48 protein-coding genes and 1 tRNA gene (1 of these 49 cut by a window edge) are annotated in these 53,984 nt (G+C 68.7%); 24 read left to right on the forward strand and 25 right to left on the reverse strand.

Features of this window, described 5'->3' with window-relative positions; genetic code table 11:
• Both ABZ824_RS13225 and leuA read right to left on the reverse strand, forming a co-directional pair.
• Window positions 1-1,327, reverse strand: the 5' portion of a protein-coding gene (locus ABZ824_RS13225; protein WP_356963433.1) for an AAA family ATPase. Its footprint begins 305 nt before the window's first position; the window shows 1,327 of its 1,632 coding nt (coding positions 1-1,327); its start codon is at window positions 1,325-1,327; its stop codon lies off the left edge, out of view.
• 265 nt (window positions 1,328-1,592) lie between these two features.
• Window positions 1,593-3,386 carry a 2-isopropylmalate synthase gene (leuA, locus tag ABZ824_RS13230; RefSeq protein WP_356963434.1) on the reverse strand — a complete coding sequence of 598 codons (1,794 nt, stop codon included), beginning with the start codon at window positions 3,384-3,386 and terminating at the stop codon, window positions 1,593-1,595.
• Window positions 3,387-3,656: 270 nt separating this feature from the next.
• Here leuA and ABZ824_RS13235 point away from each other — a divergent pair, with 270 nt between their 5' ends.
• The 4 genes from ABZ824_RS13235 (at window position 3,657) to ABZ824_RS13250 (ending at window position 8,769) form a co-directional block, all read left to right on the forward strand.
• Window positions 3,657-4,424: a sulfite exporter TauE/SafE family protein gene (locus ABZ824_RS13235; protein ID WP_356963435.1), complete on the forward strand. Its 768-nt coding sequence runs from the start codon at window positions 3,657-3,659 to the stop codon at window positions 4,422-4,424.
• Window positions 4,425-4,476: 52 nt separating this feature from the next.
• Window positions 4,477-6,081, forward strand: coding sequence for an alpha/beta hydrolase (locus ABZ824_RS13240; protein WP_356963436.1), 1,605 nt, complete (start codon window positions 4,477-4,479; stop codon window positions 6,079-6,081).
• Between the two features lie 76 nt (window positions 6,082-6,157).
• Entirely contained in the window at window positions 6,158-7,777 is a 1,620-nt protein-coding gene (locus ABZ824_RS13245; RefSeq protein WP_356963437.1) for a GMC oxidoreductase, read from the forward strand.
• 122 nt (window positions 7,778-7,899) lie between these two features.
• On the forward strand, window positions 7,900-8,769 hold the full coding sequence (locus ABZ824_RS13250; RefSeq protein WP_355078707.1) for an ion transporter: 870 nt from the start codon (window positions 7,900-7,902) through the stop codon (window positions 8,767-8,769).
• Here ABZ824_RS13250 and ABZ824_RS13255 read toward each other — a convergent pair.
• Window positions 8,747-9,958: a low temperature requirement protein A gene (locus tag ABZ824_RS13255; RefSeq protein ID WP_356963438.1), complete on the reverse strand. Its 1,212-nt coding sequence runs from the start codon at window positions 9,956-9,958 to the stop codon at window positions 8,747-8,749. The two genes, ABZ824_RS13250 and ABZ824_RS13255, sit on opposite strands and share 23 nt — an antisense overlap.
• Window positions 9,959-10,044: 86 nt before the next feature.
• Window positions 10,045-10,503, reverse strand: coding sequence for an SRPBCC family protein (locus tag ABZ824_RS13260; RefSeq protein WP_355078705.1), 459 nt, complete (start codon window positions 10,501-10,503; stop codon window positions 10,045-10,047).
• A gap of 254 nt (window positions 10,504-10,757) precedes the next feature.
• On the opposite strand from ABZ824_RS13260, the gene ABZ824_RS13265 reads away from it, so the two are divergent.
• Window positions 10,758-11,102: a sporulation protein gene (locus ABZ824_RS13265; RefSeq protein ID WP_356963439.1), complete on the forward strand. Its 345-nt coding sequence runs from the start codon at window positions 10,758-10,760 to the stop codon at window positions 11,100-11,102.
• Between the two features lie 81 nt (window positions 11,103-11,183).
• Here ABZ824_RS13265 and ABZ824_RS13270 read toward each other — a convergent pair whose 3' ends face one another.
• Both ABZ824_RS13270 and ABZ824_RS13275 read right to left on the reverse strand, forming a co-directional pair.
• Window positions 11,184-11,375, reverse strand: a complete 192-nt coding sequence (locus tag ABZ824_RS13270; protein ID WP_039794508.1) for a DUF1918 domain-containing protein — start codon at window positions 11,373-11,375, stop codon at window positions 11,184-11,186.
• Between the two features lie 430 nt (window positions 11,376-11,805).
• Entirely contained in the window at window positions 11,806-12,219 is a 414-nt protein-coding gene (locus tag ABZ824_RS13275) for a secondary thiamine-phosphate synthase enzyme YjbQ (RefSeq protein ID WP_355078703.1), read from the reverse strand.
• A 163-nt stretch (window positions 12,220-12,382) separates the two neighbouring features.
• On the opposite strand from ABZ824_RS13275, the gene ABZ824_RS13280 reads away from it, so the two are divergent.
• Together ABZ824_RS13280 and ABZ824_RS13285 are read left to right on the forward strand one after the other, a co-directional pair.
• On the forward strand, window positions 12,383-13,648 hold the full coding sequence (locus ABZ824_RS13280; protein ID WP_356963440.1) for an aspartate kinase: 1,266 nt from the start codon (window positions 12,383-12,385) through the stop codon (window positions 13,646-13,648).
• Window positions 13,649-13,651: 3 nt separating this feature from the next.
• Window positions 13,652-14,686, forward strand: coding sequence for an aspartate-semialdehyde dehydrogenase (locus tag ABZ824_RS13285; protein ID WP_356963441.1), 1,035 nt, complete (start codon window positions 13,652-13,654; stop codon window positions 14,684-14,686).
• A 183-nt stretch (window positions 14,687-14,869) separates the two neighbouring features.
• On the opposite strand, the gene ABZ824_RS13290 is transcribed toward ABZ824_RS13285, so the two are convergent.
• Complete coding sequence (locus tag ABZ824_RS13290; protein WP_356963442.1) at window positions 14,870-15,433, reverse strand: helix-turn-helix domain-containing protein; 564 nt, start codon at window positions 15,431-15,433, stop codon at window positions 14,870-14,872.
• A gap of 84 nt (window positions 15,434-15,517) precedes the next feature.
• Here ABZ824_RS13290 and ABZ824_RS13295 point away from each other — a divergent pair, with 84 nt between their 5' ends.
• Both ABZ824_RS13295 and ABZ824_RS13300 read left to right on the forward strand, forming a co-directional pair.
• Window positions 15,518-15,940: a nuclear transport factor 2 family protein gene (locus ABZ824_RS13295; protein WP_356963443.1), complete on the forward strand. Its 423-nt coding sequence runs from the start codon at window positions 15,518-15,520 to the stop codon at window positions 15,938-15,940.
• Window positions 15,941-15,984: 44 nt separating this feature from the next.
• Window positions 15,985-16,908, forward strand: a complete 924-nt coding sequence (locus ABZ824_RS13300) for an aminotransferase class IV (RefSeq protein WP_356963444.1) — start codon at window positions 15,985-15,987, stop codon at window positions 16,906-16,908.
• Between the two features lie 8 nt (window positions 16,909-16,916).
• Here the strand turns inward: ABZ824_RS13300 and ABZ824_RS13305 are convergent, their stop codons facing one another.
• Complete coding sequence (locus tag ABZ824_RS13305; protein ID WP_356963445.1) at window positions 16,917-18,266, reverse strand: serine hydrolase; 1,350 nt, start codon at window positions 18,264-18,266, stop codon at window positions 16,917-16,919.
• A gap of 377 nt (window positions 18,267-18,643) precedes the next feature.
• Window positions 18,644-19,882, reverse strand: a complete 1,239-nt coding sequence (locus tag ABZ824_RS13310) for an APC family permease (RefSeq protein WP_356963446.1) — start codon at window positions 19,880-19,882, stop codon at window positions 18,644-18,646.
• A gap of 534 nt (window positions 19,883-20,416) precedes the next feature.
• Here ABZ824_RS13310 and ABZ824_RS13315 point away from each other — a divergent pair.
• The 5 genes from ABZ824_RS13315 (at window position 20,417) to ABZ824_RS13335 (ending at window position 25,967) form a co-directional block, all read left to right on the forward strand.
• The gene (locus ABZ824_RS13315; RefSeq protein WP_356963447.1) at window positions 20,417-20,842 is read left to right on the forward strand and encodes a Fur family transcriptional regulator; all 426 of its coding nucleotides are present in this window, start codon (window positions 20,417-20,419) and stop codon (window positions 20,840-20,842) included.
• 63 nt (window positions 20,843-20,905) lie between these two features.
• Window positions 20,906-22,375, forward strand: a complete 1,470-nt coding sequence (locus tag ABZ824_RS13320) for a catalase (protein ID WP_356963448.1) — start codon at window positions 20,906-20,908, stop codon at window positions 22,373-22,375.
• A gap of 102 nt (window positions 22,376-22,477) precedes the next feature.
• The gene (gene bla / locus ABZ824_RS13325; RefSeq protein WP_356963449.1) at window positions 22,478-23,386 is read left to right on the forward strand and encodes a class A beta-lactamase; all 909 of its coding nucleotides are present in this window, start codon (window positions 22,478-22,480) and stop codon (window positions 23,384-23,386) included.
• Between the two features lie 726 nt (window positions 23,387-24,112).
• Complete coding sequence (locus ABZ824_RS13330) at window positions 24,113-25,339, forward strand: cytochrome P450 (RefSeq protein ID WP_356963450.1); 1,227 nt, start codon at window positions 24,113-24,115, stop codon at window positions 25,337-25,339.
• A 37-nt stretch (window positions 25,340-25,376) separates the two neighbouring features.
• On the forward strand, window positions 25,377-25,967 hold the full coding sequence (locus ABZ824_RS13335) for a helix-turn-helix domain-containing protein (protein ID WP_356963451.1): 591 nt from the start codon (window positions 25,377-25,379) through the stop codon (window positions 25,965-25,967).
• 55 nt (window positions 25,968-26,022) lie between these two features.
• Here ABZ824_RS13335 and ABZ824_RS13340 read toward each other — a convergent pair whose 3' ends face one another.
• The 4 genes from ABZ824_RS13340 to ABZ824_RS13355 form a co-directional block, all read right to left on the reverse strand.
• Window positions 26,023-27,255 carry an FAD-dependent monooxygenase gene (locus ABZ824_RS13340; protein ID WP_356963452.1) on the reverse strand — a complete coding sequence of 411 codons (1,233 nt, stop codon included), beginning with the start codon at window positions 27,253-27,255 and terminating at the stop codon, window positions 26,023-26,025.
• Window positions 27,256-27,418: 163 nt separating this feature from the next.
• The gene (atzF, locus tag ABZ824_RS13345) at window positions 27,419-29,140 is read right to left on the reverse strand and encodes an allophanate hydrolase (protein ID WP_356963453.1); all 1,722 of its coding nucleotides are present in this window, start codon (window positions 29,138-29,140) and stop codon (window positions 27,419-27,421) included.
• Window positions 29,141-32,752 (reverse strand): urea carboxylase, encoded by a 3,612-nt coding sequence (uca, locus tag ABZ824_RS13350; RefSeq protein WP_356963454.1) that lies wholly within the window; start codon window positions 32,750-32,752, stop codon window positions 29,141-29,143. It abuts the gene before it with no gap.
• Between the two features lie 12 nt (window positions 32,753-32,764).
• The gene (locus tag ABZ824_RS13355; RefSeq protein WP_355078686.1) at window positions 32,765-33,472 is read right to left on the reverse strand and encodes a GntR family transcriptional regulator; all 708 of its coding nucleotides are present in this window, start codon (window positions 33,470-33,472) and stop codon (window positions 32,765-32,767) included.
• A 192-nt stretch (window positions 33,473-33,664) separates the two neighbouring features.
• Between ABZ824_RS13355 and ABZ824_RS13360 the strand changes: the two genes are divergently transcribed.
• Window positions 33,665-34,123, forward strand: coding sequence for a hypothetical protein (locus ABZ824_RS13360; protein ID WP_355078685.1), 459 nt, complete (start codon window positions 33,665-33,667; stop codon window positions 34,121-34,123).
• Window positions 34,124-34,177: 54 nt separating this feature from the next.
• Here ABZ824_RS13360 and ABZ824_RS13365 read toward each other — a convergent pair whose 3' ends face one another.
• From ABZ824_RS13365 to ABZ824_RS13380, 4 genes are all read right to left on the reverse strand, one after another.
• A complete protein-coding gene (locus tag ABZ824_RS13365; RefSeq protein ID WP_356963455.1) occupies window positions 34,178-34,900 on the reverse strand; it encodes an SDR family NAD(P)-dependent oxidoreductase in 723 nt (240 codons plus the stop codon).
• A gap of 145 nt (window positions 34,901-35,045) precedes the next feature.
• Window positions 35,046-35,119 (reverse strand) — tRNA-Pro (locus ABZ824_RS13370).
• Window positions 35,120-35,179: 60 nt separating this feature from the next.
• Window positions 35,180-35,851, reverse strand: coding sequence for a hypothetical protein (locus tag ABZ824_RS13375; protein ID WP_356963456.1), 672 nt, complete (start codon window positions 35,849-35,851; stop codon window positions 35,180-35,182).
• Between the two features lie 932 nt (window positions 35,852-36,783).
• On the reverse strand, window positions 36,784-37,746 hold the full coding sequence (locus ABZ824_RS13380; RefSeq protein WP_355078682.1) for a metallophosphoesterase: 963 nt from the start codon (window positions 37,744-37,746) through the stop codon (window positions 36,784-36,786).
• A gap of 133 nt (window positions 37,747-37,879) precedes the next feature.
• On the opposite strand from ABZ824_RS13380, the gene ABZ824_RS13385 reads away from it, so the two are divergent.
• Entirely contained in the window at window positions 37,880-38,344 is a 465-nt protein-coding gene (locus ABZ824_RS13385) for a GatB/YqeY domain-containing protein (RefSeq protein WP_355078681.1), read from the forward strand.
• A 55-nt stretch (window positions 38,345-38,399) separates the two neighbouring features.
• On the opposite strand, the gene ABZ824_RS13390 is transcribed toward ABZ824_RS13385, so the two are convergent.
• Window positions 38,400-40,766, reverse strand: coding sequence for a transglycosylase domain-containing protein (locus tag ABZ824_RS13390; protein ID WP_355078680.1), 2,367 nt, complete (start codon window positions 40,764-40,766; stop codon window positions 38,400-38,402).
• A 367-nt stretch (window positions 40,767-41,133) separates the two neighbouring features.
• Between ABZ824_RS13390 and ABZ824_RS13395 the strand changes: the two genes are divergently transcribed.
• Complete coding sequence (locus tag ABZ824_RS13395; protein WP_014981178.1) at window positions 41,134-41,457, forward strand: WhiB family transcriptional regulator; 324 nt, start codon at window positions 41,134-41,136, stop codon at window positions 41,455-41,457.
• A 95-nt stretch (window positions 41,458-41,552) separates the two neighbouring features.
• Here ABZ824_RS13395 and ABZ824_RS13400 read toward each other — a convergent pair whose 3' ends face one another.
• Both ABZ824_RS13400 and ABZ824_RS13405 read right to left on the reverse strand, forming a co-directional pair.
• On the reverse strand, window positions 41,553-42,692 hold the full coding sequence (locus ABZ824_RS13400; protein WP_355078679.1) for an ArsA family ATPase: 1,140 nt from the start codon (window positions 42,690-42,692) through the stop codon (window positions 41,553-41,555).
• The gene (locus ABZ824_RS13405) at window positions 42,689-43,708 is read right to left on the reverse strand and encodes an ArsA-related P-loop ATPase (protein WP_355078737.1); all 1,020 of its coding nucleotides are present in this window, start codon (window positions 43,706-43,708) and stop codon (window positions 42,689-42,691) included. Before ABZ824_RS13405 ends, ABZ824_RS13400 begins: the two co-directional genes overlap by 4 nt.
• An 828-nt stretch (window positions 43,709-44,536) precedes the next feature.
• Here ABZ824_RS13405 and ABZ824_RS13410 point away from each other — a divergent pair.
• From ABZ824_RS13410 to ABZ824_RS13420, 3 genes are read left to right on the forward strand one after another with little or no spacing between them, the layout of a single operon-like run.
• Complete coding sequence (locus ABZ824_RS13410; protein WP_085994820.1) at window positions 44,537-44,698, forward strand: DUF4177 domain-containing protein; 162 nt, start codon at window positions 44,537-44,539, stop codon at window positions 44,696-44,698.
• Window positions 44,699-44,715: 17 nt separating this feature from the next.
• A complete protein-coding gene (locus ABZ824_RS13415) occupies window positions 44,716-45,174 on the forward strand; it encodes a RidA family protein (protein WP_355078678.1) in 459 nt (152 codons plus the stop codon).
• A gap of 39 nt (window positions 45,175-45,213) precedes the next feature.
• On the forward strand, window positions 45,214-46,005 hold the full coding sequence (locus ABZ824_RS13420) for an MBL fold metallo-hydrolase (protein WP_356963457.1): 792 nt from the start codon (window positions 45,214-45,216) through the stop codon (window positions 46,003-46,005).
• A gap of 63 nt (window positions 46,006-46,068) precedes the next feature.
• Here ABZ824_RS13420 and ABZ824_RS13425 read toward each other — a convergent pair whose 3' ends face one another.
• Both ABZ824_RS13425 and ABZ824_RS13430 read right to left on the reverse strand, forming a co-directional pair.
• Window positions 46,069-46,743: a Crp/Fnr family transcriptional regulator gene (locus ABZ824_RS13425; RefSeq protein ID WP_039794544.1), complete on the reverse strand. Its 675-nt coding sequence runs from the start codon at window positions 46,741-46,743 to the stop codon at window positions 46,069-46,071.
• Window positions 46,744-46,875: 132 nt separating this feature from the next.
• Window positions 46,876-47,118 (reverse strand): hypothetical protein, encoded by a 243-nt coding sequence (locus ABZ824_RS13430; RefSeq protein ID WP_067799616.1) that lies wholly within the window; start codon window positions 47,116-47,118, stop codon window positions 46,876-46,878.
• A gap of 223 nt (window positions 47,119-47,341) precedes the next feature.
• On the opposite strand from ABZ824_RS13430, the gene nth reads away from it, so the two are divergent.
• The 4 genes from nth (at window position 47,342) to ABZ824_RS13450 (ending at window position 50,676) form a co-directional block, all read left to right on the forward strand.
• The gene (gene nth, locus ABZ824_RS13435) at window positions 47,342-48,043 is read left to right on the forward strand and encodes an endonuclease III (RefSeq protein ID WP_355078736.1); all 702 of its coding nucleotides are present in this window, start codon (window positions 47,342-47,344) and stop codon (window positions 48,041-48,043) included.
• The gene (locus tag ABZ824_RS13440; RefSeq protein ID WP_356963458.1) at window positions 48,040-48,684 is read left to right on the forward strand and encodes a TlpA disulfide reductase family protein; all 645 of its coding nucleotides are present in this window, start codon (window positions 48,040-48,042) and stop codon (window positions 48,682-48,684) included. The genes nth and ABZ824_RS13440 overlap by 4 nt, the downstream gene beginning before the upstream one ends.
• 85 nt (window positions 48,685-48,769) lie before the next feature.
• Window positions 48,770-49,486, forward strand: coding sequence for a CoA pyrophosphatase (locus ABZ824_RS13445; protein WP_355078675.1), 717 nt, complete (start codon window positions 48,770-48,772; stop codon window positions 49,484-49,486).
• Window positions 49,483-50,676, forward strand: coding sequence for a MarP family serine protease (locus tag ABZ824_RS13450; protein WP_355078674.1), 1,194 nt, complete (start codon window positions 49,483-49,485; stop codon window positions 50,674-50,676). The genes ABZ824_RS13445 and ABZ824_RS13450 overlap by 4 nt, the downstream gene beginning before the upstream one ends.
• Window positions 50,677-50,860: 184 nt before the next feature.
• On the opposite strand, the gene ABZ824_RS13455 is transcribed toward ABZ824_RS13450, so the two are convergent.
• From ABZ824_RS13455 to nhaA, 3 genes are read right to left on the reverse strand one after another with little or no spacing between them, the layout of a single operon-like run.
• Window positions 50,861-51,796, reverse strand: coding sequence for an alpha/beta hydrolase (locus ABZ824_RS13455; protein WP_355078673.1), 936 nt, complete (start codon window positions 51,794-51,796; stop codon window positions 50,861-50,863).
• 45 nt (window positions 51,797-51,841) lie between these two features.
• A complete protein-coding gene (locus ABZ824_RS13460; protein WP_356963459.1) occupies window positions 51,842-52,348 on the reverse strand; it encodes a phage holin family protein in 507 nt (168 codons plus the stop codon).
• Between the two features lie 33 nt (window positions 52,349-52,381).
• The gene (gene nhaA / locus ABZ824_RS13465) at window positions 52,382-53,686 is read right to left on the reverse strand and encodes a Na+/H+ antiporter NhaA (RefSeq protein WP_356963460.1); all 1,305 of its coding nucleotides are present in this window, start codon (window positions 53,684-53,686) and stop codon (window positions 52,382-52,384) included.
• Window positions 53,687-53,984: the final 298 nt, after the last annotated feature.

Consider the following 53,984-nt stretch of genomic DNA (forward strand, 5'->3'; position numbering starts at 1 on the left):
GCCAGTCCAGCGTGGCCGACGCGCTGCGCGCGCCGTCGATGGCGGGCGAGGTGACCAGCACCAGCGAGCTCGCCATGTCCAGCACGCCCGCCATCGCCGAGTGCATCAAGCCGGTGCCGCAGTCGGTCAGGATGATGTTGTAGAACGACTGCAGAATGCTGATCGCCTTGCGGTAGTCCGCTTCGCTGAACGCCTCGGAGACCGCCGGATCCTGTTCACTGGCGAGCACTTCCAAGCGGCTCGGCGCCTGCGAGGTGTGCGCCCGCACGTCGGAGTACCTGGTGATGTGCTGATCCTCGAGCAGGTTGCGCACGGTGGAGCGGGTCTGCCGTGGCACCCGGTGCGCGAGCGTGCCCAGGTCGGGGTTGGCGTCGATCGCGATGACCCGGTCGCCGCGCTGCGAAGCGAAGGTGGAGCCGAGACCCACCGTGGTGGTGGTCTTCCCGACACCGCCCTTGAGCGAAAGGATCGCGATCCGGTAGTCACCGCGCACCGGCTGGTTCACCCGGTCGGCGAGGTCCTGGTAGACGATGTCGGCCGCCGACTCGCCCGGATTGATCATGCCGCCGGACACCTTGTGCACCGCACGACGCCAGCCGCTGCGCGGCGCCCTGCGAGCGCGCCGGAGCAGATTCAGGTCGTTCACCGAATGTCCCGGCTGGCCGGGCTGCGGCACATGCTGCGGTTGGAACGGCGGTACCGACTGGTGCGGACCCGGCCCGCCTTGCCAGCCCGGCCCCTGCGGTTGCCCGAGCGGCGGCGGAGGCGGCGGTTGATAGGCGGGCGGCGGAGGCTGGTGCGTCACCGGCGGAGGCGGCGGCGCCCAGCTGTAGATCGGGCCGCTGGGCTGATCGAGTTGCGGCGCAGGAGATTCGGGCTGCGCGGAATCCATGGGCACATGCCGGGTCAGGCCGTCGCCGCCGATCTCCTGGCGGTACTCCCCGTAACCGGGATGAGGTCCGTCCGGAGGCGGGGCTATCGGGTGGCTACCGCTATGGCCCGACGGTGGCTGAAAGGCGCCGGTAGTGAACGGCTCTCCCGGAAAGGGTGACGGAGGGGGATACGCGCCCGCGTTCGGCGGGGCGTACGAGCCGTAGGGCTCGGCCGGTCCGGCCTGCGGGGGAGCCCATGCCTGCGCCACCGGGGCGGCTTGCGGGTAGGCCGTGGTCTGCTCCGTCGAGCCGTGCGGCTGGGGCTGTTCGGGTTGGGCGTCCGGCTGGGCCGACCCGGCCGACACGTCGGTTTCCTTCGCTTCCGTGCCGCCGGCCGGCTCGGCCGACGGGTCCTTGGCCGATGACTCCACGTCGCTGACTTCGGCCGTATCCACGGAATGACTCTGCAGCCAGGGTGGAGAGGTCGGATTGTGGTCGTTTGTTGTCACGGTTCCCCCATCTGCTCGGGAGTTCGAGCAGAGAGCTCGGCGCTTGGAGTGCGAATCCAACGCTAGCACGGGGTTCGCTACCCCGTGTCGCGGTAGGCATGCCGGGCTTGGGGAGCCGAATGCCCGCGACAAATGGTCTGTCCCAGCGAGATCGGGCGCCGCGCGGTGGAACCCGCGCGGCGCCCGTCCGCGTACTTGCCGAGATACGCTGTCAGTGCGCCCGGTTCACCGCCGACACCACCGCGCGCAGCGACGCGGTCGTGATCGAGGTGGCGATGCCGACGCCCCACACCACCTTGTCGCCGATCGCGCACTCCACGTAGGCGGCGGCCTGCGCGTCGTCACCCGCGGACATGGCGTGCTCGGAGTAGTCCAGCACCTCGACGTCGAAACCGACGGCGGCGATCGCGTCGACGAACGCCGCGAGCGGTCCGTTGCCCTTGCCGGTGATCTCCTGCTCGACGCCGTCGACCTTCACCACGGCCACGATCGAGTCGACCCCGCCGTCGGTCTCCGACGCGGTGACCTTCTGGCGCATCCGCTCCAGCGGCCGGATCGGGCTCAGGTACTCCTCGTGGAAGACGTCCCACATCTCCTTGGGCGTCACCTCGCCGCCCTCGCCGTCGGTGATCTTCTGGATCGCCTGGGAGAACTCGATCTGCAGCCGCCTCGGCAACGCCAGCCCGTGGTCGGTCTTCATGATGTAGGCGACGCCGCCCTTGCCGGACTGCGAGTTGACCCGGATGACCGCCTCGTAGGTGCGACCCACGTCCTTCGGGTCGATCGGCAGGTAGGGCACCTCCCAGACGATGTCGTCGACGTCCGCCTCGGCGGCGTCGGCCGCGGTCTTCATCGCGTCCAGACCCTTGTTGATGGCGTCCTGGTGGCTGCCGGAGAACGCGGTGTAGACCAGGTCGCCGCCGTACGGGTGCCGCTCGTGCACCGGCAACTGGTTGCAGTACTCGACGGTGCGGCGGACCTCATCGATGTCGGAGAAGTTGATCTGCGGATCGACGCCGCGGGAGAACATGTTCATCCCCAGCGTGACCAGGCACACGTTGCCGGTGCGCTCGCCGTTGCCGAACAGGCAGCCCTCGATCCGGTCGGCGCCGGCCTGGTAGCCCAGCTCGGCGGCGGCCACGGCGGTGCCGCGGTCGTTGTGCGGGTGCAGCGACAGCACGATCGCCTCGCGGCGGGCCAAGTTGCGGCTCATCCACTCGATCGAGTCGGCGTAGACGTTCGGAGTCGCCATCTCCACGGTGGCGGGCAGGTTGATGATCAGCGGCTTCTCCGGCGTCGGGGCGATGATCGCCGAGACCGCGTCGCAGACATCCTTGGCGTACTCCAGCTCCGTGCCGGTGTAGGACTCCGGGCTGTACTCGTAACGCCAATTGGTGTCCGGGTAGCGCTGCTCGATCTCCAGGCACAACGCGGCGGCGTCGGTGGCGATCTTCTTCACCGCGTCGCGGTCGGCGCGGAAGACCACCTTGCGCTGCAGGATCGAGGTGGAGTTGTAGAAGTGCACGATGACGTTCTGCGCGCCCGCGCAGGCTTCGAACGTGCGCTCGATCAGCTCCGGGCGGCACTGGGTGAGCACCTGAATGGTGACGTCGTCGGGGATCGCGCCGTCCTCGATGATCTCGCGGACGAAGTCGAAATCGGTCTGGCTGGCCGAGGGGAAGCCGACCTCGATCTCCTTGTAACCCATCCGCACCAGCAGGTCGAACATGCGGCGCTTGCGGGCCGGGCTCATCGGGTCGATCAACGCTTGGTTGCCGTCGCGCAGGTCGACCGCGCACCAGCCGGGCGCCCGGTCGATGACCTTGTCCGGCCAGGTGCGGTCGGGCAGCGTGATCGGCTCGACCTCCTCGGCGAAGGGCCGGTAACGGAACGTCGGCATCGAGGAGTTCTTCTGTTTGTTCCAGCCGGGCTGGTCGGCGGGGGCTGGTCTGCTCGGCGCGGTGATGGTGCGCGCGCCGGACACAAATGCGTCAGCAGGGGACATGGGCGGTTCTCCCGAGGATGTCGTTTTTCCCAATGGGGCTGGTCGACCGGCGCGGCAAAACCCCGCGACGGGAGCCGGTCCGATCAGACCCCGTCGCGGCGGTCGAGAAGAAGTGCCCGCTGCATGATGTCCGCGAGTTTACCGTGCGGAGATACTGCCGGGAAGGGTGGTCCCGTCGTCGGGTGATCCGACGACCCCGCTACCGTTCGGTCCGGCAGTGAACCACGCTTGTACGGGCCCAGGGTCCGACGGGACGTCGAAGGATTGGCAATGACCTGGCTGGAGCAACTGGCCGTCTTCGGTGCGGGCATCGCGGCGGGCGGCATCAACACGATCGTCGGCTCCGGCACGCTGATCACCTTTCCCATTCTGCTCGCGTTCGGCCTGCCGCCGGTGACCGCGAATGTGTCCAACACCATCGGTCTGGTCCCCGGCTCGATCAGTGGCGTGCACGGATACCGCCGCGAACTGACGGGGCAGCGCGATCGGCTGCTGCGGTTGGGCACCGCCTCGCTGCTCGGCGGCATCACCGGCGCGGTGCTGCTGTTGGTGCTGCCCGCCGAAGCGTTCAAGGCGATCGTGCCCATTCTGATCATGGTGGCATTGGTGCTGGTCGTCGTGCAGCCACGGCTGGCGAGCTGGGTCAAGCGCCGCCGGGAGAACGACGGCGCCCCGGTGCCGGAGCACGGGGGGCCCATCCTGCTCGCCGCGGTTTACGCCGCCGGTGTCTACGGCGGGTACTTCGGGGCCGCGCAAGGCGTGCTGCTGATCGGGTTGCTCGGCGTTTTCGTGCACGACGACATCCAGCGCCTCAACGGGGCGAAGAACGTGCTCGCCCTGATCGTGAACGCGGTCTCCGCGCTGATCTTCATCGTCGTTGCGGACGTGGACTGGCGCGCGGTGGTGCTGATCGCGCTCGGCTCGATCATCGGCGGGCAACTCGGCGCGCGGTTGGGCAGGCGGATGCCGCCGACCTTGCTGCGGGCGGTCATCGTCGTGGTCGGACTGATCGCGGTGATCCGTTTGGTGACGTCCTAGAGCCGGATGTCAATCCTCAGGGTGACGACGGCCACCGGGCACGGAGCCCAGGATGAATGCCGTGCCTAGCTGGAGAATCGTCATCGTCGCCGCGCTCGCCGCGCTGCTGCCCGTGGTGAGCGGCTGCGGCGGCCCGCCGAGCCGACACGAGTCGGCGGTCGCGGACCTGGTCGCCCAGGCCGACGCCGCGCCGACGCCCCGGCTGGAGTGGGCGGGGTGCGCGGAGCCGGAGCTGAGCCGATTCCAGTGCGCGACCGCGCAAGTTCCGGTGGACTACGCGCACCCCGACGGCCCGACCCTCGGGCTGGCGGTGGTGCGTCAGCAGGCCGCCGACCCGCAGCGGCGGATCGGCACGCTGTTCTCCGCCGTCGGCGGTCCCGGAGGCTCGGGGCTGCGCTGGGCGGCGAAGGGAGAACTGTTAGGCGGCGAACTCGCGCGCCGCTTCGACGTGGTCACCTTCGACCAGCGCGGCGTCGGCCGCAGCGGGCAGGTGCGGTGTTTCGCGGACGCCGAGCAGCAGCGGCGGTTCTGGTCCGGCGCCCCGCTGCCGCCCGTGCGTCCGGAGCAGGAGCGCGCGGCCGACGCGGCGAGCCGCGAACTGGCCGCCGGTTGCGCGGCGCACGGCGGCGCGTTGCTCGGGCACCTGACCACCGTCGACGCGGCGCGCGACCTGGACCTGCTGCGCCGGGCCGTCGGCGACCCCCAGCTGACCTATGAAGGCGGTTCCTACGCGAGCTACCTGGGCCAGGTGTACGGCGCGCTGTTCGGCGATCGGGTGCGCGCTCTGCACCTGGCGTCGATGATCGACCCGGACGCCTACACCAACGACACGCGCAGCGCCATCGAGACCACCGCGGCCGGGACCGAGGAAGTGCTCGATGAATTCCTGCGGTTGTGCGCGGACGCGGGCCGGGAGCGCTGTGCCTTCGCGGCGCCGGACGGCGGCGCGGGTGATACCGGCCGCTCCACTGACCTTCGCGCTCGCAATGACGCTGTGCTGCAACGTCTTCGCGACGCGCCGCTGGTGGTGGGGGCCGGGGAGCGAGCGCGCACGGTCACCTACGCCGAGGCGCTGTCGTCGCATGCGCTGTTGCTGTACGACCCGGACGAGGGTTGGCCCGCCCTGGCTCAACTGCTCGCCGAACTGGAGCGCGGCCCGTCGGGCGATCCCGACACGGTCGGCCGGATCCTCTCGGCCACAACGCAACCGTATGACTTCCTCGACTCGTTCACGGCGATCTCCTGTGCGGACAACAACTTTCCCCGTGACTCGGCCCAATGGCCTTCGCTTGCAATGGATCTGGCGCGTGTCAGCTCTACTTACGGCCCGCTCTGGCTGTGGCTGCACCAGGCCTGCGCCTCTTGGCCGTCGCCGCCCGAGGGGTATGCCCAGCGATACGCCGGGCCGTGGATCCTGCGATCGGACACCCCAGCCGTGCTGGTGAACAACCGATTCGACCCGGTCACCCCGCTCAGCGCCGCGCGGCGCGCGCAGCGGGAACTGGTGAACGCACGGTTGGTCGTCGTCGAAGGCGGCTACGGGCACGCTGTGCTCGGCGAATGCACACGCAAACTGCGCGAGCGCTATCTCGTCGACTTGCAACTGCCCGCCCCGGGAGCGACCTGTCGCGCGGACGAGCTGCCGTTCGAGCGATAGCGAAAACGGATATCTGTTCACAAATCGGGAATACCGGTAATCTGCGCACGCTAAGCCTGATGATGGAAGGTGACCGGTGCGTAGACGTGCCTTGTTCAAGGCGGCTGGCACGGCCGCCCTGCTCGGTGCTGTGGGATCGATGACGGGGACCGGTGCGGCGTCCGCGGATCCGATGTGGGAGGCCCTGTTCCACGCTTGGGTTCCGGAGATCTTCGCCCCGATTCCCGACCCGCCGGAGCACTCGCCCGCGATCGTCGTCGGCTCGGGCTTCGGCGCCGCGGTGTCCGCGTTGCGCCTGGCCGAGGCCGGGGTGGCCACCACCGTGCTGGAGCGCGGTTCGCGCTGGCCGAACGACCCGTGGCGGGAGATCTTCACCGGCGACGACCTCCCCGACGGTCGCGGCTTCTGGCACCGCACCAACTTCACCGGCGTCACCAAGGTGCCGATGCATTTCGCCAGTTTCGGCGGCGTGCTGGACTGCACCGAGTATCCGGGCATCGACGTCTGGCGCGCGGCTGCCGTCGGCGGCGGTTCGGTGATCTTCAGCGGCGCCATGATCGCCCCGGAGCGCCGCTTCTTCGACCACGTCTTCGGTGGCGGCGTCGACTACGGCGAGATGGAGCGCGTCTACTACCCGCGCGTGCGCCAGATGTTGCGGCTGAGCCCGATGCCCGCGGACATCTACAACTCCTCGCCGTTCGCGCACTCCCGCGCCTGGGACGACCAGGTGCGCAAGGCAGGCTATCAACCCCAGGCCAACGACTCGATTTTCAACTGGGACATCCTGCGCGCCGAATTGGCCGGAGCGTCAAGGGCTTCCGCGACGGCGGCCAGGAGCAATCTGGGCAACTCCAACGGCGCCAAGTTCGACCTGAATCAGAACTACCTGGCATACGCACAGGGCACCGGCCGGTGCGGAGTCTTCCCCGGCCACCGAGTCGACGCCATCGCGCAGGAATCCGGCGGCCGCTACGCGGTCACCGTGGCGAAGCTGTCGCCGACCGGTGACGTGTTGTCCACCCGCACCCTCACCTGTGATCGGCTCTTCCTCGGCGCCGGGTCGATCGGTACCTCCGAACTGCTGGTCCGTGCGCAGGCCACCGGCGCGCTACCGAACCTGAACGAACACGTCGGCGACGGGTGGGGCACCAACGGTGACGTGGTCCTGGCTCGCGGGGCCAGCGCGCTGGCCGGTCAGGGTCAAGGCGTGCCGAGCGCGAGCCGGATCTTCGACGAGTCCGCCGTGCCGCTGACCCTGGAGAGCTGGTACATCCCCGGCATCCCGTTCGAGACCGGCGCGCTCGCCTCGCTCGGCATGGTGCTCGACTCGACCCGCACCCGGTTGGGCTACGACCGGGCCACGAACCGAGTCGGGCTGAGCTGGTCGGTCAAGAACCGGGACGAGACGGTCGCGCTGGCCCGCGCGGTCGACCACCGGATCGCCGAACGCGCGGACGCCCTCGTCGAGTACAGCGCCCTCGGCTACGACGCGAACGCGCTGTTCACCGCGCATCCACTCGGTGGGGCGGTGCTCGGGCGCGCCACCGACGGCTACGGCCGGGTGCACGGTCACCCCGGCCTCTACGTGATGGACGGCGCCGCGATACCCGGCAGCACCGGAACGGTCAACCCGTCGCTGACCATCGCCGCGCTGGCCGAACGCAATATCGAGGCGATCGTTCGCACCGGTCGCTGAAATCCGCCTGCGCCGGGCGAAGCGTTCGCCCGGCGTCTTTCCCGGGGGTATCGCCAACCGTGCCGAGCGTGCTTTCCGCGTACTAATGTCGGCGGCACCGTTCGGCGTCGAAGGGAACCGCAGTGTCCGCTCCCAGCTCGGGTATCGAGAGCTCCTCCGTCGAGCGATACGGTCTGCGGGACGCGCCGGAGCCGCAGGACTATCCGCGCAAGCCGCCCATGCTCTGGACCGATTTCCTGATGCTGGCGCTGGCCATCGTGTCCGTGGCGCTGGTCGCCTGGATCACCTTCTTCCCGGTCTCCGGGCACACCTACCACGTGGTCGTGGTCGTCGACTGGACGTTGTGCGGGGTGTTCGCGATCGAGTTCCTGTGGCGCTGGCGCCGCGCGGGCTGGCCGTGGACCTTCCCGTTCATCTATTGGTACGAGGTCGTCGGCATGATCCCGGTGACCAGCCCGTTCTTCCGCGGCTTCCGATTGCTGCGGGTCGTGGTGATCGGCGTCCGGCTGGCCCGGGTGGCCGACCGGGTGTTCGGCGACCGGGTGACCGCCGCGGTGGTGAACCGGTTCGTGGCGACCATCGTCGACACCATCCGCCGTCCGATGACGATCGCGGTGATGGACGAGGTGGCCGAGGTGCTGCGCACCGGCCACTACACCCGCAACATCGCGGCCGCCCTGGAGGAGAACCGCGCCGAGCTGGACGAGATGATCGTGGAATTGATCAAGAAGGACCCGCAGGCGGGACGGGTGCGCTACATCCCGTTCCACGACGAGATCATCCGGCTGATCGCCGACACCACGTTCCGCATCGTGTTCCAGGTGCTGGAGGATCCGCGCACCGACGAACTCGTCGCGGACGTGCTGCGGGAGAACATCGATCAGATCCGCGACGCGGTTCGCGACGGTGTGCGGGTGCCGCCGTCCGCGTACGGGCCCACGCCCGACGAGGACTGCGTGCGGCATCGGCTCAATCAGGTACCGCGTGCCTGATCGCGTCCCGCGGCTGTGCCAAACGCACAGTCTCCCAAGCGATCAGCGCGACCATGACGCCGCACAGCAGGGCCAGCGAAGCCAGCGCGGGCAAGGCGCAGGCCAACGGGATGAGCGCCAGCAGCACCACGATGGCGACCACGCGCGGCGCCGTGACGGTGCGCGTGGCGTAGTGCTTGAAACCCACCAGCGCGATCAGATACAGCACGACGCCGCCGTAGAGGGCGTAGAGCGGAATTCCGTACAGCGCGTCCTTCAAAGTGTGGTGTGCGGAATCCCCGACGTAGTACAGGACCTTCTTCAGCCCCAGCGACAGCGCGATGATCCCGACGATCATCGGGAAATGCCAGAAGGTGTAGGACGCCTGCGCGATCTTGATCTGCCGCTTGCCCTCGGCGTGGACCAGTTCGTGCTCCACCGCCAGGGCCGCGACGTCGAAATACGCCCACCACAGCAGACCGGAAATGGCGAGGCCGAGCAGCGAGCCGAGCGCGATCGGCCAGGAGATCGGCAGGCCGGCCACCCCGATACCGATCGAGACGATCGATTCACCGAGCGCGACGATGATGATCAGCCCGTATCGCTCGACAAAATGGGTGGCCGAATTCAACCGCCAATCGGTGCCCGCGAACAGTGTCCAGAGGTAGTCGCCCGCGATCGCGGCGATCCACAGCGCGATCTGCACGCGACCGGTGGTCATGGCGGCGACGACGAGCAATGTGGTGCCGAGGGTGATCGACCCGAGCGCCCAGCGCAGCAGCTGGCCGCGCAATTGCGCATCCTCGGAACTGGCCAGCCAGAACATCCCGAAATGCACCAACCGCACGATCAGGTACGCGACGGCGAAGACCAGCGGACCGAACCATCCTCCGGCCAGATCTCGGAACGCCTCCGGGATGGTGAGCGCGGCGAGGAAGGCGCCGCCCATCGCGGCGAACATCGCGACCCGCGCGATGCCCTCGTCGGCGCGGACCACGTTGCCGAGCCAGGAATAGGCGATCCACAGCCACCACATCACCGCGAGCACCAGCAGCCCGCGCAGCATGTTCTTCGCGCTGGTCTCCTCCGCGACCAAGCCGGTGACCATGGTGAACGCGAAGACGAGCACCAGGTCGAAGAACAACTCGAGCTGGGTCACCGACGCGCCTTCGGCCATCGGCTGGAACCGCACCCGTTTGGAACCGATCATGCGCTCATCGTCGCACCCCGGCCGATTCCGCGCCGGTCCGCTGCTTCGCCCGGCGGCCGATTTCGCGCAGAGCGCAGCCGTCCGCGCTATACGGGTTGATAGGTCTCCGTTTCGGGGAACCGCTCGGCGAAATCTATGAAGCACTCCACGACCACCTCGTTGGCCTTGCGGAAAGTGCGTTTGAGCAGAAATCCGGGAACCGGGAGGGGCAGATAGAGCTCGACGTGGTACCAGACGTGCGTGCCGTCGACGCTGTCGGTCACCTCGAAAAAACCGCCGCCCCGCACGCCCCTGGTGCTGTCGGCGACGATCCAGGAGGACCGGTCGTCGGTCCAATCATATTCCAGCACTTGCAAATCCGAGCTGCCGAGCAGCTCCGCCTTGAGGAAGACCCGCCGGGGTCTGCGTCGTGCGTCGCGGGTCGCGACCCGGACGTCGCTGTAGGACGACGACCATTCCGGAAGCGCTTCGACGTCGGTCAGGGCGTCCATGACCTGTCCGGGATCGGTGTCGACGAAGAATCGGATATCCGTTTTGGTGCGCATGGCATACCTCCGACACCCGGATGGACAAGTCCGGCCGATTGTCTCCGTGATTTGTCCGGTTCGTCAACCTGACTGTGCCAGACCACATCTCGGTTACCGGGATAACGTGCCGTTATCTGCTCGAGATCGGCGATCGGGCAACCGCCGGAACAACTTCCGTCCGGAAGGACGGGCTCGGCCGAGGTTCGCGCGCCTACGATCGGATCCGAATGGGCGCCGGTATCCGGCGCCTTCGGTACGGGCGGGAGGATGTCATGAAATACGCCGAACTGCTGGCGCAGGCGCGCGACGCGATCACGGTGCGCCGGGTTTACGGCGACCCCTACGAATCCGGCGGCGCGATAGTCATTCCCGCCGCCTCGGTCGGGGGTGGCGGTGGCGGCGGCGGTACCGGGAACAGCGCCGACGGGGATGGCTCCGGCGAAGGCGTGGCGTTCGGTGTAGGCGCCAAGCCGGTCGGCGCTTACGTGCTGCGCGATGGTCGGCTGACCTGGCATCCGGCCGTGGACGTCAACGCGATCATCGAGACGGCGGGCAAGGTGCTGATCGCGGCCATCCTGGCTTTCGCGCTGGCCCGGCGCGCCAAGCGAAGCGCCTGAGCGAGGCGGGCGCAGTTCCCCGTCGGTGAGCGCCGGGCCGGGCGCGGGCGAGGCCGCCCAGCGCTCGGTCCGGCGCGGCGGTCATTCCGACGTGGCGGGCTCGACGATCGCGTCGGGCCCTGGATACACCAGTGACTCGTGACCGTCGGAGAAGCGCACCACGTAGGGTGGCGTCCCGTCCGGCCCGCGGACCTCGATGATCTCGGCCAGGTGATCCACTTCTCCCACCACGTGTCCGTGCACGCAGAGTCGATCTCCTACATGTGCGATCATCGCCCCATTATCGAACGGAGTGCTGCGCGTCACAACCACTCCGCGAAGGCGCACGGGATCCGATCACGGTCATCCGCGCTCATCACGCGGTCGACCGCGGCTTCTATCAGTGCCCGGCTCCGCTCCGTGGTGACCCCGGCGGACCGCTCGGCAGCTGAAAGCACTCCGCTTGTAGTACTACGTGTCAAGCGCTGCGGCGGGAGCGCAACGCTGGTTTCCCCGGTGCGGCGCGAAGAGTTCGGCAACGGCGCGCAGGTCGCCCGGCTCACGAGGGCCCGAATTTCCATCCGAGTCCCCCCAGGACGCTGCCCACGCCCGCGCGGCCACACGTCGGCCCGGCGGAGTCGGGCCGGGTCATCACGCCGGGGTTGGGCTTGTCCGGGCCGCGGTCTGCCCCGGACATTCGTCGCCTCGGCCGGAGGGGCCCGGTTCAGCTCGCGTCGGTGAGGAACGACAGCCGCACCTGCCGGTCCGGGTTGTCGACATTGAGATCGACCAGCGCGATCGACTGCCAAGTACCCAGGGCGAGCTTTCCGCCGAGTACCGGAACGGTCGCGTAGGGCGGGATGAGGGCGGGCATCACGTGCGAACGCCCGTGTCCGCGCGAGCCGTGCGCGTGCCGCCACCGGTCGTCGGCGGGTAGGAGATCACGCAGCGCGGCCAGCAGATCGTCGTCGCTGCGCGCGCCGAGTTCCATGATCGCGATTCCTGCGGTGGCATGCGGCACGAAGACGTGCAGCAGCCCGTCACCGCCCGCTTCTCGCGCGAATGTCGCGCACTGCGGCGTGATGTCCTGTACCACTTCACTGTGGCCCGTTCTCACCTCGAGCAGCGTGCTCTTCATGCGCCCATCGTCCCCCATCCGCGGCGGCCCGCGCGGCGCGATCGGGATCGGATGCGGCTGTGTGCTTTTCCACAAGCCGGGTAGGTAGCGGCAAAACCGCTGGCCCCGGCCGGTACCCTGGATGACTGTTACCAGTTTGTTGTCGATCTTGGAGGACCCTGTCGTGGCTCTCGTGGTTCAGAAGTACGGAGGATCCTCGGTAGCGACCGCCGAGCGGATCCGGCGCGTCGCTGAACGGATCGTGGAGACCAAGAAGCAAGGCCACGACGTGGTGGTGGTCTGCTCCGCCATGGGCGACACCACCGACGAGCTGCTCGATCTCGCTCAGCAGGTGGCGCCGTCGCCGCCTGCCCGCGAGATGGACATGCTGCTCACCTCAGGTGAGCGCATCTCCAACGCGCTGGTCGCCATGGCCATCCACTCCCTCGGCGCGGAGGCCCGCTCGTTCACCGGCTCGCAGGCGGGCGTGATCACGACGGGCGCGCACGGCAACGCGAAGATCATCGACGTGACCCCCGGCCGCGTCCGCGACGCACTGGACGAGGGCCTCGTGGTGCTGGTCGCAGGCTTCCAGGGCGTGAGCCAGGACAGCAGGGACGTCACCACGCTGGGCCGCGGTGGCTCCGACACCACGGCGGTCGCGCTGGCCGCCGCGCTGGACGCGGACGTCTGCGAGATCTACACCGACGTGGACGGCGTCTTCACCGCCGACCCGCGGATCGTGCCCGACGCGCAGCGGCTCGAGCAGGTCTCCTACGAGGAGATGCTGGAACTGGCGGCCTGCGGGGCCAAGGTGCTGATGCTGCGCTGCGTCGAATACGCCCGCCGCTACAACGTGCCCGTGCATGTGCGCTCGTCCTACACCGACAAGCAGGGCACCTACGTTTACGGATCGATGGAGGACATCCCCTTGGAGCAAGCAATCCTCACTGGCGTCGCGCACGACCGCAGCGAGGCCAAGGTGACCGTGGTCGGCTTGCCGGACGAACCGGGCTACGCCGCCAAGGTGTTCCGCGCCGTGGCCGACGCGGAGATCAACATCGACATGGTCCTGCAGAACATCTCGAAGGTCGAGACGGGCAAGACCGACATCACTTTCACGCTGCCGAAGACCGAGGGCGCCCGCGCGGTCGAGATGCTGACCAAGCGCCAGTCCGAGATCGGTTTCTCCCAGGTGCTCTACGACGACCACATCGGCAAGGTGTCGCTGGTCGGCGCGGGCATGAAGAGCCATCCCGGCGTCACCGCCACGTTCTGTGAGGCGCTGGCCAAGGCGGGCGTCAACATCGATCTCATCTCCACCTCCGAGATCCGGATCTCCGTGCTGGTCAAGGACACCGAGCTGGACGAGGCGGTCAAGGTGCTGCACAGGGCGTTCGACCTGGGCGGCGACGAGGTCGCGGTGGTCCACGCGGGAACGGGGCGATAGGTCATGGGTATTCGCGTAGGAGTCGTCGGCGCGACCGGGCAGGTCGGCGCCGTGATGCGGAAACTGCTGGAGGAGCGCAACTTCCCGGCCGACGAGGTGCGGTTCTTCGCCTCGGCTCGTTCGGCGGGCAAGACGCTGCCCTGGCGCGGCCGCGATATCGTCGTCGAGGACACCGAGACCGCCGATCCGTCCGGCTTGGACATCGCCTTGTTCTCCGCGGGCGCCACCATGTCCCGCGTGCAGGCGCCGCGCTTCGCCGCCGCGGGCGTCACGGTGATCGACAACTCCTCGGCGTGGCGCAAGGATCCCGAGGTCCCGCTGGTGGTCAGCGAGGTCAACCCGGAGCAGGCGCGCAACCTGGTCAAGGGCATCATCGCCAACCCGAACTGCACCACGATGGCCGCCATGCCGGTGCTCAAGCCGCTGCACGACATCGCCGGTCTGCGCCGCTTGATCGTCTCCAGCTACCAGGCGGTCTCCGGCAGCGGGCTGGCCGGTGTCGAAGAGTTGGCGAGCCAGGCCCGCGCGGTGATCGATGACGCCGAGAAGCTGACCCACGACGGCCGCGCCGTCGACTTTCCCGCGCCGAACAAATACGTCGCGCCGATCGCGTTCAACGTGCTTCCGCTGGCCGGTTCGCTGGTCGACGACGGCTCTGGCGAGACCGACGAGGACCAGAAGCTGCGCAACGAGAGCCGCAAGATCCTCGGCATCCCGGATCTCGCGGTGAGCGGCACCTGCGTGCGCGTGCCGGTCTTCACCGGCCACTCGCTCTCGGTGAACGCCGAATTCGCCGAGCCGCTCTCGGTCGAGCACGCCAAGGAGATCCTGGCCAAGGCTCCCGGCGTGAAGCTGGTCGACGTGCCTACCCCGCTCGCCGCGGCGGGCGTCGACGATTCGCTCGTCGGCCGCATCCGCCAGGACCCGGGCGTGCCGGACGGTCGCGGGCTCGCGCTGTTCATCTCCGGCGACAACCTGCGAAAGGGCGCTGCGCTCAACACCATTCAGATTGCCGAGGTACTGCTCAGCGACCGCTGAGACGTTTCTCGATCGAACGGGCCGTGGACTTTCCGCGGCCCGTTCGTCGTTTCCCGCATTCGCGCGAGCGCGCCCAGCGTGGATGATGCCGCCGGTGCTGTTGGCGGCTTCATGTCGCTGGTATCCGCGCTGTCCTGGTCGCCGATCGGGCGGCCTGCCGCCGGGAGGCGCTTCGGCGACGGATCAGCGGGCCCGCAGTCCGTCGAAGACGACGGCGAAGGTGCGTTCGCGCTGCGCTGGAGTAGCGGCGGTGCCGTGGGTGGCGAGGAAGGCGCCCTTGATGAGGCGCATCAGGTCCTCGACCTCGATGTCGGTGCGCACGCCGCCCGCCTCCTGCGCGCGGGTGAGCAGCGTGCCGATGGCCGAATTCAGTTCGTGCACCGGCCGGAGATATTCCGGGGCGTCCTGCCCGCCTACGGCATCGGCGAGATCACGCTTGACGCTGCCCTCCGCCACGAGCCGGGCCAGGAAGTCGAAGAACGCGGTCACCGGTTCCGCGGCGTCGGCCGATTCCCTGGCCAGCGCGATGATCCGGTCGACCCGATCCACGATCGCCGCCTCGAACAGCGCTTCCTTGGTGGGGAAGTGTCGGTAGACGGTGCCCGCGCCTACGCCGGCCCGCCGCGCGATCTCGTCCAGCGGCACCGAGAGTCCTTCCGCCGCGAACGCTTCCTGCGCGGCTGCCAGGACCCGCTCGCGGTTACGGCGAGCGTCGGCGCGCAGCGGTCGGCGCTCGGGTTCGGTCACGAGGACCGAGTCTACTGTTGACAAACGGGGCGTCCGTTCCGAAAAATAAGCGGGTCCTGCGTTCCGCTTATCTGGAGGTTTGTGATGGCTGCTGATTCGTCCGTGCGAAGCCCGCGCGAGTTGGTCGAGCGGTTGTTCGGTGAGCTACCGGCCCGTGACCCCGATGCGTTCGTCGCGCTGCTCGCGCCCGACGCGGTGTTCGAAATCCCGTTCGCGATCCCCGGCCACCCGACCCACTTGGAGGGCCGCGAAGCGATCCGCGAGCACCTGGCGCAACGATGGTCGGGCCTGTCCGGAATCGAAGTGCACGCGATCCACCCGCAGGTCTACGAGACCACCGATCCCGAAGTGCTGCTCGTGGAGAACGAGGTCGACATGACCATCCCTGGATCCGGCCGCGCCCGAAGGCGCACCTCCGTCAACGTCGTCCGGGTCCGCGACGGCCAAGTGGTGCTCTTCCGCGACTACATGGACACCGCCCGCTTCGCCCGCCTGGCCGCGGACTGAAAATGGCCTCGCTCGGCGCGGGGCGGGGCTGTTAGCCTGCGCCGATGGCGAATCCTCATCCTCACGTGTATCTCGGCGACCGGATCGTCGCGGCCGAAGCGGCCACGGTGGGCGTCGCATCGTCGGCGGTGTTGTACGGACTCAGCGTCTACACCGTGTTCCCGGTGCACGTGGATGGGGCAGCGCGTACGGCGTTTCGTTTGGACGACCATTTCCGTCGGCTCGAGGAGTCCTGCAAGATCATCGGGATCGATCGATTCGCGCAGGAGTGGGATTACGCGCGTTTCCGTGCGGCCGTCGTGGAGCTGATCGCCGCGAATGCTCCGCGTGAGGACGTTTTCGTGCGTGCGACGGTGCACGTGGTCGAGTCCATTCCTGGCACGCGGGTGCGGGGCTGCGCCATTCGGGTCAGCATCTTCGTCTACGACGCGGTGCCCATCGTGCCGCAGGACGGTATGCGCCTGAAATCCAGTCCGTGGCGGCGCATTCCGGACAACGCGATTCCCTCCCGCGCGAAAGTCAACGGCGCGTACGTGAACTCGGTGCTGGCCAAGCAGGACGCGATCGACAGCGGCTACGACGACTGTGTCTTCCTCGACGGCAACGGGCACGTCTGCGAACTCAGCGCGGCGAACATCTTCCTGGTCCGCAACGGCACGTTGATCACGCCCGACGTCTCCTGCGACATCCTCGACGGCATCAACCGCAGGACCGTTCTCACCTTGGCGGCGGAGGACGGCATCCCGGTGGTGGAACGCACCGTGGATCTCACCGAGTTGTACATCGCCGACGAAGTGTTCGTCACCGGCACGTCATCCGGTGCCGCGCCGGTCGTCGAGGTGGACGGCCGCCTGGTCGCCGAGGGCGTCCCCGGCCCGATCTCCCAGGCGCTGCGCAAACGCCACCATGCGGCATTGCGCACCGACGAGGTGCACGGCTGGGTCACGGATCTGTCCGCGACCAGGTAGCGGCTCGTTCAGCGGATGGCCGGGGTGCGCGGGTCGGGTCCCAGGCAGACCAGGATGGCGCAGCCCGGCGGGACGTCCGCGAACGGCGGATCCAGCGGGTGGCTCAGGCAAGCGAAGACGTTGCAGCCCGGATAGGCGGCGGGACCGAGGCCGAATACCGCGATCAGGATGTCCGTGTCGACGAAACGGCGTGGGTCCAGCCGCAGCGGCGGCTCGACGTACGGTCCCGGGTCGGGTACCGGCCGGTCGTAGAACGCGTCGAACACTTTGCGGAAGAACTCGTAGGGCAATTCCTGGGTGTTCTGCACGACTCCGGACACGCCCTGGCTGCTGACGTTCCCGAAGACGCCGGTCCACACCACGGTGAGGTCGAGGCTGGGTATCACGAAGACGTTCTGCATGCCGAGGCCGGCCATCGCGTACACGTCGTGGGGCAGGAAGTCGGCGATTTCGGCGCAACCGCCACCGAGCCAGAACAGGTAGCCGTAGCACGCGTTCGTGGGTGAGGGCGTGCGCGCCTTGCGCAGGTAGTCGCGGGAGACGATCTGCTGCGCTCCCCAGTGCCCGTCGTTGCTCACCAGGAGTCCGAGCTTCGCGAAATCGTTCGGCGGGATCATCAAGTGCGCGTAGCCGTAGGTGTGCCCGGATCGGTCCTGAGCCCAGTAATAGTCCCCGCGAGGAATTCCGAGCGGATCGAACAGTTCGCGCTGCGCGAAATCTTGCAGAGGTTCGCCGACGGCCAGCTCCAGCACGTAGGCCAAGAGATCGACATTGCGCTGGCTGTAGGTGAAGACGGTGCCCGGCGGGTTGTCCAGCGGCACGCCCAGCGCCTGCACCGCGCTGTCCGGGTCGACCGGGATCACGCCGGTGACGCCCTCGGTCAGCACGCCGACCCGCATGCCCGAGGTCTCGGTGAGCAGATTCTCGACGGTGATCGACCGGTGCTCCGCATCACCGAGCCCGGCGGGCAGATAGCGGTCGATGGGCGCGTGGAGATCGAGTTTTCCTTGGTCCCATCCGATTCCGGCGAGCAGCGAGATGACGCTCTTGGTCGCACTCCAGATATTCCACGCCACGTTGCCGGTCTGGTCGTTCGTCGGTCCCTCGCCGATGAGGCAGTTGTGCCGGAACACCTGCACATTGAAGCGGTTTCGGCCGTTCGCGAAGGTCAGCGCATCCCGCAGTTTCGCGGAATCCAAACCGACTTGTTCGGGTGCCGCCCGCTCTAGATCGCGCCCCGAGGTGACCGCGCACCGCACCTCGTCGCCGGTCGCGGCGGCCGCGCCTCCGGCGAAGACGTTGCCAGCCACCAGCGAAACCGCCGCGATTCCCGCCAGGAATCCACCGAAACGCCCCATGTGCAAAAGGCTAGCGCCCTTTGGCCTGTTCACGCGGTAAACAGGCGGGGAACTGGACATCTGATCTTCGCAACGAGACGCTGACGGGACAGGGGCGCTTGCCGCGTCGGTGCCGAACAGATGGGGCGCGGCACAAGCGGAGCCTGCCGAGCCGGGCGCGAGGAGCCGTTGTCGGTCGGATGGCTCGGTCGACTGCGTCGCGTCTCTCCGGTCGGCAAGCTATCGGTAGGGGACTGGCATATCGCGCCGTTCGCCATGGTTGGGCGACGACGGCCCGCTGTGCGGCCGTTTCGGCGGTGGTGCTCACCCGATGTCTACAGCGCAAGGCCAAGGGAGGTCGGTGGGCCAGTCGAGCGGCTCGGTGGACGGCCCGATCTTCAGCGGTAGCGCTTGCCCGACACATACAGCGCCGCGCCGACGAGGAGCGCGCCGAGCCCGGAGAGAACGGAGCCGAGGGGCAGCGCGAATCCGACGACGACGCACCCCACCGCGCCGACCACGGGAATCCACCGGGGCGGCCGATTCTCCTCGACGGTCAGTGTGGCGGCGGAGAGGTTGGCGATCAAGTAGTAGAAGAGCACCGTGAACGAGGAGAACCCGATGGCCGCGCGTACATCGAAGAGCGCGGCGACCACGGCGACGATCGCGCCGACCACCAGTTCGGCGCGGTGCGGCACCCCGAACCGCGGATGCACGGCGGCGAGCGCCCCCGGCAGATAGCGGTCCCGCGCCATGGCCAGCATCGTGCGGGATACGCCGAGGATCAGGGCGAGCAGCGATCCGGCCGCCGCGAGCACCGCGCCGATGCGCACCACCGGCGCGGCAGCGGGAACGCCCGCCGCGCTGACCATTCGCGCCAGCGGGTCGGCCGCCTCGGCCAGTCCGGCGGAGCCGAGCACGCTCAGCGTCGCGACCGCGACCAGCGTGTAGACCGCGAGCGCGAGTGCGAGCGCGATCATGATGGCGCGGGGGATGGTGCGTTGCGGTTCGCGCACCTCCTCACCGAGCGTGGCGATGCGCGCGTACCCCGCGAACGCGAAGAACAGCAGTCCCGCCGCCGTGAGCACGTCGCGCGGACCGACTCGGCCGGGCAAGGCGGTTGCCGCCGAATGCGATCCGAACAGCCCGATCACGACCACCACGGCGAGCACCGCGAGCACTACCGTTACGAGCACCCGAGTCGCGAACGCCGACTTCTGCACGCCCGTGTAATTGATCGCGGTGATCGCCACCACCGCGCCCACCGCCACGGCGTGCGCCTGCTCGGGCCAGGCATAGCTACCGACCGTCAGCGCCATCGCCGCACAAGAGGCCGTCTTCCCTACGACGAACCCCCACCCCGCGAGATATCCCCAGAACGGTCCGAGCCGCTCCCGCCCATACACATAGGTGCCGCCGGAAACGGGGTATCGCGCCGCCAGCCGCGCGGACGACGTCGCGTTGCAATACGCCAGCACCGCCGCCACCGCGAGCGCCACCAGCAACCAACTCCCAGCCGACGCGGCCGCAGGCGCGAGCGCCGCGAATATCCCCGCACCCACCATCGCCCCCAACCCGATGACCACCGAATCGGCAAGCCCGAGTCGTCGACGCAAAACCCCATCTCGCGACGCCATCACCGCATCCTCCCCCACCACCCCCGCCCTCGCAGCGCGACTCCGCGAGTGGGCACATGGCCGCGGCAGAACGCGAGAAGCCCGCACAACCATGTCCCACTCGTGGGGTGCAGACCGCTGGAAGCGACAGCGCCGCCAGGTCGGAATGACCTGGCGGCGCTGTGGGCTGGGACACCGTGCTGGTGTCTGTAACCGTCGACGCCCCACAAGCGCCTCTCGGCGGGTGGTCGCTCGAAGCGACAAAGGGTGCGGCCCGGGGCTGTCCGGACGCCGACGGTGGGTGTCGACGTCCCACAAGCGCCTCTCGGCGGGTGGTCGCTCGTAGCGACAAAGGGTGCGGCCCGGGGCTGTCCGGACGCCGACAGGGGGTTCAACCACGCACTCGCGGAAGCTATTCCGGGAGAATTTTGTGACGCTCGCCACTCGATGCGTCGATGTGGTGTGCCGCGCGGTGCGACCCGTTGTGGAGGAATTTTCTGGAGTGATTCCAATCGCTTTTCTTGACTGATTCCAGAAAGCGGCCAGAATCGAAGTATGCACACCAACGGCACTGCTCCCCGCGAGTGGTTGCGAGCAGCGGGTTTGCGGGTCACCGCCCCGCGGCTCGCGGTACTGGACGCGGTCGCGGCACGCCCGCATTCGGATGCCGACGCGGTAGCCGCCACCGTCCGGCAAAAGCTCGGCTCGGTATCCACTCAGGCTGTCTACGACGTGTTGCACGCTTGCGTGCGCGCCGGAATCCTGCGGCGGATCGAGCCCGCGGGTTCGTCCGCGCTGTACGAGACCCGCATCGGCGACAACCACCACCATCTGGTGTGCCGCAGCTGCGGTGCGGTCGTGGATATCGACTGCGCCGTGGGCCGAGCCCCATGCCTGGCCCCTTCGGACGCGCACGGATTCGTTGTCGATGAAGCCGAGGTCGTCTTCTGGGGACGGTGCCCGTCCTGCCGTTCCGAGTAGCGGTCCACACACCCGGGTCGGTCCCATCCCGGGAAACGATGTTCACCAGCCGAGGAGTCTCCTGTGACCGAACCGACAACCACGAACACCGGCATCCCGGTCGAAAGCGACGACGAATCGCTCACCGCGGGCGCGCAGGGCCCGATCCTGCTGCACGACCATTACCTCATCGAGAAGCTGGCCCAGTTCAACCGCGAACGGGTGCCGGAACGCATCGTGCACGCGAAGGGCTCGGGCGCATACGGTGAGCTGGTCGTGACCAACGACGTCAGCCGATACACCAAGGCGAAGCTGTTCCAGCCCGGTGCGCGCACCGAGTCGCTGGCGCGGTTCTCCACTGTGGCCGGTGAGCAGGGCAGCCCGGACACCTGGCGTGATCCGCGCGGATTCGCGGTGAAGTTCTACACCGAGGACGGCAACTACGACCTCGTCGGCAACAACACGCCGATCTTCTTCATCAAGGACCCGATCAAGTTCCCCGACTTCATCCGCTCGCAGAAGCGCCTGCCCGGTAACGGGCTTCGCGACCACAATATGCAGTGGGATTTCTGGACCCTGCGTCCGGAGACCGCGCACCAGGTGACCTGGTTGATGGGCGATCGCGGCATCCCGAAGAGCTACCGGCACATGAACGGCTACGGTTCGCACACGTACCAGTGGATCAACGCCGCTGGCGAGCGTTTCTGGGTCAAATACCACTTCAAGACCGACCAAGGCATCGAGTTCCTGACCCAGGCCGACGCCGACCGGATCGCGGGGGAGGACGCCGATTACCACCGCAAGGACCTGTGGGAGGCGATCGAGCGCGGCGACTTCCCGAGCTGGACGGTCTACGTGCAGGTCATGCCGGTCGCGGAGGCCGAGGGCTACCGGTTCAACCCGTTCGACCTGACCAAGGTGTGGTCGCACAAGGACTACCCCCTGATCGAGGTCGGCAAGTGGACGCTGAACCGCAACCCGCGCAACTACTTCGTCGACATCGAGCAGGCCGCGTTCGAGCCCTCGAATGTCGTTCCCGGCATCGGCTTCTCGCCGGACAAGATGCTGCTCGGCCGCGTCTTCGCCTACGCGGACGCGCACCGCTACCGCATCGGCACGAACTACGCGCAGCTGCCGCCGAACCAGGCAAGGGCGGCGGAGGTGAACTCCTATTCCAAGGAGGGCGCCATGCGGTACTACTACAACGAACCGAATGTGCCAGTGTACGCACCGAATTCGTTCGGTGGACCGCACGCCGACCCGGAAAAGTCTCAGGACGACGGCATCTGGGACTTCGATCCGGCCATCGTGCGAGCCGGTTACCTCCAGCATGCCGAGGACGGCGATTTCACCCAGGCGGGCATTCTCGTGCGCGAGGTACTCGATGACGCGCAGCGGAAGCGGTTGGTGGACAACATCGTCGGCCACGTACTCGGCGGTGTCCGGGAGCCGGTGCTGAGCCGGGTCTTCCAGTACTGGAAGAACGTGGACGCCGATCTCGGCAAGCGTGTCGAAGAGGGCGTGCGCGCGGGGCTCGACGGCTCGCAGAGCTGAGAAATCCGCATCGAAGGCAGGTGCGTGGCGTCGCGCACCTGCCTTCGGCGTGTCCGGCCGATCCTGTTTGCCCGGTGGGTGCTCGGATGTCAGAGTGAAGACATGTCTCGGCTGACACGCGACTACCGGGTGGCGCTGGCCGCCGCATTGGCGCTGCTGGCCGGTTGCGGTGCCGAAACCGATGCGACGCAGCCGATCACGACGAGCGTCGAGGCCGGTCCCGCCGCGAACGCGCGCGTGGCGGATCTGGAGGCTCGGTACGGGGCGCAGATCGGGCTGTTCGCGGTAGACACCGGCACCGGCAGGACGGTGACCCACCGCGCCGACGAGCGTTTCCCGTTCCTGTCCACCTTCAAGACGCTCGCGGCGGCCGCGGTGCTGCGAGCGCATCCGCTCGACACGGGATACTTCGATCAAGTGATCCGCTTCCACGAGGCTGATCTGGTCGACAACTCGCCGGTGACCAGCGCCGAACTGGCCGACGGGATGACGCTGGCGCGCGTGGCCGAGGCCGCGATCACCCGCAGCGACAACACCGCGGGCAACCTGTTGCTGCGTGAGATCGGCGGCCCGGCGGGGCTCACGGCGTTTCTTCGCACGCTCGGTGATCCGACCAGCAGGCTCGACCGCTGGGAGACCGAACTCAACACCGCGATCCCCGGTGACGAGCGCGACACCACCACTCCGGCCGCACTGGCCGCGGACTACCGCGTCTTGGCGTTGGGCGACGCGCTCGGCGCCCGGGAACGCGACCAGTTGGCCGTCTGGCTGAAGGCGAACACGACGGGTGGCAAGCGCATCCGGGCGGGGTTGCCCGCCGAGTGGGTCACCGGCGACAAGACGGGCACCGGCTCCTACGGTTCCGCCAACGACGTCGCGATCGTCTGGCCCGAAGGCGGGCGGGCGCCGATCGTGATCGCGATCATGAGCCGCAAACCGGCCGAGGACGCCGAGGTGAACAACGACCTGCTGGCGGAAGTGACGAAGGTGGCCGTAGACCGGCTCCGGTGACACTCGCCGGGTGTGTCGGCCGAAGCGGACGCCGATAGCGAGGCCGGGGACCGTGGCGGGGGCGGCACCCTCGGCTCGTCGAGGACGAACTCGGTGGCGTCCGGAGGACGAAGATTACGACGACTTGTAGTAGACCTGGCCGGATCGGGCGGCCAGGCTCCGGTCAGCTACAGCAGGCCCCACCAGTAGAGCAGGGTCGCCAGAATCCAGACCACCACGGTTTCCATCGTCGCTCCCAATCTTCTTGGCGCACTTATGACCATCATCCCGCGATCCGGGGCCGGGCGATAGGCGCTAGCGGGGTCACCGCTCGGTCAACCCGCTCATCTGCGATTTCGATCTTGCAAGGTGTTCTTAAGTGCGCGCCAAGCCCGCCCCTGCATTCTTTGTCTCGCGGGAGGGACATACCCAGCACCGCAGGTGCGAACCGAGGAACGACCTGTCTCGAGGGGTGACAGGTCGGAACTCGGGGGTGGTGTCCGCCGGGCCGGTCTACGAGGGGTGGCCGGCCCGGCGGACGCGGGACGCGGAGCGGTCGCTCGCGCTGGCTCTTCCTGGAGCTGACCGGCAACGAGACGGTGTTGCCGCTGCCGAAGGTAACCCACGAGTGTGCGGCGCCGGGCCCGACGCGAGGCAGGCGCGGCTGGGCTGGTCGTGAATGGTGACCGGCCGGCCGACCTGAAACCAGTTCTAGACAGATTGCTTAATTTGTCTTACGGTCGATACATGGCGGATGTTGCGTATCGGACGGCTCCGGTTTTCGAACTTCGTTCCGGTCCTACTTGGGCCTCGCCGTGGGAGATGTACGCGGCACTGCGTGAGCACGATCCGGTGCAGCACGTCGTACCGGCCGCGCGACCGGAGAACGACTACTGGGTGCTCACCCGGCACGAGCACGTCTACGCGGCGGCGCGGGACAGCGACACGTTCTCCTCCCGCGACGGGCTGACGGTGGAATACGGCGAACTCGACGAACTCGGCCTGACCGACAACCCTCCGCTGGTGATGCAGGACCCGCCGCAGCACACCGACTTCCGCAAACTGGTCGCTCGCGGATTCACCCCACGCCAGGTCGAGGAGGTGGAGCCGGTGGTCCGCCGCTTCGTGCGCGACCGGCTCGACGCCATCACGGCCCAGGGCGGCGGGGACATCGTCGAGCAATTGTTCAAGCCGCTGCCGAGCATGGTGGTGGCGTATTACCTCGGGGTGCCGGAACAGGACCGGGCGAGGTTCGACGGCTGGACCGATGCCGTCGTCGCGGGCAGCCTCGACCGGACGAACACCAAGGCGCAGGCGGCGTCGGCGGAGATGATGGGCTACTTCGCCGAGCTGATCGAACGCAGGCGCACCGACCCCGGCGACGACACCGTGTCCCTGCTGGTCCAGGCGGGAATGGCGGCCGAAGACACGGACGTGCGCGGGTTGATCCAGATCCTCGCCTACACCTGGACGATGGTCGCGGGCGGCAACGACACCACCACGGGCCTGCTCGGCGGCGCCGTGCAACTGCTGCAACAGCACCCGGACCAGCGCGCTGCGCTCGCCGCGGAACCCGATCGCATTCGCGTCGCGGTGGAGGAGTTCGCCCGGCTCACCGCACCGGTGCAAGGGTTGGCGCGGACCGCGACGCGCGATGTGGAACTGGCCGGGAAGACGGTGCCCGCGGGGCGGAAGGTGTTACTGGTGTTCGGGTCGGCCAACCGGGACGAGCGGGCGTTCGGCGCCGACGCCGCCGAGCTGGATATCGACCGGAATCCGCAGCGCATCCTCACCTTCGGGCACGGGCCGCATCACTGTCTCGGCGCGGCGGCCGCGCGGATGCAAGCCCGTGTCGCGCTCGAAGAGTTGCTCGATCGCTTCCCGGAGTACGTCGTCGACGTCGACGCGGTCGAGTACGCGAGCGGTCCGTACGTCCGCAGGCCGACTACTGTGCCGTTCCGGTGCGGGGCGTGACCACGGAAGACCTCGTTCGCGCCGGAAGGGACACGGCATGAGTGGCGATTGGCTGGCCGACGGTCGCGCCGAACTGGCCGGTGAGCGCATTCTCGACGCGGTGCGCGCGCTGTTCATCGACAAGGGCGTCAGCGGGGTCGGCATGGCCGAAGTCGCCGACGCCGCGGGCTGTTCCAGGGCGACGCTGTATCGCTACTTCGAGAATCGGCAGGCGCTCTACGTGGCATTCGCGGGCCGGGAGGCCCGGCAGCTGGTCGAGCGGGTCTGGCGGGACCGTGCGGAGTCCGCGAGCGCGGAGCCGGGGGAGCAACTGCTCGACACGTTGACCGCACTGTTGGCCGAGGTGCGCAAGACGCCGCATCTGGCGGTCTGGTTCGAACCGTCCAACGCGGGAATCGTGGCGCAGCTGGCCAATTCGCCGGGTGTGGTCGACGCGCTCGCCACGGATTTCGTCGCCGGATTCCGTCCTGGGTTGCCCCCGCTCGCGGCCGAGCGCGTCGGCCGGTGGGTGGTGCGCGCGATGGTGTCGTTGCTGACGCTGCCCGGCGCGGGAGAAGACGAGGAACGAGCGATGTTGCGCACCTTCGTGCTGCCGTTCCTGCTCGACGACCGGACCGTGATCGACTGACGCCGGTCGTCGACCGGAGCCCTACGGGACTCCGGTCGAAGCGCGGGCCACGGGTTCAGACGGTCGCTGCCGAGTAGTCGGGCAGGTCGTAGGTCTCGGTCTTGCTCAGCATCCGCATCATGACCGGTCGCATCGCCTTCGACATCATCAGTTTGCTGAGGGTGTGGCCCGCGCGGATACCGAAGCGCGACTTGGGCGTCATCGCGTTCAAGCCGCCCGGCTGCAACTGCTGGGCCGTCTTCACGAAGGGGCGCAGGACCTCCTCGTAGCGGGCCAGGCCCTGTCCGGGGTTGTCGGCGTGCGCGGCGAGTTCACCGGCGAGCACGTACGCGCCCACCAGTGCCATCGCGGTGCCCTGCCCGGTGAGCGGGGAACCGCAGTACCCGGCGTCGCCGAGCAGGACCACCCGGCCCTGGACCCAGCTCGGCATGTCGATGCGGGCCAGCTCGTCGAAGTAGAAGTCCGGCGCATCGGTCATCGCCGCCGCGATGCGAGCGGACTCCCAGCCGCCGCCGGCCAGGCGCTCGCGGATGAACTGCTGCTGTGCCGTGACGTCCCGGCGCAGCGCGGGATCCGCCGTCGCGCGGATCACGACGAGCGCTTTGCAGGTGGCCGGGTCGGCGTCGGGGCGCATGCCCAAGCCGGTGGCTCCGACCATCGAATGCATCGTGAACCAGTGCGGTTCCAGGTCTTCCGGTCGCGGCAGCGTGAAGAACGACATGTATCCGCCCAGGTACGTCGCGAACTGCTCCTCGGGGCCGAACACCATTCCGCGGGTAGCGGAGTGCAGCCCGTCCGCGCCGATCACGATGTCGAATCGCCCGGCCGCTCCGGAAGCGAAGGTCACGTCGACGCCCGCGTCGTCCTGCCGGATGTCGGTGATCCACTCGCCGTAGCGGTAGTCGACGCCGCCTTCGGCGTCGAGCAGGTCGAGCAGCACCTGGTTGAGGTCCCCGCGGGTGATCTCGATTTCGGCGACGGCGCCCTTGCCGTCGAAGAGTTCGGCGGGCATGCGGAGGATTTCGCGGCCCGCGTCGTCGACGTACTTCATGCCGCGCTCGTCGAGCTGATAATCGCGGATGCCGGGCATCATGCCCATCCGCTCGGCCACCTCGCGGCTGGGTCCGCGCAGGTCGACGGCCTGCCCGCCCGGTCGCGGCGCCGCGGCGCGCTCCACCACGGTGGCCCGGATGCCGGACCGGAGCAGTTGCAGCGCGACGGCATTGCCGCCGATGCCGCCGCCGGCGACGAGCACGCGGAGCTGGCTGCTTACGGACTTGGCGCTCATGACTTTCCTCGACTCCCATAGGGTTTGTCCAAATGTCTTAGACATATGTCTAACACAGCACTTGCACGAATGTCTAGTACAAATGTCTAAACGGCCCCGTATGAGAAAGGCCCATGGCGGCGAGGAGTTCTCGCGGCCATGGGCCACTGGTGGATCGCAGTAGCTAGGCGCGGTGTCGGAGGTATCCGCGCCAGCTCGCGTGGTGGGTGATGTCGGTTGCGGCGCTCGCGGCGTCGTAGGTACAGGCGAACCCGACGACGTCGCGGCCATCGGCGAGTTCGATGCTGGTCAGCGCCATGGGAGCCGGCAAATCGGCGAGGAAGCCACCCAGCCCCGCCGGGGAGACGCGGAACAGTTCCCCTTCGATCGGAGCGCCGCGGCCCGGTCCGTGTCGCACCAAGCCCGGCTTGGGCGGCGTGGTGTCCAGTGCGGTCAGGCGGTAGGCGTCGGTGGTCCGGATGTCGCCGAGGAAGCGGGCGCCCAGTTGCTCGAGCTGCCAGTGCAGCGGCTGCCCGCGCAGGTGCGCGCCGAAGACGGCCAGGTCGACACCGCGATCGACGAACAGCGGAGCGCTGTCGAGACCGACCAGACGGGCGGCGAGATCGACGGCCACCTGATCGGCGAAGGCGGGAGTGACCAGCATGACGCCGAACGGCGCGCCCTCGGCGGTAGGGGCGCCGGGGACGGCGACGGCGGCCATGTCCAGCAGGTTGCAGAAGTTGGTGTACGTGCCCATTCGCCGATTGATGCCGATCGGATCGGCCCGCACCGCCGCGATGCTCGGGTGCTCGGTGGTCGTCGGCAACAGCAGTGCGTCGAAGCCGTGCAGGAGTTCGGCGGCCGCCGCCTTGGCGCGGGCGAGGGTGTCGAGGTCGGCGGCGAACGCGGAACCGGTCTTGTGCCGCGCCGCGCCGATGATGGCGGCGACCGTGGGATCGGCGCCCGCGGGGGCGGTGTCCAGGAACGCGCCCACCGCGGCATAGCGTTCGGCGACGAGCGCGCCGTCGTAGAGCAACAGCGCGGCGTCGAGCAGGGCGGAGATGTCGATCTCCTCGGTCTTCGCACCGGTTTCGCCGACAGCGGCGACGGTGCGCGCGAACGCTTCCCGATATGGCTCGCTGAGCGCGGCAAGGTCCTCGGGGCGCGGCACGGCGATGCGCGGCGCGAGCGGGGCGGCCAACCGGACGTCGGCGGGCCAGCTTCGGCTGCGCGAGTCACGCGGCTCCGGGCCCGCCATCACCGCCGCCGCGGCCACCGCCGAGGCGAGGTCGGCGGCGAAGACCGTCACGGCGTCGTAGTCCGCGCAGGCAGGCACGGTCCCGTGCGCCGGGATCACGCCCAGCGTGGCTTTGATGCCGACGATCCCGTGCAGTGCGGCGGGCACGCGGCCGGATCCGGCGGTGTCGGTGCCGATTCCGATATCCGCGATGCCGAGCGCGACCGCCACCGCGGAACCGGAACTCGACCCGCCCGACACCAACTCCGGATCGAAAGCGTTGCGCACCGCGCCGTACGGGCTGCGCGTCCCGACCAGCCCGGTGGCGAACTGGTCCAGATTCGTCTTGCCCAGCACCAGCGCCCCGGCCGCGAGCAACCGCTCGATCGCCGCCGCGGTCACCTCCGGCTGGTAGGCGAACTCGGGGCAGGCCGCGGTGGTCGGCAGCCCCGCCACATCGATGTTGTCCTTCACCGCCACCAGGACTCCCGCCAGCGGCAAGGTCTCTCCGGCGGCGAGCCGTCGCGCGAGGGCGGCCGCTTCGGCGGCGACCTCGCGCTCCGGTCGCAGGGTGATCCACACCTCCGGCCGATCGACCTCGACGATCCGCCGATAGGCGGCCGCGACGCGTTCGACGGGGTCGGCTGCCGTGTTGCCTGGAACGGGCATTCAGTCGACTCCGATCACTACTAGGGGCGTGCCCGGCTCCACCTTGGCGCCGGGCGCGGTCAATACCTTCAGCACGGTGCCCGCGCTCGGGCTGTGCACAGGTAGTTCGAGCTTCATCGCCTCAAGGACGGCAACCGGCGCATCGGCCGTGACGCGCTGCCCCGGCTGGACTTCCACGCGCCACACATTGCCGATCATCGGCGCGGACACCACCGTCGCGTCGGCGGGCAGCCCGGCCAACGGGTCTTCGATCGGCGCGGCGACGGGCGCGACGGTGCCGCGTTCGAACTCACCCGCCGCCCGCCAGGCTTCCTTCTCCGCCTCGAACGCGGCGGCCTGCCTGGTCTCGAACTCGGCGATCGAATCGGCCTCCGTGCGCAGCAGCCGCAGATGGTCGGCGAGCGCGAAACTACCCTCACTGACCTCGGCGTCGAATCTGCCCGCCTCGGCCGCGGCACGGTGTTCGAGCAACTGCTCCGCGCCGACGGGTTCCCAGACGATGCGATCGAAGAACCGGAACAGCCAGGGCGTGCCCGGTTCGAACGGCGCGGACTGCCGGTAGCTGGACCAGATCGGCACGGTGCGGCCGATCAGCTGGTAACCGCCCGGTGATGCCATGCCGTAGACGCACAGGTACTTGCCGCCGATGCCGACCGCGTCGGAGGGAGTCCAGGTGCGCGCCGGATTGTACTTGGTGGTGACCAGGCGGTGCCGCGGATCGAGCGGAACCGCCAGCGGCGCACCGAGATACACGTCTCCGAGGCCGAGCACCAGATACTCGGCGTCGAAAACGGTGGCGCGCACATCGTCCACGCTGTCGAGCCCGTTGATGCGGCGGATGAACTCGATGTTCGACGGCAGCCAGGGCGCGGCGTCGCGCACGCCGCTGCGGTAGCGGTCGATCGCTTCGGCGATGGAGGGATCGTCGAACGACAGCGGCAGCCGGATGGTGCGGCTCGGCACCACCAGGTCGGTCGTGGCGGGCAGGTCGAGTTCGAGTTCGGCCAACGTCCCGAGCAACCGATGCTGCGGCAGCACCTCCGGGTCGAAGTGGACGTGCAGCGACCGGACGCCCGGAGTCACGTCGAGAATGCCGGGCAGCCGCACGGCCGCGAGAGCTTCGGCCAGTGCGTGCACCCGCATGCGCAGCCCCAGATCGAGGACCATCTCCCCGTATTCGACCAACACGTTGTCGTCCCCGCCGCGCAGATAGCGCACGCGCGGGCGGTCCTGCGACGCCTCGACACTGCCGAGTACGCCGCGATCACGCAGGGCGGCGCGGGTATCGGTGACCAGATCCGGCACGCGGCTGCCGTTGGACGCGCGCAACGCGGCCGCCTTGTCGTCGTCGACCGGCACGAACCGCACCGAGTCGCCGGGACGCAACTGGCCCATCCGCCAGCGATGCGCGGACACCACGGTGAGCGGACAGGCGAAGCCGCCGAGGCTCGGGCCGTCGGGACCGAGCAGGATGGGCGTGTCGCCGGAGACGTTCAACGCGCCCACGCTGTAGGGGTTGTCGTGCAGATTGGACGGGTGCAGCCCGGCCTCACCGCCGTCGGTGCGCGACCAGGCCGGTTTCGGGCCCTCCAGCCGGATGCCGGTGCGGTTGGCGTGGCTGCCGACCCGCCATGGGTGCGTGCAGAACTGGGTCATGTCGGCGTCGGTGAAGTACGCGGGCGATGTCTGCGGACCGACACCGACCGCGAGCTGCCACTCGTGGGTGAACTCGGGCCGGTCACCCGGCGGTACCGCGGCCGGCGCGCCGAGCGTGTCGGCGGGCGCCGGGGCGATTCCGAGCACGTCGCCGGTGGCCACCGCCTTACCGGTCACACCTCCGAATCCGCCGAGGGTGAAGGTGGACGCGCTGCCGTGATAGAGCGGCGCGTCGATGCCGCCGCGTACCGCCAGATAGGTGCGCAGGCCGGTGTCGGCCGGTGCGCCGATGTCCAGCACCGCGCCCGCGGCCACGGTGACCGGCTCCCACATGGCCACCGGGCGGCCGTCCACCGTCACCGGAGCCTGCGCACCGGTCACGCACACGACCGTGGTGTCGGAGAAGCGCAATTGCGGTCCCTGCAAGGTGCATTCGAGCGCGGGAACGCCGACCGGGTTGCCGACCGCTGTGTTGGCGAGGGTGAAGGAGAGGTCGTCCATCGGACCGGACGGCGGAATGCCGACCTCCCACAAGCCGATCCGGCCCGGATGGTCCTGCACCGTGGTCATCGTCCCGCCGCGCAGCACGTCGATGCGGCGGCCGACCGGGCGGATCTCGGCCAGCGTGGTCGTGGTGTGCTCGGTGCGCAGGACCCGGCCGTCGGCCGCGGCCTGGCGCAGTTGCGGCAGATTCGTCTGCACACCGTAGACGCGGGTCGCGCCGAGCGCGGTGCGCAGCGCGGCGAAGGCGTCGGCTCGGCTCTCGCCCGCGCTGATCACCTTGGCCAGCAGCGGGTCGTAATACGAACTGACCGCCGAACCGGTGCCGACCCACGTGTCGACCCGGACGTCGTCCGGGAAGTGCGCGGCCGTGACCAGGCCCGCGCTCGGACGGTAATCGTGGCCGGGATCTTCCGCGTAGACCCGCGCCTCCACCGCATGGCCGGTGATCGCCGGTCCGCTCTCGGGCTGCTCGTCCACCATCGCGGTGTCGCCGCCGGCCAGGCGCAGCATCCACTCGACCAAGTCGACGCCGGTGACCGCCTCGGTGACCGGGTGTTCGACCTGAAGGCGAGTGTTCATCTCCAGGAACGACGCGGCGCCGCTGTCGGTGTCGTAGACGAACTCCACCGTCCCGGCCGAGCGGTACCCGACCGAGCGGGCCAGTTCCCGCGACGCGGCGAGCAGGTGTTCGGACAATTCCGCGGTGAGTCCCGGCGCGGGCGCCTCCTCGATCACCTTCTGGTTGCGGCGTTGTAGCGAGCAGTCCCTGGTGCCGAGGCTGACAACGCGGCCGCTGCCGTCGCCGAACAGCTGCACCTCGACGTGCCTGGCGCGCGCGACGAAACGCTCCAGGAAGACGCCCGCCGAACCGAAGTTCGCCGCGGCGATGCGCTGCACCCGCTCGTAGGCCGCGCGCACCTTGTCCGGGCCGAAGCAGGCCTGCATACCGATGCCGCCACCGCCGCCGACCGCCTTCAGCATCACGGGGAAACCGATCCGCTCCGCTTCCGCCACCGCGTGTTCGGCCGATTCGAGCAGGTCACTGCCCGGGATGAGCGGCACGCCCACCGCGCGTGCGGCGGTGCGTGCGGTGTGCTTGTCACCGAAGACGCGCAGTTGCTGTGGGGTCGGTCCGACGAAGGCGATGCCCGCTTTCTCCACCTCGGCGGCGAAATCGGCATTTTCCGAGAGAAATCCGTAGCCGGGATGAATGGCTCCCGCTCCGGTCGCCAGTGCCGCCTCGACCACCGAATCGGCACGCAGGTAGGACTGCGCGGCCGGTCCCGGACCCAGGTGCACGGCGACATCGGCCATTTCGACGTGCGCGGCGCCGACATCGGCATCGGAGTACACGGCCACCGTCTTCAGCCCGAGTTCCCGGGCTGTGCGCATGATGCGGCATGCGATCTCGCCGCGATTGGCGACGAGTACCGTATCGAATTCCAGACTCACTACCGCTCCCTGCTATTCCGTAGCCAGCGACATCGCCGCGATCGCGCGGGTGACCCGCTCGAGCACGACGTCCAGCGATTCACCGATGTGCGTGTGCAGCAGCCGATACGCGAGCGAAAGGTCCTCCGCCAGAACGGCGTCCAGGATTCCGAGGTGCTCGGCGATGGTGGTCTCGATCCGGTTGTTGACCATGAAGTCGTACATGCGTACGTGCCGGATGCGGGAATTCACCGCTTTGAGCGCGCGCACCATCTCGGTGTTGCCCGCGGCGGTCAGCAGCGTGACGTGGAATTCCTCGTCACGCACCACGAAGCCGGGCTCCTGGGCCGGAGGGTCGGCGCGCAGTTCCAGCCAGGCGGCGCGCTCGGCCTCCAGCAGCGCCCGATCGTGCGTGACCGCGGGATTGGTCATCGCGCGCTGGAGACCGCCCAGCTCCAGCGTGATCCGCAGCTCGTACAGGTCGCGGATCAGCGGGATGCTCGGCCGGACCGGACTGAACCCGTATTCTTCGCGTTGGAGTAGTCCGTCCGAGCACAGGACGGTCAGCGCTTCGCGGATCGGCGTGCGCGAGATGCCGAAGCGGGTGGAGAGTTTCGGCTCGGTGAGACGTTCGCCGAACTTGATGTCCCCGTTCATGAGTTCGCTGCGCAGCTTCTCGTACACCACGTCGCGCAGGGGTTTGCCCGCCGCGTCGGCCAGTGTCGCTATCCGTGTCGACATGGCTGTATACGCTATTGACCTCGCGTTTCGATGGAGTGACCGTAAGTTATCGCCGCGTTAGCGTCTGCTCACCGCGCCGGTCGGAGCAATGTTCGGCCGCCGTCCGGGGTACTCGGAGCGAAACGAAATCCCGGGCAGCCCCGACAGTCTCATCGAGTCGGTTGTCCAACAGCGAAGCATCAAGGAGAAGGTATGAAGCGCAGCACGAAGATCGCCGGAGCCCTCGCCGCCGCGGCGATGGCGACCCTTGTGGCGGCCGGCAACGCCCAAGCCGATCCGGGCACGGTCTACTTCTCGGCGGGCAGCACGAACTGCGCGATCTTCGCGGACGGCTCCGTCGGATGTGATTTCGGCTATCCCCAGCACATGAGCTACTACGTCGGCGGCACCTACATCCCGGTACCGGTGACGGTGAACGAGATCGTGATCGACCAGGCCTGGCTGCCCGCGCATCCCACCTTCGACCCGGCCACGCCGTACACGCTGCCGGGTGGCAACCCCAGCATCAACGACGTGAAAACCGGCTCGGGCCAGTGGGGTCCGATCATCGAGCACGCCGGAGCGTCGTGCCAGGTCGGCTTCCACGGCAGCTTCACCTGCCAGGCACTGGGCCGGGGATTCAGTTCCTACGGCGGTACGGTCACCGCCTGAGCGTCCGGCCGGCGCGCTCGCTGACCGCGGGCGCGTCGGCCGCAACCGCGCCTGCTACCGGCCGCCCGTGCCGTCGAGCCGGATGATCTGTGCGTTCACCGTGCTCGCCGCGTTACCGGCCAGATAGGCGACTACCGCGCCCGGCTCGGTCGGCCGCATCGCGGCGAGGGCGGTCTCGAGTTCCGCGTTGTCGGTCGTCCCGGCGCCGTAGCTGACCGTATTGACGGTGATCCGCCGGGACCCGAAGTCCGGGGCCACCGCCTGGCCGAGCTGCTCGACCGCGCCGCGCACCGCTTCGTGCACCGCGCCGCCCGGGTCGGCGGGATCGCAGACGGTGATGACCCGGCCTTCGTCGGCCAAGTGCTGCAACGCCAGTTGCAGGCCGTGGAAGACGCCCTTCACCGTGGCCGCGAAATTGCTGTCGAACGCCTCCGAGCTGAGCTTCGGGAACGGCTCGGACTCCGGCACCGCCGCGGTGTTGACCAGCACGTGCCACCCGCCGCAATCCTCGAGCAGCGCCTGCACCAGCTCCTCGTATTCGTCGCGATCGGCGATATCCGCCGCGAGTGCCAGCGCCGCGCCGCCCGCCTCGGTGATCTCCTTGACGACGTCCGCGGCGGGCTCGGGGAAGTGCGGATGCTGCACCACGACCTGAGCGCCTTGCGTGGCAAGAGTTTTCGCGATCGACCTGCCGATTCCGGTGTAGGCCGCCGTGACCAGGGCGGTCTTCCCGGACAGCGGTCTGTCCGCGGGCACGCTGTCGACGGGCTTGCTCATCTGCCGACCTTTCGTCGATTGCGGGAATTCGGTTTCAGCGATGATATTCCCGCATGCGAGCGGACCAACCTACGAAGGGCCGCACAACGGAGAAGGCCCCCGACCGTGAACCGGTCAGGGGCCTTCCCGTCGTCTCAACCACGAGTCGGGGTGACAGGATTTGAACCTGCGACCTCTTCGTCCCGAACGAAGCGCGCTACCAAGCTGCGCCACACCCCGTGAAGCGAACCTGGAGTAGCTTACAACAGGGGTGCCCGAGACGTTAAACCGGCAGGTCAGTCACCCTGCGAGGGGGCGGATGCTGGTGAAGATCTTCTTGGCGGTCTCGGCGTCGAGCGCGTGCGGGACGCCCGTGTCGGCGGCGATCACCATGACGAAGTTGCCCTGATCGTTGGGGAACGCGGCGGTGTAGACGGAGTACGCCTTCGCGCAGCCGGGCTTGGCGTCGGAGACGGTGCCCTTGGTCTCCACGAACATGCCGTGCTGTGATCCGTCCAGCGACGCCAGCGGCATGGGCAGGCCGGGTGTGCCGCCCTGGGTCCCGGTGTAGGCGAGCGTGGCGGTCCTCGTGCCGAGTTCGGTGGCCGCCTTCCCCGGGTCCGATGTGTTCGAGCCGGTCAGGAAAGCTACGGTCCGGGTCGAGCCCGGGCAGTAGCCCTTGCCCTCGCTGGCCAAGCCCTTCCCCGCGACGGCATTCGGTGGCTCGCCGAAGCCGCCGATGGTGCCCTGCGGCGCCACCGTCCAGTCGGCGGGCACGTCGTAGGCGGCGCCGCTGTCGGGTGCTCGGACCACCTGATAGCCGGGGACGACCGGAGTCTTGTCGCCGGAACCTCGCGCGGTCGTCGTCGGGGCCGATCTGGTCGTGGTCCGGGCGGGCGCGCTCGCTGTGGTGGTGTTGAGCGCGTTCACCATCGATGGCGCGGTGCCCTCGGCGGGATCGTTCGTCTTCATGCGGGTGAGGACCACTGCACCGGCAACGAGACCGGCTACCAGCAGCACCGCCAGGCCAACCGACAGAAGGACCTTCCCTCGGCCGCTCCCGCTCGGACGGTTCGGTGGCGGCCCTCCGGCCTGTGGACCATAGCCCGGGTGATATCGGCCATCCGGTGCCGTGCCGTATTGCCCGGGCCCGCCGCCCGGTTGCCACTGTGGGGCCTGTGCCGGTTGGCCGAATCGATCGGCGCTCGGATAGCCGAGCAAGGTCGGTGCCGAATCGCCGGAGCCCGGCGCGGGACCCGGCCCCCCGCAGCCGAAGGGGTCGAGCGCGCCCAGCGGTTGACCGAGCATGGTCGGATCGTTGCGCCCGCCTGTACCGGGGCCGGGACCGCCCTGTGGCGGCCACTGCCCTGAGGGCGTCTGCCCGAGGGACGGGGCCTGCATGGTGGGATCGTTGTGGCCCGACGGTCCGGGTTGCGCGTGACCACCCGACGACGGAGCGAGCAAGGTCGGGTCGTCCTGCGTGCCCTGCGGCCGAGCCGGTGCGGGATCGCCCTGCCCGCCCGGCTGCCACTGGAGTGTGGGTGCGGGCTCTTGGTACGGCTGCCACTGCGTGGCCGGGTCGGGCTGCCACCACTGAGGCGTCGCGCCGTGCTCGGCTGGGCCCGAATGCGGCTGCCCCGGGATCAGGCCGGGCGACCGAGCGCCGCGCTGCCAAGGCGTGCCGGCGGGGCGTCCCGAGTCGTCGGTTCCGCCGGGATGCGCTCCGCTGTGCGGTGGTCGAGCGTCGTTACCGTCCGCCGAGGCGGGAACGGAACGTAATGGAGGGTAGGGCTGTTGCCGAGGAGTCGGCGGCCCGGCGGGCCGTCCCGGAGTCGTCGGGTCGCGCCGGTCGTCGAATCCACTCACAGTTGTCCCCTACCTGCCACACGTCTCGGCAGGGGACATTAGCGGGCGACGGCCTCCGATGCCGACACTCCCTGGCCCGTGTCGGCGCCCGGCCGCTTCGGCGGCGCGGCTACCAGCGTCAACAGGGTCGCCTCCGGGCGGCAGCAGAACCGGTACGGCGCCCACGGCGAGGTGCCGACACCCGCGGAGACGTGCAACTGGGTGTGCTCCCCCCACTTCGACGGACCCTTCACCCGGGACCGGTCGATCCCGCAGTTGGTGACCAGGGCGCCGTAGCCGGGCAGGCACAACTGGCCGCCATGGGTGTGCCCGGCGAGCACCAGGTCGTACCCGTCCTCGGCGAAACGGTCCAGCACTCGGGGCTCAGGGGAGTGGGTGAGGCCGAGCCGCAGGTCGGCCAAGGGATTCGGGGCCCCCGCGACAGTGTCGTACCGGTCGCGCTGCAAGTGCGGGTCGTCCACACCGGCGGTGGCGATGCGGATGCCTGCCACTTCGAGATCGCGGCGCACGTGCGTCAGATCGAGCCAACCGCGCTCGGTGAAAGCCGCACGCAGGTCTTTCCACGGCAGCGGAGCGCCGTAGGTGCGGCGGTGGTCCTTCTTGAAGTACTTCAGTGGGTTCTTCGCCACCGGCGCGAAGTAGTCGTTGCTGCCGAAAACGAAAAGGCCCGGGCGGGAAAGCAATCCGCCGAGGGCCTGAACTACCGCGGGCACCGACTTCTGATGCGAGAGGTTGTCGCCGGTGTTGATCACCAGGTCGGGCTCCAGCCGATCCAGCTCCCGTAGCCACTGCTGCTTGAGCTTCTGTCCCGGCATCATGTGCAGGTCACTGAGGTGGAGCACCCGCAGCGACGACGACCCCGGCGCCAGCACGGGCATGGTCGCCTCCCGTAGGACGAAGGCGTTGCGTTCGACCAGCGAGGCGTAGCCGATTCCGGCCACCGCGGCCCCGGCGGCTCCCAGCGCGGTCGTGCGTACAGCAGAGGTCGAGATCACGGGCATTTGCCCAGCATAGGTGACCTCGCTCAGGAGCGCCGAGTGTGTTTCCGCACAGGCGCCCGTTTTTCCGGCGGGAAATCGGGCCGCGCGGCAAATGTAGTGGGACCGCCGCGTCCCAGCGGCTACCGTGAGCGGCATGTCGGAACTCAAATCGCAGCTGCGGACGGATCTCACCGCCGCGATGAAAGCCAAGGACACGCTGCGCCTTTCCACGTTGCGGATGCTGCTGTCGGCGATTCAGAACGCCGAGGTCGCCGGCTCGGCGGCCCGTGAACTCACCGACGCCGAGGTCGTCTCCGTGCTGCAGAAGGAGTCGAAGAAGCGCAACGAATCCGCCGAGGTCTACACGCAGGCCGGGCGCGGCGAACTGGCGGCGAACGAGCGCGCCGAGGCGCAGATCATCGAGGAGTACCTGCCGACCCAGTTGACCGAGGCCGAGGTCGCCGATCTCGCCGACACCGCGATCGCGCAGGTCGCCGAGGAGATCGGGGAGCGTCCCGGCATGCGGCAGATGGGGCAGGTCATGAAGATCGCCACCGGGCTCGCCGCGGGCAAGGCCGACGGCTCGCGCATCTCGGCCGCGGTGAAAGCGCGGCTGTAGGACGGCGACGCGAAAGGGGCCGCGAACCGTGAGGTTCGCGGCCCCTTTCGCTTGCTCAGCGCGGGATCGGGATCGGGATGGGGATCGGTGGCAGCCGCGGCACGGGCAGCCCGGGGATGCCCGGCGGCGGTGCGGGCGGCCCCGGCGGCGGCGCCGCCCGGACGGTGCCGTCGCTGATGTACAGCGTGATCACCGAGCCGGGGATCGCCGACCCGTTGGGCGCGGTGCCCATGACGGTGCCCTTGGGCCGATCGCCCGCCCCGGTCACCGGCGACACCTGGAAGCCCGCGGCGACCAGCGCCGAGGTGGCCTCGCCCTGGGTCATGCCGACGACATCGGGCACCTGCGCGTTGTTCGCGCCGCGCACGTACTTGTTGTCCAACGGGGGCAACCCGGGCGGCGGGAACAGCGGTATCACCGGCTTGATCGCGTTGAACCAGGTGCGCGCGGGTTCGTTACCGCCGAACAGGTTGCCGTCGCCGCAATTGCGCAGCGGGAACGAGCAGATCTCACCCGGGGTCGGGCTGTCACCGTAGGCGTAGACCGCGGCGGCCAGAGCGTTCGTGAAACCGAGGAAGGCCGAGGAACGGTGGCTTTCGGTGGTACCGGTCTTGCCCGACATCGGGAAGTTCCAGCCCACCGACTGGGCCGCGCCCGCCGCCGTGCCGGAGATGTCGTCCTTGCTCATGGCGTTGGCCAGGGTGTTGGCCAGGCCCGGCTCGACGACCTGCTCACAGGCCTGCTGGGTCAGCGGTACCTGCTTGCCCTGACGGTCGACGACCTCCTTGATCGGGTTCGGCGGGCACCAGCGGCCGCCGGACCCCAGCGTCGCGGCGACGTTGGACAGCTCCAGCGGATTGATCGCGACCGGTCCCAGGGTGAACGAGCCGAGGTTCTGTTCCTTGATCATGTCGGCCAGGCTCTGGTTGCCGTGGCCGGAGGTGCCCGCTTCGGTGAACGAGCGCATGCCGAGCCGGACCGCCATGTCGACGGTCGGGGTGACGCCCACGGCCTGGATCAGCTTGACGAACGCGGTGTTCGGCGACGTCGCCAGCGCTTCGGTCACCGACATGGGCGACTTGTACTTGCCCGCGTTCTCGACGCAGTAGGTGGCGGCCGGGCACCCGCGTGCGCCGCCGTTACCCATCCCCTTGGCCTCGAACCGCCCTGGCACGTCGAGTTGGGCGTCGATGCCGAGACCCTTCTCCATGGCCGCGGCGGTGGTGAAGATCTTGAAGATCGAGCCCGCGCCGTCGCCGACCATCGAGTACGGCTGCGGCTGCACGGTCTCGTTCGCGTCCCGGTTCAGGCCGTAGGTGCGGCTGCTGGCCATCGCGATCACGGGGTGCGTGTCGTGCCCGGGGCCGACCACCGACATGACTTCCGCGATGTTGTCCAGGTTCGGGTTCGCCGCGTCGGTGACCGCTCGTTTCACCGAGTCCTGCACGGCCGGATCGAGGGTGGTCTTGATCAGGTAGCCGCCCTTCTCGATCTGTTCGCGGCTGATCCCGGCGTTGGCCAGGTACTCCAGCGCGTAGTCGCAGAAGAAGCCGCGGTCGTTGGCCGCGATGCAGCCGCGCGGCAGGCCCTTGGGTTCGGGCAGCACGCCCAGCGGCTTGGTCTTCGCCTCGCGGAACTCCTCGGCGCGGCTGGGAATGTTCTGGATCATGGTGTCCAGCACCGTGTTGCGCCTGGCCAGCACGCCGTCCGGGTTGGTGTAGGGGTTCAGTTTGGACGAACTCTGCACCATGCCGGCGAGCATCGCGGCCTGGGAGACGTTCAGTTCGGCCGCGTCCACGCCGAAATAGGTCTTCGCCGCGTCCTGGATGCCGTAGGACGAGTTCCCGAACGGGACGAGGTTGAGATACCTGGTGAGGATCTCGTCCTTGGTCAGCTGACGGTCCAGCGTCAGCGCCATCCGGATCTCCCGGATCTTGCGGGCCGGAGTGGTCTCGATGGCGGCGCGGCGCTCGGCGTCGGTCTTGGCGACCACCAGCAGCTGGAAGTTCTTCACATACTGCTGGTCCAGCGTCGAGGCGCCCTGCTGGACCTCGCCGCTGGCGGAGTTGGTGAGGAACGCGCGTAGCGTGCCCTGCCAGTCGACGCCCTCGTGCTCGGCGAAGCGGCGGTCCTCGATGGACACGATCGCCAGTTTCATGTCGTTGGAGATCCGGTCGCTGGGCACCTCGAAGCGGCGCTGCTCATACAGCCAGGCGATCGGATTGCCCGCCGCGTCGACCATGGTCGAGACCGCGGGCACCGTTCCCTCGACCAGCTCCGAGGAGACGTTGTCGACAGCGTCGGCGGCACGGTTGGAGACGAACCCGAAGCCGCCGGCGAGCGGGAACAACAACCCGGCGACGAGCACGGAGGCCAGCACGCAGCTACCGGCCAGCCGCGCGAGCGTATGTGTGATCGGCACGAATCAAGACTACGGGTTGCCATTCCGGCGTTCTTGGCGGCATTTGTCCGGAGCGCGGAACTGGTTGTTCACGAACCGGAATGGGCGTGTCGCGTGATCGTGCGCGGCGTGTCGCGGGAGGGCGCGAACGCAATCTGCCTGCCCGTCCAGTGCGCGCAGGGCTTTGCAGGGACGGACGTACCAAAAAATCTCGAGGTGGTCTTGCGCAAGCGCCATACCTTTACCTAGATTGAGAACCCAGTGTGATAGAGCTAACACTCAAAGTGGAATGTGGTGCACTTCGCAGCGGGGTTTGGGTGCTGCGCGGTGACAACGCGATTCTGGAGCGCCGTTGACCCGGTGTTCGGACTGCAAAGGGGCACACCAAATGCACATGACAACCCCCATCGCTCGATTGGACGTGGAGCAGGCCGAAGCAAGGATCGCCTGGGTAGCCCAGGCCCGATGCAAGGAAGTGGACCCCGATCAGTTGTTCGTCCGCGGCGCGGCGCAGCGCAAAGCGGCGACGATCTGCAGGCACTGTCCAGTGCTCATGCAGTGTGGTGCCGACGCGCTGGACAATCGCGTCGAGTTCGGTGTGTGGGGCGGCATGACGGAACGGCAGCGTCGCGCCCTGTTGAAGCAGCATCCGGAAGTGACCTCGTGGGCCGATTTCTTCCAGGCCCAGCGCCAGCATCAAGTGGCGATGTAGCCCCGGCGAAATCGAAACAGAGCCCGCGGAAGCGGGCTCAGTTTCGTTTCAGGACTGTTATTTCCGTTCGGAGCAATAGCGGATACGCCTAAGTATCAGGCGGTCGCGCGGGCCGTGCCGGTGAGCTGATCGCCGACGACGCGCAGCGCGTCGAGATCGGACACCTCGAACGGAAGCGCAGTGACCGACACGATCGGCACCCGCGGATGCGCGCCGGTGAAGCGGTGCAGCAAATGCTGTTCCCGCTTGTCGGTGGCGACCCGGCGGGCGTGCACCCGCAACACCGCCGCGGTGAGCGGATCGGAGTCCGCCACCTGGTCGGCGGCGGTGAGCGCGTGATCGGCCGACAGCGAGCTCAGCACGGGATGGGTGCGGTTGAGCACCAGACCCGCCAGCGGCATGCGCTCGGTGGAGAGGCGGTCGACGAAGAACGAGGCCTCGCGCAGCGCGTCCGGCTCCGGCGCCGCCACCACGAGGAAATGCGTGCCCGGCTTCGACAGCATCGCGAAGGTGCGCTCGGCCCGCTCCTGGAAGCCGCCGAACAACGACTCCAAGGATTGCAGGAAGTTCGACGCGTCCTTGAGCATCTGTCCTCCGACGACGGTCGACACACCGCGCACCGCCAGGCTCATCGCGCCGGTCACGAGCCGGGTCACGCCACGGCCGGGAGCCATGATCACCCGGATCATCCGGCCGTTGAGGAAGTTGCCCAGTCGCTTGGGGGCGTCCAGGAAGTCGAGGGCGTTGCGCGACGGCGGGGTGTCGACCACGATCAGGTCCCACTCGCCGCGATGGGCCAGTTGACCCAGCTTCTCCATCGCCATGTATTCCTGTGTGCCGCCGAAGGAGGAGGCGACCGTCTGATAGAAGGGGTTGGCGAAGATCTGCTCCGCTTTCTCTCCGCTGGTGTGCTCGAGCACCATGTCGTCGAACGTGCGACGCATGTTGAGCATCATCGCGTGCAGCTCGCCCTTGGCCTCCGGCCCCAGGGCCACCCGCTGCGGGTTGTTGCCGAGGTCGGCGACGCCCAGTGACTGCGCAAGCCTGCGCGCCGGGTCGATGGTGAGCACCACGACCTTGCGCCCCTCTTCGGCGGCGCGCAGGGCGATAGCGGCGGCGGTGGTCGTCTTGCCGACGCCGCCGGAACCGCAGCAGACCACCACGCGCGCGGACGGGTCGGCGATGATCCGCGAAATATTCAGCGGGGCAGCCGGGGGATGGGTCGGCATGCTCATCGGACTCCCTGTGCGGTGAGGTGTTCGGCTAGTTCGTACAGGCCGCCCAGGTCCATTCCGTCGGGCAGGGCGGGCAGGTAGAGCCGGGAGATGTCGACCTTCGCCAGTTCTTCGGCGCTGTCGTCCTGTGCTTGCAGAGTCGCGGAGTGCTCGATCGTTTCGGTGAGCAGCCCCTGGAAGTCGCTGTCGGGGAGGTTTATCCCCGCGGAGTCGAGGCCCGCGCGGACGGCGTCGGCGTCCAGGTGGCCCTGCGCGGCGCGGGCGCGCAGCTCGGGCGGGAGCTGGCCCTCGGTCGCCCGGTTCACGATGACGGTGCCGATGCGCAGGTCCGCGGCGGTGAGCTCGGCGACGGCGTCGGCGGTTTCCTGTACCGGCAGCGCCTCCAGCAGCGTGACCAGATGGATCATGGTCTGGTCGGAATGCAGCAACTGCGAGACGCCCTCGGCCTGCGAGGCGATCGGCCCGCCCTTGGCCACCTCGGCCATCGCCTTGGTGACGTCGAGGAAGCCTGCGATCCGGCCGGTGGGCGGTGCGTCGACCACGATCTCGTCGTAGACCCGCTTGCCGGACTTGTCCACGCGAACCGCGCACTCCTTGATCTTGCCGGTCAGGATGACGTCCCGCAGACCGGGCGCGATCGTGGTGACGAACTCGATGGCGCCCATCCTGCGCATCGCGCGGCCCGCGAAGCCGAGGTTGTAGAACATGTCCAGGTATTCGAGGAAGGCGTGCTCGATGTCCAGCGCCAGCGCGACCACCTCGCCGCCGCCGTCCGCGGTGGCGATGCGTGTCTCGGTCGGCGGCAGCGGCGGCAGATCGAACAGCTGCGCGATCGATTGTCTGCTCTCCACCTCCACCAACAGCACCCGGCGCCCGCCCGCGGCGAGCGCCAAGGCCAGCGCCCCGGCAACCGTCGACTTGCCCGTGCCTCCCTTGCCGGAGACGTAGTGCAAGCGGGCCTGTTCAGCGCGCTTCGGCCACCTTGCGCCCACTTCCGGCTCCTCCGAAAGCGGCACTGCTGTTGGTACTCCCACGATCGCGAGCCTATAACTGGTTCGCCGCCGCGGGGCACGGGCCGTACCAGACGGGCTGATCCAAAAGCGGTTCCCAGCCCTGCCCCCGCCACCGCAATAAGTTGCGGGCACACTCCGCGAGCCGCCGATAACCACACGAAATCAGTCGCCGAACCAGCAGATCTCCCCTCACCGACACAGGCGCCGGTAGCGGGCGATCGTGCCGACCCCACCGAGCCGGGTGAGACAGACCACTCATTCGCGGTACGCCCCGGACCGCCCGGCCGCCGTGCCCGCGCCGGGGTCGAAAAGCGCTCCGGCCAAGCAATAGAACCACCGCGAATCCGTGTTATGCGACTCCGCTCCCCATGCGCCAAGCGCACCGCAACCACAGGTTCGAGCGAAGCGAGACCGAGCCTGTCCGTAGTCGGCATACGTTCCGACTGCGCCGCGCCAGGTGAGACAGACCACTCATTCGCGGTGCGCCTCGGACCGCCCGGCCGCCGCGCCTGTGGCGAGGTCGAGTAATGCCCCCGCCAGTCCATAAAACCACTGCGAAACCCCGGGAGACCGCAACCCCGAATCCGGGGTGATTGCAACCGCGAACCGAGGTAGTGCGGCTCCACTCCCCACGCGCCCAGCGCACCGCAACCACGTCTTTCGAGCGAAGCGAGACCGAGCCTGTTCCGTTCGCGGCCCGGCTCGCGTTTGCGCGGCCGCCGCGTCCGCGACGAAGTCGCCAGCGGCGGTCGCGCAAACGCGAGCCACAAAGGGGCCGCGAACACGCAGCGCCGAAGGCGCTGCAAATCAGACACAGCTACGCTCTCGCACATGAGTGATACGACCTTGTGGGAGTACGCGACCGTGCCGCTGCTGACGCATGCGACGAAGCAGATTCTCGATCAGTGGGGCGCCGACGGCTGGGAGCTGGTCACCGTGCTGCCCGGCCCTACCGGTGAGCAGCACGTCGCCTATCTCAAGCGGCCCAAGTAGCGAAGGAGGGTGACGCAGTGACCCAGTGGGAGAAGAACCTCGCCGAGCTCGGAATCACCCTGCCCCCGGTCGTGGCACCGGTCGCGGCCTATATTCCCGCGATCCGCACCGGGTCGCTCGTCTATACCTCCGGTCAGCTGCCGTTCGTGAACGGCGAGCTGTCGGCGGTCGGCAAGGTCGGCGCGGAGGTTTCGGTGGAGGCGGCCAAGGAAGCGGCTCGGCTGTGCGCGCTCAACGCGCTGGCCGCGGTGCACGACCTGGTCGGGCTGGACGCGGTGGTGCGGATCGTCAAGGTGGTCGGATTCGTGGCTTCGGCACCCGGATTCGGCGATCAGCCGGTGGTGATCAACGGTGCGTCGGAGTTCCTCGGTCAGGTCTTCGGTGACGCGGGCAAGCACGCGCGCTCGGCCGTCGGCGTCTCCGAACTTCCCCGGAATACTCCGGTCGAAGTCGAACTGATCGCCGAGGTGCGCTAGACCGGAACTGTCGGCTCCGTTTCTATCCGAGGTTTTGCGATGACGTTGACACACCCCGCCTACGGGCAGCTCCGACAGGTCACCGAGACGGCGGCGGTGCTGCTCGCCGACAATCCGGGACAGATGACCCTGGAGGGAACCAACACCTGGATCCTGCGGGCGGCGGGCCGGTCGGACTGTGTGGTGGTGGACCCGGGTCCGAAGGACGAGTCGCACAGCGCCGCGATCGCCGAGGCCACCGGTGGCCGGGTCGCTCTCACCTTGATCACCCACCACCACCACGACCACACCGGCGGGATCGATCATCTGGTCGAACTGACCGGGACATCCGTGCGCGCCAAGGATTCCGGCTTTCTGCGCGGCTCGGCTGCCGCCTTCGCCGACGGCGAGGTGATCGAGGCCGCGGGCCTGCGGATCACCGTGCTGGAAACGCCGGGCCACACCGACGACTCGGTCAGTTTCGTCCTCGATGACGCGGTGCTGACCGGCGACACCATCCTCGGCGCCGGTACCACCGTGCTCGGGTCAGGCAGTGGTGCGCTGGCCGACTATCTGTCCTCGCTGGACCGGCTGCTGGAAGCGGGCAAGGGCAAGGCGTTGCTGCCCGCGCACGGCCCGGATCATCCTGATCTCGAACCGGTGGCCCGCTACTACATCGCCCATCGGCACGAGCGCCTCGGCCAGGTGCGGGAAGCGTTGCGGGTGCTCGGTTCGGATGCGGACGCGATGGCGGTCGTACGGCGCGTGTACGCCGATGTGGACGAGCGGCTGTGGCCCGCGGCGCGCAGTTCGGTGCAGGCGCAGCTGGACTACCTGCGCGTGCACGGCTGACAGGAACAACGGAACGCCGGGTTCAGTGGAGCGCTGAACCCGGCGTTCGTCGTTCGGGGCGTGTTACCGGGCGCGGCGGGCCAGGCGCTCGGAGTCGGAGATGAGCACGCTCTTGCCCTCCAGCCGCAGCCAGCCGCGATGCGCGAAGTCGGCGAGCGCCTTGTTCACGGTCTCGCGGGAGGCGCCGACCAGCTGGGCGATCTCCTCCTGGGTCAGGTCGTGGGTGACCCGCAGCGCGCCGGCTTCCTGCGTGCCGAAGCGCTGTGCGAGCTGCAACAGCGCCTTGGCGACGCGGCCGGGCACGTCGGTGAAGATCAGGTCGGCCAGGTTGTTGTTGGTCCGGCGCAGGCGGCGGGCGAGGACGCGGAGCAGTTGCTCGGCGATCTCGGGCCGCTGGTCGATCCAGGTCTTGAGGGCGTCGCGGTCCATCGTCACCGCGCGCACCTCGGTCACCGTGGTGGCGGTGGAAGTGCGCGGACCTGGGTCGAAGATGGACAGCTCGCCGAACATGTCGGACGGGCCCATGATGGTCAGCAGATTCTCGCGCCCATCGGGCGAACGGCGTCCGATCTTCACCTTGCCGGACGTGATGATGTACAGCCGGTCACCCGGCTCACCCTCGTTGAAGATGACATGACCGCGCGGGAAATCAACCGGCTGAAGTTGCTTGGCGAGGGCGGCCACCGCAGTGGGCTCGACGCCCTGGAAGATGCCTGCTCTGGCGAGGGCCTCGTCCACGAATGTGCTCCTTAGGGAAATGGCTCTGTACCGGACCGAAGCGACTCGGCCAACAGCGCAGTCTACGCGGCCTCACTACAGCGTAGTGACGGACACCACGTAACGAGTGGATTGCGCGACACTTGCGCCGCGTCAGCTGGCGCGGGCCACGTCCATCTCATCGCCGCGGGAGCGGCGCTTGCGCATCCGGGCGACGGCGGCGGGCAGACCGAGTTTGGTCAGCTCCTTCACCTCGGCGTTGCTTGCCTTGTCCAGGTACTGCTGAACCTCTTCGTCGGGTTCGAGAAGCTTGCGGAGCCGGTTCTCGACCCGCTCCATACCCAGTGCGAACAGCATCAGCACCACTGGGAAGAGCACCACAGCGAGTCCTTGCATGACGAGCAGTAAACACGGTCGAGGTCTCAGATGGAACACGGCAACTGAACTGGAAGGACAACGTTGTCTGCCGATTCCGTATGGTGGACGCGTGCGCGTCTCCCCCTCCACCGCCTCCGGGAACGGGCTTCCGCCCGGCTCCGAGCCCTCCGGAACGCCGCCGGTCGCCGCCGCGGCTCCGAATCGGAAAACCAGGGCACGACAGGCGGAAACCCGGCTCGGGCTGGTCCGCCGCGCGCGCCGGATGAACCGTGAACTGGCGACCGCCTTCCCCGACGCGCACTGCGAGCTGGATTTCACCACACCGCTGGAATTGGCGGTGGCGACAATACTTTCGGCACAATGCACCGACGAGCGCGTGAATCTCACCACGCCCGCGGTGTTCGCCCGTTACCCGGACGCGCGGGCCTACGCCGAGGCAAATCGCGCGGAGCTGGAGGAATACATCCGGCCGACCGGGTTCTACCGGAACAAGACCTCCTCCCTGATCGGACTCGGCCAAGCGCTGCTGGAACGTCACGACGGTGAATTGCCTCACACCCTGACCGAACTGGTCCAGCTCCCCGGCATCGGGCGCAAGACCGCCAACGTCATCCTCGGTAACGCGTTCGGGGTCCCCGGCATCACGGTCGACACCCATTTCGGTCGCCTGGTGCGCCGGTGGGGATGGACCGACGAGGAGGACCCGGTCAAAGTCGAGCACATCGTCGGCGCGCTGATCGAGCGCAAGGAATGGACGATGCTGTCGCACCGGGTGATCTTCCACGGACGGCGCGTCTGCCATTCCCGCAAGCCGGCGTGCGGTGCGTGCGTCCTGGTCAAAGACTGTCCGTCGTTCGGGATCGGGCCGACCGATCCGGAGGCCGCGGCCAAGTTGGTGAAGGGGCCGGAGCGGGAGCATCTGCTCGAGCTGGTGGGCCGGTGAGTTCTGAGCCCTCGGGCCGAAGGAGTGCGGGACATGCGTGGCGCTGGGCACTTGCCGGTCTGATCGTCGTGGTCGCGCTGGCGGTCGCGGTGTGGCCGCGCGGCGACGACCGGACCGAGGAGCAACACCAGGCTCCCGTTGCCTCCGGCGTCTCCGATGACCTGCGCGCCGCCGCCCATCTGCCCGACTGCCCGAGCGGCGCGGCCCCCGGCAACGGTCCGCTGGCCGGGATAACGCTGGGATGTCTGGCGGACGGCGAACCGGTCGACCTGGCCGCCGCGCTGGCGGGCAAGCCCGCCCTGCTGAATCTCTGGGCCTACTGGTGCGCACCGTGCGCCAGAGAGTTGCCGTATTTGCAGCAATACGCCCAACGCGCCGGAAACGCGATTACGGTGCTGACCGTGCACAGCGACCCTGATGAGGCCAAGGCACTGTCCCGTTTGCGCGGACTGGACGTGAGATTGCCCGGCGTGCTCGACGCCGACGCGCGAGTGCGCACGGTCGTCGGCGCCCCCTCGGTGCTGCCGATCTCGGTGCTTGTGCGTGCCGACGGCTCGATAGCCGACGTCGAGGTGCGCGCTTTCGACGGGGTGGATGACATCGCGAATACCGTCGCGGGCAAGCTCGGAGTGGCCGCATGACGATGCGGGTGGACGAATCAATGGTGGAGGTGACGGTGCGGGCGTGCACGCGGGTCGGTGGGCGAATGCGCGGGGGAGGTGCGCGATGACCATCGAAATGCCCCCCGGCATCCCGAACTGGCTGACCCGCTCGGCCGAACCGGCCCTCGACAGCGCCGACACCGCGACCAGGGCGCGTGCGCTGCGCCGCGCCATGACCGTGACCTCGAAGCCGCGTCAAGCGGCGGTGCTCGTGCTGTTCGGCGGCTCGCCGGAGCCCGACCCGGACGCCCCCGGCGGACTGCCCGCCGACGCGGAGGTGCTGCTCACCCAGCGCGCCTCCACCCTGCGTCAGCATCGCGGCCAGGTGGCCTTCCCCGGTGGCGCCGCGGACCCGGGCGATGCCGGGCCGATCGATACCGCGCTGCGGGAGGCGTGCGAGGAAACCGGCCTCGACCGTTCCGGCGTGGAACCGTTCGCGGTACAACCCAAGCTGTTCGTGCCGGTCTCTCGTTTCGACGTGACGCCGGTGCTCGCGTACTGGCGTACGCCGGGTGCGGTGCAGGTGGTCGACCGGAGCGAGACCGAGCGGGTCGTGCGCGTGCCGCTCGCGCAGCTGCTGGATCCGGCCAACCGCTTCCTGGTTCGCAGCCCCCTCGGTTATCAGAGCCCGGCGTTCCAGGTGGACGGGATGCTGGTCTGGGGCCTGACCGGCGGCATCCTCGCCGGGATCAGCAAGGCCGCGGGCTGGGATCGCGAGTGGGACCACGCGGACGTCCGTGATCTGCAGACCGCACTCGCCGCCGTGGGGATGACGTTATGAGTTCGTCGGCCTGGCTCGACATCGCCGTCGTGCTACTGGCCCTGCTCGCCGCTTCTTCGGGCTGGCGGCAGGGCGCGGTGGCCTCCGCGCTCGCCTTCCTCGGCGTGGTGCTCGGCGCGGTCGCGGGCATCCTGATCGCGCCGCACATCCTGGTGCACGTCGACGAGGGCCGCACCAGGGTGCTCACCGGCGTGCTGCTCATCGTGGTGCTGGTGATCGTCGGTGAAGTCGCGGGCATGGTGCTCGGGCGCGCGGCGCGCAGCGGCATGCGTCATCCGTTCACGCGCAGCGTGGACAGCGTGGTCGGCGCGGGGCTGCAGGCGGTCGCCGTGCTGGTCACCGCGTGGTTGCTGGCACTGCCGCTGGCCACCTCGTCACAGCCGGCCATCGCGACCGCGATCAACGGCTCGCGGGTGCTGGCCGACGTCAACGACGTCGCGCCGAACTGGCTGCGCAAGCTGCCCAACGAATTCTCCAAGCTGCTCAACACCTCCGGTCTGCCGGACGTGATCGGGCCGTTCGGGCGGGCGCCGATCGCCGCGGTGGAACCACCGGATCCGAGCGTGCTGGCCAGCCCGGTCGCCGCCTCGCTGCAGCAGAGCGTGCTGCGGATCCGCGGTGTCGCGCCGAGTTGCCAGCGGGCGCTGGAGGGCTCGGGCTTCGTGATCGCCCCGGAGCGCGTGATGACCAACGCTCACGTCGTCGCGGGCACGACGAGCGTCGACGTGGACACCGCCTACGGCTCGCTGCCCGCTTCGGTGGTGCTGTTCGACCCGTTCACCGACGTCGCGGTGCTCTCGGTACCCGGACTCACCGCTCCGGTCGTGCCGCAGGCGCCGTCGCCCGCGCGTACCGGCGACAGCGCCATCGTGCTCGGCTACCCGGGCGGTGGCCGGTACACCGCGAGCGCGGCCCGGATCCGCGAGACTCTGGATCTGACCGGCCCGAACATCTACCGCGACGGAACGGTGAAGCGTGAGGTGTACACCGTCCGCGGGCTCGTCCAAGCGGGCAATTCCGGTGGGCCGCTGGTGGATACCGAAGGGCAGGTGCTCGGGGTCGTCTTCGGCGCCGCGGTGACCGACAACGACACCGGTTATGTGCTGACGCTCAACGAAGTCCGCTCGGAACTCGAAGCTTCGCAGCGTTCCGATGGGCCGGTGGCCACGGGGGCCTGTGTGCTGAGCTGATCCGCGACGCGGGTCGGCCGTACCACCGGAACGGAGCCGTGGTATTCCGATGTCGCGGAACTCGTTCCGCTGCAGGGCTTGGTCGCGACGTGGGAAGGCGGAAGCGCGGGATCGGTGTGGGTACGCGCTTTCATCGAATCGAGACCCGGCCGCGAACCCGTGGCCGGGCCGGAACGTGAAGCGTTCAGCCGAGGAGTTTGACCAGTTCCTTCGTCACGGCGTCCGGGTTCTCCTGGTGGGCGAAGTGCCCGGCCGCCGGGATACCGGCCAGCCGCCGCTCCGGCGAGAGATGGAGGTCGCGGCGGAAGGTGCCCGGCAGTACGTACGGGTCCAGCTCGCCGCGCATGGCCAGGACGGGGATGCGGATGGGTTGGCGCATGGTCGCCATGAACCGGCGGCCGTCCGGACGCCACTGGCTGCGGAAGGCCCAGCGCTGGTACTCCAGTGCGCAATGCGCGGCGCCGGGGATCCGGATCGCCGACCGCATCCGCTGTGCGGTGTCGACGAATTCGGCGGTGTTCGCCCACCCCGCGCTGACCCGTTGGCGCAGCAGCCGTTCCACTTCGAAGCCGTCGGCGGTGGTCAACAAGTGCTCGCCGTACCGGGGGAGCTGGTAGCGAAGGAAGTTCGGCAGCCAGGCCGCGCGCTGGCGGCGGTTGCGCAGCACGGAGCTTTTCAACGCCGACGGATGCGGCGAGCCCACCAGCGCGATCGAGCGAACCAAGCGCGGATGCAGCACCGCCGTGGTCCAGCAGACCAGACCACCCTCGGCGTGCCCGGCGAGCGTCGCCTCGGTGTAGCCCAGCGCCCGGATCAGCCCGGCGACGTCACCGGCGAGCGTCCAGCCGTCGTAACCGCGCGGCGGCTTGTCGCTGTCGCCGTAGCCGCGCAGGTCGACGGCCACGGTGCGGTAGCCGAGCTCGGCCAGGCCGGTCAGTTGGTGCCGCCAGGACCACCAGAAGTCGCCGAAGCCGTGCAGCAACACGACCAGCGGTGCGTCGGACCGTTCGGGCGCCGCGTCCACGACGTGGAAGCGGATGCCGTTGGCGTGCACGTCCCTATGCGTCCACGGTCCGTCGTAACGGACGCTGGACGGATCCGGGAGCAAGTTCGCCGACACGCCGATCGAGCCTAGTAGCCGCCGTACCGGCTCGCGCACGCGCGCCTAGGAAGTCTGCTTCTCCAGGGCGAGGCGGTCCTCGTGCGCGGCCGCGCCCAAGCCGTGCGGCAGCACCGTGCGCGCCTGCTTGAGCGAATCGATCGTCTTCTCCGGCGCGCGCAGTTTCTTCACCCGCCGGTAGCCGAGGAACGCCAGTACCGCGGTGGCGACGACCATGAGCAGGAAGACGATCAGGAAGGCCGCCCAGCGCGCCAGCCACACGTCGAGCAGTTCGCCGAGGAAGAAGAAAAAGAAGAACGTGCTGAACAGCAGCACGGTGAGCGCGAGGATGAAGTAGACGCTGCCCTGCAGGCCCTTCTTGATCTCGCCGGTGACCTCGGCCTTGGCCAGTTCGACCTCGGCGCGGACCAGGGTCGACATCTGCTCGGCGGCGTCGCGTACCAGCGTCCCGAAACTGGCGTTGCCGAGCGGATCGGCATCCGTGAGGGGAATGGAGGTGACCGTACGACCGCGCTCCGCGTCGCTCCCGTTACCGCCGTGGTTGAAACTCACTTGGTCGACCCTTCTCCCTGTCCCGGCACTGCTTCAACTCCCGTTCGATCGGCGGTGCTCCCGGTGCCCTCCGTGGTCACGCAGGCTACCGCCTCCGGGCGGATCGCTCGCGCCGCCGTATTGTTCACGTTGTAGCGCACGGGCGTCCCGCCGAGCCTGGTGGACACGCCCACGCCGCAACAGTAGCGCCGAACCGGCGAGCGACGCCGCCATTGATGTCACCAACACAGCGGCCTTCGCCAACTCGACGGCCGACCCGTCCGCGACATCGGCGAGCGCGAGTTCCGCCACGAGAAGGCTAACCGTGAAGCCGATCGCGCCGAGCACCGAGAGGGCGAACATGTCCCGCCAGCCGAGTCCGCTGGGCCGCGTCGCGACGCCCAACCGGATTGCCACCCAGCTCATCCCGAAAATCCCGAGCGGTTTGCCCACCAGCAGGCCGAGAATCACGGCCAGCGCGAGCCGGTCGGTGAACAACTCACCGAAGACCGTGGGATTCAACGGGACTCCGGAGGCGAACAGGGCGAACAGCGGAACGCACAACCCGGCGGAGACCGGCTGGAAGATGTGCTCGAGCCGGGTGGCAGGCGCTTCGGATTCACCGGGATCCGCACGCACCCGGGTGAGCAGGCCGAGGGCGACACCCGCCAGGGTGGGATGGATGCCCGCCTCGTGCAGCGCGTACCAGGACACCAACGCCAGCGGCACGTAGAGCAACGGAGTGCGGATTCGCGCGCGTTGCCCCGATGCCCACCCGGCGAAGCATCCGGCGGCGACGAGCAGCCACAGCAGCGACACCGTCGTGGTGAACAGCACCGCGATCAGGACGATGGCCATCAGGTCGTCGACCACGGCCAGGCTGAGGAGGAAGACCCGCGCGCCCGTAGGGATGCGTGAACCGGTCAGCGCCAGGACGGCGAGCGCGAACGCGATGTCGGTGGCGACGGGGATGGCCCAGCCACGGTCCATGCCGGGGATCCCGAACCCGACCACCGCCGCGATCAGCGCGGGCGTCACCACGCCGCCGATCGCCGCGATGACCGGCAGCGTGGCGCATCTGCGGTCGGCGAGTTCGCCGACGACCAGTTCGCGTTTGAGCTCCAGGCCTGCGACGAAGAAGAACACCGCGAGCAGACCGTCCTCGGTCCACTCGGCCAGGGTCAGTTCCAGATGCAGCGGCGGTATCGCGACGACCGTCTCGGTGATCGTCAGATAACTGGCTCCCCACGGCGAGTTCACCCACAGCAACGCTCCGGCCGCCGCGATCAGGAGGAGTGCGCCGCCGAAGGTTTCCGTGCGGAGGTAGCGGGACAGTTCCGAGCGCACTCGCGTGATCACGGGAAACCTTTCGGCCGGTGGTCGGGCGGCGCGGACGCGGCACCCACCGGCGTCGGCTGAACGGGTGCGCGACCACTCGCCGACCAGACTTCCCGGCACACCTGACGCAATCTTAACGGGTGCGGCCGGTACCGGGTCCCGGCACCGGCCGCGCTCAGCGCTGTGTGATCAGCCCTTGCCCGCCCGGATCGCCTCGAAGACGCTCGGGTCGACGAGGGTGGAGGTGTCGCCGAGTTCGCGTCCTTCGGCGACGTCGCGCAGGAGTCGGCGCATGATTTTGCCGCTGCGGGTTTTGGGG

The sequence above is a fragment of the Nocardia sp. NPDC047038 genome (genome assembly GCF_040644075.1).
GTDB classification, from domain to species: Bacteria; Actinomycetota; Actinomycetes; order Mycobacteriales; family Mycobacteriaceae; genus Nocardia; species Nocardia sichangensis.

Coding starts and splice junctions, on each gene's coding strand:
- leuA (WP_356963434.1), bottom strand. CDS start 3,386: ATGTCCCCTGCTGACGCATTTGTGTCCGGCGCGCGCACCATCACCGCG.
- ABZ824_RS13275 (WP_355078703.1), bottom strand. CDS start 12,219: ATGAAGAGCACGCTGCTCGAGGTGAGAACGGGCCACAGTGAAGTGGTA.
- ABZ824_RS13240 (WP_356963436.1), top strand. CDS start 4,477: ATGAATGCCGTGCCTAGCTGGAGAATCGTCATCGTCGCCGCGCTCGCC.
- ABZ824_RS13360 (WP_355078685.1), top strand. CDS start 33,665: ATGAAGCGCAGCACGAAGATCGCCGGAGCCCTCGCCGCCGCGGCGATG.
- ABZ824_RS13355 (WP_355078686.1), bottom strand. CDS start 33,472: ATGTCGACACGGATAGCGACACTGGCCGACGCGGCGGGCAAACCCCTG.
- ABZ824_RS13375 (WP_356963456.1), bottom strand. CDS start 35,851: ATGAAGACGAACGATCCCGCCGAGGGCACCGCGCCATCGATGGTGAAC.
- ABZ824_RS13315 (WP_356963447.1), top strand. CDS start 20,417: ATGCACACCAACGGCACTGCTCCCCGCGAGTGGTTGCGAGCAGCGGGT.
- ABZ824_RS13235 (WP_356963435.1), top strand. CDS start 3,657: ATGACCTGGCTGGAGCAACTGGCCGTCTTCGGTGCGGGCATCGCGGCG.
- bla (WP_356963449.1), top strand. CDS start 22,478: ATGTCTCGGCTGACACGCGACTACCGGGTGGCGCTGGCCGCCGCATTG.
- ABZ824_RS13270 (WP_039794508.1), bottom strand. CDS start 11,375: ATGATCGCACATGTAGGAGATCGACTCTGCGTGCACGGACACGTGGTG.
- ABZ824_RS13410 (WP_085994820.1), top strand. CDS start 44,537: ATGAGTGATACGACCTTGTGGGAGTACGCGACCGTGCCGCTGCTGACG.
- ABZ824_RS13395 (WP_014981178.1), top strand. CDS start 41,134: ATGCACATGACAACCCCCATCGCTCGATTGGACGTGGAGCAGGCCGAA.
- ABZ824_RS13340 (WP_356963452.1), bottom strand. CDS start 27,255: ATGAGCGCCAAGTCCGTAAGCAGCCAGCTCCGCGTGCTCGTCGCCGGC.
- ABZ824_RS13380 (WP_355078682.1), bottom strand. CDS start 37,746: ATGCCCGTGATCTCGACCTCTGCTGTACGCACGACCGCGCTGGGAGCC.
- ABZ824_RS13285 (WP_356963441.1), top strand. CDS start 13,652: ATGGGTATTCGCGTAGGAGTCGTCGGCGCGACCGGGCAGGTCGGCGCC.
- ABZ824_RS13450 (WP_355078674.1), top strand. CDS start 49,483: ATGAGTTCGTCGGCCTGGCTCGACATCGCCGTCGTGCTACTGGCCCTG.
- ABZ824_RS13400 (WP_355078679.1), bottom strand. CDS start 42,692: ATGAGCATGCCGACCCATCCCCCGGCTGCCCCGCTGAATATTTCGCGG.
- ABZ824_RS13295 (WP_356963443.1), top strand. CDS start 15,518: ATGGCTGCTGATTCGTCCGTGCGAAGCCCGCGCGAGTTGGTCGAGCGG.
- ABZ824_RS13310 (WP_356963446.1), bottom strand. CDS start 19,882: ATGGCGTCGCGAGATGGGGTTTTGCGTCGACGACTCGGGCTTGCCGAT.
- ABZ824_RS13365 (WP_356963455.1), bottom strand. CDS start 34,900: ATGAGCAAGCCCGTCGACAGCGTGCCCGCGGACAGACCGCTGTCCGGG.
- ABZ824_RS13330 (WP_356963450.1), top strand. CDS start 24,113: ATGGCGGATGTTGCGTATCGGACGGCTCCGGTTTTCGAACTTCGTTCC.
- ABZ824_RS13420 (WP_356963457.1), top strand. CDS start 45,214: ATGACGTTGACACACCCCGCCTACGGGCAGCTCCGACAGGTCACCGAG.
- ABZ824_RS13445 (WP_355078675.1), top strand. CDS start 48,770: ATGACCATCGAAATGCCCCCCGGCATCCCGAACTGGCTGACCCGCTCG.
- ABZ824_RS13385 (WP_355078681.1), top strand. CDS start 37,880: ATGTCGGAACTCAAATCGCAGCTGCGGACGGATCTCACCGCCGCGATG.
- ABZ824_RS13305 (WP_356963445.1), bottom strand. CDS start 18,266: ATGGGGCGTTTCGGTGGATTCCTGGCGGGAATCGCGGCGGTTTCGCTG.
- ABZ824_RS13430 (WP_067799616.1), bottom strand. CDS start 47,118: ATGCAAGGACTCGCTGTGGTGCTCTTCCCAGTGGTGCTGATGCTGTTC.
- ABZ824_RS13260 (WP_355078705.1), bottom strand. CDS start 10,503: ATGCGCACCAAAACGGATATCCGATTCTTCGTCGACACCGATCCCGGA.
- atzF (WP_356963453.1), bottom strand. CDS start 29,140: ATGCCCGTTCCAGGCAACACGGCAGCCGACCCCGTCGAACGCGTCGCG.
- ABZ824_RS13300 (WP_356963444.1), top strand. CDS start 15,985: ATGGCGAATCCTCATCCTCACGTGTATCTCGGCGACCGGATCGTCGCG.
- ABZ824_RS13265 (WP_356963439.1), top strand. CDS start 10,758: ATGAAATACGCCGAACTGCTGGCGCAGGCGCGCGACGCGATCACGGTG.
- ABZ824_RS13255 (WP_356963438.1), bottom strand. CDS start 9,958: ATGATCGGTTCCAAACGGGTGCGGTTCCAGCCGATGGCCGAAGGCGCG.
- ABZ824_RS13335 (WP_356963451.1), top strand. CDS start 25,377: ATGAGTGGCGATTGGCTGGCCGACGGTCGCGCCGAACTGGCCGGTGAG.